A 57,671-nucleotide genomic window follows, 5' to 3' on the forward strand; every position below is an offset into this window, starting at 1 on the left:
TCATATAGATAATGCTATTTAACAAATATTTTAACTCTTTGTATCAATAATCACTGTACATATTTTCTGTTTACCTTAGGATCTACATCGACTGTTGTTTTTTAATCGTCCAAAGAGTGATTTTTCATGGAACATGAATACGAAACAAAACGCCCTCTGTACATTCCCTATGCAGGCCCTATCCTGCTTGAATTTCCTTTGCTAAATAAAGGTAGTGCTTTTAGCGAAGAAGAACGTGCTAGCTTTAACCTATATGGTCTCCTACCTGAACAGGTAGAAACTATTGAAGAACAAGTTGAGCGTGCTTATCGCCAGTTAATCGATTTCAAAACCGATATCGACAAACATATCTACCTAAGAAATATCCAAGATACCAACGAAACCCTGTTTTACCGCCTGATTGATGCTCATTTGACTGAAGTGATGCCCATCATTTATACGCCAACAGTCGGTGAAGCATGTGAGCATTTCTCTGATATTTACCGCCGTGCTCGTGGCTTATTCATCTCTTATCCAAACCGTGAATATATTGATGATATGCTACAAAATGCGACCAAACAAAATGTTAAAGTGATCGTTGTCACTGATGGCGAACGTATTTTAGGTTTGGGTGACCAAGGTATCGGCGGTATGGGGATCCCAATCGGTAAGCTTTCACTGTACACCGCTTGTGGTGGTATAAGCCCAGCCTATACCCTGCCGATTGTTATTGATGTCGGCACTAATAACCCACAACGTTTAAATGACCCATTGTATATGGGATGGCGTCATCCACGTATTACAGGCGAAGAATATGACCAATTTATCGATGAGTTTATTCAAGCGGTAAAACGTCGTTGGCCTAATGTACTGCTGCAATTTGAAGATTTTGCGCAAAAAAATGCGATGCCATTACTCAACCGTTACCGTGATGAGTTGTGCTGCTTTAACGATGATATTCAAGGCACTGCTGCTGTCACTTTAGGTAGTTTGATTGCCGCTAGCCATGCTGCGGGGAGTAAACTCAGTGATCAACGTGTCGCCTTCTTAGGCGCTGGCTCTGCTGGTTGCGGAATTGCAGAGCAAATCATCGCACAAATGAAATCAGAAGGGTTAAGCGATGAACAAGCGCGTTCACGCATTTACATGGTCGACCGTTTTGGTTTATTAACCGATAAACTGCCTAACCTCCTCGATTTCCAAAGTAAGCTAACGCAAAGCAGCAACAACCTAAGTGATTGGGATGTAAACAGTGATTCAATCTCTTTACTGGATGTTGTACGTAATGCAAAACCTACTATTCTAATTGGGGTTTCAGGTCAAGCAGGCCTATTCACAGAAGAGATCATCAAAGAGATGCATAAACACTGTGAACGCCCAATTGTCATGCCATTATCTAACCCAACATCACGGGTTGAGGCTCGCCCAGAAGATATTATTAACTGGACCGATGGTAAAGCACTAGTGGCAACTGGTAGCCCGTTCTCACCTGTAAATTACAAGGATAAAGTCTATCCTATCGCTCAATGCAATAACTCCTATATCTTCCCTGGTATTGGTTTAGGTGTAATTGCTTCAGGTGCAAAACGTGTCACTGAAACAATGTTAATGGCAGCAAGTCGTGCATTAGCCGAATGTTCACCACTTGCTAAAGAAGGGGAAGGCCCACTATTACCACTTCTATCTGATATCCAACAAGTTTCACGTATTATTGCAAAACAAGTCGCCAAAGAGGCACAGGTGCAAGGTGTTGCAACCGTAACGTCTGATAATGCATTGGATGAAGCCATTGAACGTAACTTCTGGAAACCAGAGTATCGTACTTATAAACGTACTTCTTTTTAGTTGTAATTAAGGACGTTACCCTTATATTACAGGCAAAGCCCTAACTTTTGGTTAGGGCTTTAATCAATTAGAGTCTAAAAAACTTTTTTCATCTATATCAATTGAAAACCAGCCTCTCAATGAATCCTCTTATCAAGGCCATTTCATACCGAAAATGAAGACTGCTATCGATTTTGAGATTACTCAACTGCCACAGCATATCTTTTATGCCAATAGCTAATGAAAACTGCCTAATTGTGGTCACTTAAACTGACTTATTCAAAAACAAAACCCCATGAGGATAATAACATGGGGTTTTAATTTGATAGCACCTTAACGGCCTTTTTCAGCTTTCTCTTTTTCAATCATGATTAGACTGAAAATAAGCGAACATATTATATATATAATCTTGATGTATTATCAGCGTTTGCTGACATATTCGCTATTAATAGTGCCCTTGCATTGCTGCTGCTCCAAATATTGCGATTATTGAAGATAAGAAGAAGAACATAATAAATGTGACAACAATGCTTATAATGAAACAAAATAACCCAGCTCTGTTCCATGTCTCTTGTACCTTCATAAAGGTTTCAACAGAGTCATAATCGCCATTTTTCCAAGCCCATTCATTGCCTTTAATACCACAAACAAATATCCAGACTATATTCAATAAAGGAATTAATGTGAGTAATGGCAAATAAGATTTATTACCAATACCCCAATAGATATTAAAAATAAATGCCCCCCAATTCCAGCGTTTGATTTCATTTGGAACACTTTTGTTTTCGTAAGACATCGATATCTCCCTATCTTAAAAAGATAATTATTTATTTTTTGATAAACATTAAAAAGCAACCACGCATGGTAATAAAAAATTTGGATTAAGTGAAATACTATTATGTTGAAATTGCCGAAATGATCACTTTTATTTCAACATTAGGAATATACTTAAAAGGTAATACTCTTAATATGGAATAATTTTATTTCCTAACACTGGTCATAACTAAAAGCACTGAGAACAGCACATTATGCTTTGGATAACGTCAATCCTCATTCAATTATATTAAAATTAACGAAAATATATTACTATATTATAATATTTCAACTATAGTGGTCGTCTTGTAGAGTAATAATATGGCAGAGCAGCAAAATCCTTTCTCAATAAAATCAAAAGCTCGCTTCTCTTTGGGCGCGATAGCGCTGACTCTGACTCTAGTCTTACTGAATATTGCTGTCTATTTCTATCAAATCGTCTTTGCATCCCCCCTTGATTCTCGTGAAAGTAATCTTATTTTGTTTGGAGCGAATATTTATCAGCTTTCATTAACGGGTGATTGGTGGCGCTATCCAATCAGTATGATGCTACATTCTAATGGCACGCACCTTGCCTTCAATTGCTTAGCATTGTTTGTGATAGGTATCGGCTGTGAACGTGCCTACGGCAAATTCAAATTATTAGCTATTTATATTATCTCAGGCATCGGCGCGGCCTTATTTAGTGCATATTGGCAATATTACGAAATATCAAATAGCGACCTTTGGACTGATAGTACTGTATACATTACTATCGGTGTTGGGGCTTCTGGCGCGATTATGGGAATTGCAGCAGCCTCAGTGATATATTTAATCAAAGTGGTTATCAATAAACCCAATCCTCATCCCGTAATACAGCGTAGACAAAAATACCAACTCTATAATCTGATTGCCATGATTGCATTAACGTTAATTAATGGATTGCAGTCCGGCGTTGATAATGCAGCACATATTGGTGGTGCTATCATCGGCGCCTTAATCAGCATCGCTTATATACTTGTTCCCCATAAGTTACGTGTTGCTAATCTCTGTATTACGGTCATTGCAGCAAGTTTGCTTACGATGATGATCTACCTCTATTCATTTTCTACAAATAAGCATTTACTAGAGGAGCGTGAGTTTATTTATCAGGAAGTCTATACAGAGCTTGCTGATGCCAACCAATAATCTTGAGAAGGGTCAGTGTATCACCACCTTAAGTGTCATCATAATGGCACTGCATAAGATCAGCAGCAATGTCAAATATTGAAAGGTACGCTCTGATAGTTTGAGCAGCAAATATTTTGCGAGTGGCATAATCAGTAATGCACCAACACATAAGGTTAACGCCAATGTTAAATCGGTGTGCCCATCTTGCGCATAAGCGCATGCAGAAGAGCCGGATAAGACAGTAGTCACCACAATAGAAGTTCCAATCGCTTGCTTAATGTTTAATTGCATATAACGTAATAGCATGGGTAAAACCACCACCCCACCTCCAACCCCCGTCGCACCAAGCACGACCCCAGCTATCACAGCAGGAAAAAACATTGCCCCAATTTGATGTTGTTTCAGGGTCGTTTTTTGTATCGGTGTGGCAAAAAACATACGGTGAATAAATAAGTACAGCGAAAAAATAATAGCGGCAGCAACAAGTAGATTGATCCCCCGCTCAACTTGTTGGGTATATTCAGGCAGACTCCCCAACCAAGTAACAAGGAGGCTTGATAGAAATGTGCTAGGTAGCATGATAGCAAGCACAATTAATGCCCCTTTAAGGGGAATATTCCCTAAACGAAAATGCATATATGACGATGACACTTTCATCAACATCGAAAGAAAATTAGCCGTCGCCACAGCAGCCAGCGCATTAAGACCAAAAAAATAGCTCAATATTGGCAAAACAATAACTCCGCCCCCGACCCCCGTTGTACTAATAACCAAACCAATCAATGCACCGATAACTAACTCAGTAAAAATCATTCTGCCTCATCCTAATTGTATTATGGCTTCTCGTTCCTTCTGTAATGCAAGCACGACATCTTCATTGGTGAGTGTTAAATATTTAAAAAACAGCGTATCAAAAACGACCATTTGCAAAACTTGTGGTGTGATCACGCCAGTCTGAAAGAGCTGTTCATCATAGAAATAGGGAAGGACTAAATCCGCCAAACGCACGGCTTCATCTTGTCCAAAGCGGGTTAATACGATGGTGCTACACCCTTTTTTATTTGCTAACTTTAACATATGGTTAATGTCTGGCGTATTCCCTTTTGCCGTGATCGCGATAACCAGATCATCGGCATCTACATTAGACGAATAACTTAGCTGTACATGTAAGTCAGGGCTAAATAGTGCATACTTGTTTACACGGATTAATTTATAGAAGATGTCATAAGCCACAATCGCAGAAGTACCAACCCCAAATAAAACAATACGTTTCGCTTCAACTATTTTTTGCGCAATCTCATCCATGGTGTTGGGATCAAGTAATTCCAGCGATTTTTCAATGGCTGTAATAAACATTTGCCCCGATTTAGCGATAATTTGCTCTGTATCATCATAAGGGTTCAAGCTACCGCTGAGGCTTTCAGCTTTATATTGTTTTTCATCCGATAAGTAGTCCACTTTAAAATCAGAATATCCGCGATACCCCATTTGGCGAGTAAAACGAATGACAGATGCGCTGCTCACTCCCGCAGCTTGAGCCAACTCCGCCACATTCATTGCAACAAAATTATCACGACTATCTAGCAAAAAACGGGCAAGACGCTGTTCAGTTCCTTTACCTCTATTCAATAAGCTTTCCAATTTTGATGTCAATGTTGACATACCCATTCCTTCTTATTCTTTGTAGGGTAGTTGGGAGCTATTATCATACTGACAATAAAATCGACAATCATGTACCTACTGCCGCAAGTGATAGATAGAAAATTGATCTACATCAACTAGGTTAGATTTTTCTTATTAGCCGCCAATTCGCATTTTTGCACTATCGACAGAACCCTCCCTTAAATCGATTGACAGGACTTTACGTTGCCCGACTTGCTTCCCCTATTTAACTCAAGTAGCCTTATCACCATGACTATTAATATTAAAGGCAAGGACAATGAGGAAACGTCTGCTTTATGGTCTGATAGCGATTTTAGGGATAGCGTTAGTCACTATTATTTTACTTGACCGTTGGATAGCGTGGGATACGGCTCCTGATATTTATGAAGATGTCGCTGATCTGCCAATACGTGATGTTGGTATGGTATTGGGTACATCTAAATATTATTCAAGTGGCGTCCAAAATTTATACTATAGCTACCGAATTCAGGGGGCAGCAGATGCTTATCACAGTGGAAAGGTGAAGTATCTACTGCTTAGCGGTGATAATGGTGCACACAGTTATAATGAACCCATCGCCATGCGTAAGGATTTAATCAAAGCAGGCGTGCCCGCTTCAAAAATTGTTCTCGACTTCGCAGGGTTTAGAACATTGGATTCTGTCGTGCGCACACGGAAAGTATTTGATACCGACAATTTTACGATTATTACCCAGCGCTTCCATTGCGAACGCGCGTTGTTTATCGCTAAGCACAAAGGGATAGATGCGCAATGTTTAGCGGTGCCAACACCAAAAGCGATGTTTAAAGTAAGAATACGTGAAGTGTTTGCTCGGTTGGGGGCTTTAGCGGATCTCTATGTTTTAAACCGCGAACCTAAGTTTTTAGGGGAGCAAGAGTCTATCCCTGCGCCCATTAAAATGCCAGAAGGGATCAAGGGCTATCCGGCTGTTTCTCCCGATGAAATCAACAAAATTTAAAAATTTCTAGCAATCAGGCAGGGTAACTGCCTGAATTGTTTTATCTCGCCTTTTCTATATTCTATCTAACTTTTCGGTTAACCTTCGCCACCCCCACTCCATCGGGCCTTGATGAAAAAAGGAGAGCCAGAAATAAGAAAATAATAGGTTTACCGCCCAAATTGGCACAATAAAGAGCAACAACTCAGACCGTGAAAAATGGTTGAAATAGCCTAAATAATAAAAAATCGTCACACAAATTAAGGTTTGCAATAAGTAATTACTTAATGCCATTCGCCCCGTGCACTGTAGCATTTTGGCCAACACACTATGCTGTAGCGTTCCCCAAAAACCGTAAATAAGGGCGATATAACCAAAAGATTGTAATGGGGACATCAATTCGTTGACAACATAGCCCACAATGGCTGTCGCAAAATAACTCCATCCTGATAGGCTTTGCATATAAAGAGATACGGCTTGAACAAGCAAAGCGGGAATAATTAATAGCATTGCCATACGTCGATAATGCTGGGAACTGAATTGCCCGCTTAACCATCCACTGCGCATCGCGACATACCCCGCGATCATTAGCCCCAGCAGCTGCCACCCATACTGAATAAACAGCATTTCCACCATGGTTAACATCGATTGAGTGCGATAGATTAAGCTAACACTCCCCCCCGTAGTGTTTCCCAGTGATTCGTACAACGCTTGCTCTTCAGAAACGACCCAAAAATCACTCGACCCCACCGTGCTACCTAACAACAATAAACTCACTAATCCAATAAAATAGACAAAGCCTGCTATTTTTAATAGGTTGCCAGTGTCATATTGTTTAAATATCAGTAATGCAATACATCCCGTTACTGCATAAGCAAATAAAATATCTCCTGACCAAAAACCGATACCATGAATCAGCCCTAGTACCGCCAAAATGACTAAACGACTCATATTCCATCGGTCGCCTTTGCGACGTAATAACGCTAACGTCGCACCAAATAAAATCGAAAAAATCGTTAAAAACTTACCCTGAATAAATAGGTTAAAAACCACCCAAATAGCCATATCAGTTTGGCTAATAGATTGAGAATAAACAGGATTAATATAAGCCATTTGCGGCAAAGCAAACCCAAAAATATTCATTAATAGAATACCTAAGATTGCGATGCCACGTGTTGCATCAAGCCTATCAATTCGCCCTTCTTGGGAGCGATGCGATAATATGGCAGTCATAATAGATTACAGGTGACGCACTGCGCGCAAAAACTCTTGACGTGTGTTTTGACTAGATTTAAACAGTCCACCCAACGAGGTGGTGGTGGTGGCACTGGTCGCATCACGGATACCTCGAGCTTTAACACAGTAATGCACAGCATCAATTGATACCGCAACATTATTAGTATCTAGCAATGTCTGCAAGGCCACCAAAATCTGCTGAGTTAAGCGTTCTTGTACTTGAGGACGTTGTGAGAAAAATTGAACAATACGGTTGATTTTTGACAGGCCAATCACTTTATCTTTCGGAATATAAGCAACTGTAGCCTTACCATCAATAGTGACAAAATGGTGTTCACATGTACTTGTTAAGGTAATATCACGCACAGTGACCATCTCATCAACTTTCATTTTATTTTCAATGACGGTGATTTTTGGGAAGTTCGCGTAATCTAGACCTGAAAAAATTTCATCGACATACATTTTAGCGATGCGCTTTGGTGTATCCGCCAAGCTATCGTCAGTTAAGTCCAAATTCAGTAACTTCATGATCTCTGTCATATGCCCTTCAATCAGTTGCTTACGCTCTTCGCCTGATTTTGGTTGGATACGCAACGGGGTTTCAAGCCCTCTTGCTTCCAAAGCAGCATGCACCAATTCGGCTTCTTTACTCAGAGATGACATTAGATTCTCCACAAACGATATAACGATTTTTTATGAAAATGCAGGTGTGCGCTGTACTCTAAAACAGCAAGTTTAGATAATCCAGCATTACATCCATAGATCAGATGAAATATTTGCATCAACAAATATTCATTTTATCAGGATAGCCTTTGATGCTCCCCTCGGATATATCATCATTTAACTATAATTAATAACATATTTTCAGAGCTATTCTTTATTGAGAACGGCGATAAACTAACCCACCCGCGACACACAATGCGATAAACGCACTGTATAAAGCAGGTTCTAGTTTTCCGGTGAATGTCGTGGAAATAAAAGACAACATAGGGCCAATAAGCTGCCCGATTGCATAACATGTCGTGAGTAAACCCGCCATAAAACGGTTATGTTCCGGGGCCAATTCACGTCCTAGTTGCATTGACAACTGTACCGCACACATAAGCCCCCCACCAATTAGGATTGCGGCAATCACCAACCCTGAAATACCCGAAATAACTTCTGAGATTAATATTCCGATCCCTTGTAACCATAAAGTGATCGCTAATCGGTTTTGGGTTGTCGAGAAATTACGTAGTAGCATGGCGATTAGAATGCCCACCACCGCGGATATACCAAAGACCGGCCAAACAAATTGGGCAAATAAACTATCAGGGAAACGCTGCGCGGCCATTTGTGATAAAAATGTCGCTGGCAAAATATAACCAAAGCCAGCCAATCCATAGCTCCATACCAGTCGCTTGATTTCTGGCGTAAGCTGAAGTTTTTTTATTTCCCCGACAGGCCGATGCCACTGCCCCGTACGTGGAATATGGCAGCTAATGTATAGACTAAAAATTAGTGCTAACCCACCGTAGATTAACCAACCTTGGCTGGCAGATAATTGCCAATCTTGGATGGCTACCGCAAACAGACCGCTAAGAAATATTCCAGCTCCGGTTCCAGCAAATACCGCCACACTTAATGCAGGTCGATTTAATTTTGCTAAATTCTCATTAGCCCAAGCAACCACGAGTACCAGTGCCATGCCACTCGCCCAGCCAATAAAAAAACGGGCAATACTATGTAAAAGAGGGCCATCAAGAAGTGCGGAAATCAAGGTTATCGCAACGGCTCCCCATATTCCCAACCACATGCGTCTTTCAACGTGTTGACGCGCACGCATTGCATCAAAGGAGCCCAACAAATACCCTAAATAATTAAAAGCAGCGACCACACTGGCTGTAGAGAGTGTAAGTTGATGCTCTTCAATCATTAAAGGGACTTGGGGAGTTAGCGTAAAGCGCCCTATCCCCATAACAACAACGAGCGAAAGAAATCCACTAAAAGCAATATGGAAGGCGGCTGCACTACGGCTAGGGTGCGCCTGTTCATTGGCGGAAACCATAAATTCCTTAGTTTCATTTAGAATGCAATAATTAATCAGATTACTGTTTAACATAACATTAACAAAAATACAATTTATGTCCGTAAGGCTATCTAAGGCATTTATTCGCGCGAGACTTCTCGTAAAATCCAACGAAAAGCTATTCTTAATCAATTTCTATTCATTCACCCCTCGCGATATCTCTGCCATAATAAGCAGCACGACAAAATCTTAAGCCTCAATGGCAAAGCAGAATAATAGGGGTACTAATGGACATGTGTCATACCGCTGGGTTGATCTCACTTGAGCAAGCACTCGATAAAATACTCACTCAAACACAAACAGTGACTCACTCAGAGCGCATTCCGCTCACAGAATCGGCCCAACGCATCACCGCAGCCGACATCACCTCGCCAATGAATGTTCCCCCATTTGATAACTCTGCAATGGATGGATATGGTTTTCGTTTCGCTGAGTGGGATGGGAAAACCCCTATGCCTGTAGCAGGAAAATCATTCGCAGGTCAACCAATGCAAGGGGAGCTTCCGCACGGTAGCTGTGTGCGCATTATGACTGGCGCCCCTATTCCACAAGGTGTCGATACTGTCGTCATGCAAGAGGAAACGGAAGAGACAGCTCAAGGGGTCGTGTTTACAGGTACAGTTAAAAAAGGCAGCAATATCCGCCGTGCTGGGGAAGATATCGCAAAAGGTAGTAGTGTGATCCCCGCGGGTACTCTGCTATCCACGGCTCAATTGCCTCTTATTGCTTCTTTGGGTATTTCAACGATTGATGTACACCGCCGTCTAAAAGTTGCGGTATTTTCTACGGGAGATGAGTTGCAAGCGGTGGGTCAACCACTCAAAGAGGGGCAGATCTACGACACTAACCGTTTTACTGTTCGCCTAATGCTCGAAAAACTTAACTGTGAGGTTATCGACCTTGGTGTTATTCCTGATTCCCCTGAAAAACTCAAGCAGACCTTTATTGATGCAGATAACCAAGCTGATTTAGTGATTAGTAGTGGTGGCGTCTCCGTGGGTGAAGCGGATTACACCAAACAAATTTTAGAGGAGCTAGGAGAAATCGGCTTCTGGAAGCTAGCAATCAAACCCGGTAAACCATTTGCTTTTGGTAAACTCCATTCAGCGTGGTTTTGTGGATTACCGGGTAACCCAGTTTCCGCAGCACTCACCTTTTATCAACTCGTGCAGCCGTTGATTGCTCGCCTTTCTGGGAATAGCCAATGGAAAGCGCCAATGAAATTTAAAGTTCCTGTTACCACACCGTTGAAAAAAAGCCCCGGTCGTCTGGATTTTCAACGCGGGATCCTAAGCGTCAATGAACATGGGCAACTGCAAGTTGCAACAACTGGCCACCAAGGCTCTCATGTATTTAGCTCCTTTAGCTTAGCCAACTGCTTTATCGTCTTAGAAAGGGAGCGTGGGCATGTCGCGGTAGGCGAAACCGTTGATGTCGAAATGTTTAATGACTTACTCAAAAGCGAATAATGACCGTGCAAGAGCTTACCGATCAAGAGATGTTGCGTTATAACCGCCAAATCATTTTACGTGGATTTGATTTTGACGGGCAAGAAAAACTCAAGGCCAGCAAAGTGCTGGTCATTGGCCTTGGTGGTTTAGGTTGCGCAGCCACACAATACTTAGCTGCCGCTGGTGTAGGTCAACTCACTTTAGTCGATTTCGATACTGTTTCACTGTCTAATCTACAGCGACAAACCTTGCACCGTGATGCGACGATTGGTCAACCTAAAGTTGATTCAGCTAAAGCACAGTTAGCCGCAATCAATCCACATATTTGTATTGAAACGGTCAATGCACAGTTGGACGATGCGCAACTGAATGAACGGATAATGACCCATGATGTTATCCTTGATTGCACTGATAATGTGGCTATTAGAGAGCAGTTAAATCGCTTATGTTTCCAGCATAAGAAACCACTTGTTTCCGGTGCCGCTATCCGTATGGAAGGGCAGCTATCTGTTTTCACCTATCAAGAAGGAGAGCCTTGTTACCACTGCTTGAGCCGCTTGTTTGGTGAAAATAGTCTAACCTGTGTAGAAGCCGGCGTAATGGCGCCTTTGGTTGGTACGATAGGTACACTCGAAGCAATGGAAACCCTCAAATTGCTCACCCAATATGGCAAGGTCAATACTGGTAACGTGTTGTTTTTTGATGCGATGACGATGGAATTCCGCCAATTCAAACTGACCAAAGACCCCCATTGTGAAGTGTGCGCACACCAATAATTTCTTCCATTAGGGCGGTGACAAACGCACCGCTCGATTAAGAATATTCCTAAAAAATAAATTATTTTTGCTTTAACCTTATACTATCCCCTTTCGTGTTGGCTGACATCAATAAGCAGTCATCACTTTACATTTTTAAATAAGTTACTGAGAGTATTTAATATGCAATTCCCTCCTTGCCCGAAATGTCAGTCTGAATACACCTATACTGATAACGATATGTATATCTGCCCTGAGTGTGCGCATGAATGGAATGATGCCGAGCCTGTAGAAGAAAGCGATGAGTTGATCGTTAAAGATGCTAACGGGAACCTATTAGCGGATGGCGATACCGTCACTGTCATTAAAGATTTAAAAGTGAAAGGTAGCTCATCAATGTTGAAAATTGGTACTCGAGTAAAAGGCATTCGCTTAGTCGAAGGCGACCACAATATTGATTGTAAAATTGATGGTTTCGGCCAAATGAAGCTGAAATCTGAGTTTGTGAAAAAGAATTAATTAACTTGTTCAGTTAAATACTAAGACCTAGCTCAGCTAGGTCTCAAAGTGCGAATAAAGTCCTCATTTTTTATTGAGGAGTTTGATCTAAAAAGGTTCCAGTATCCCCACCTCGTCAGCTGACAAAATTCCCCAGGAAACTATGATTAACTTTGATCTCAATCGGATGTTTGTATAGGCTGTACCGTAAGATATTATTAGTCTGGTAAATTAAGTGATCGATAAGAGCCAATTTAAAAATCTGAAGTTTTTTGAAAATGAGCCATTGGTTCACCATTTGAATTACCCTCTGTCGGAAACAGCCGAAAGAAACATACTGAATGGCTGGCTTCCTTCATGCATGGAAGATAAATGGCTATCATACAGTGAGGATGGCTGTGTTTTCGTTCACAGAAGCTGGACTGGGCATTTGATGTATAAATTCACGATCCGTGATGGAAAGATACAACGCGTAGAGATTGCGATGGATGATTTTGTGAATATGACTGTCGAGCGAAAAATCGAGGTCTTTTTATCACTTTTACCGCATTTATCAAAAGAGCATTCGAACGGTTGGGAGTAGCGTAGCCTCTCTGTATGATCAGGGCGCTACGTTCATCTCTATATGCTTGTTGTCGAATTAATTTCTTAGAAAGAATGATGTCTAGATTAGTCATCACCTTTGAGAACTCATTTAACGATAACAGTCTGTTGGCCTAGCTCAGCTAGGTTTCAGAGCGTTCACAAACTTAATGAGGCTTAGATTCGGTCTCGAAACATAATAAATGATGATTAGAAAAATCATTTTTTGACCGACAATACACATTGGGAAACCACACTGTTCCCGATGTTATCAATACATAATCTGCTAAATAATTTTTAGAAACGTGCTTAAAAGGATTGGTCAGTCAATAAAGCAAAACGGCTCACAATAACGAAAGCGAGCCGTTTAAAGTCTATATAATACTCTTTAAAACATACTCGTTACTAATACCACAGTTCCCTGATATTCCCCAGCAGCAATACTTCCTGAACTATGTAATGTCGATTCCACATTAAAAGGCGTTTTTACATTCATAGCCGTATCAATCGTGTATTGTTCATTACCTGAAGAGCAAGTGTTGCGTGCACAGACCTTTGCTTCTGAATATAAGCCTGGTGCAAGAATGGTATTGCTGGTAGTGCCGTTACCGAGTAACTGTGTGGTCACTTTGGTATTCCCTGTACAGGTTACATACCCTGTGGCCGTTGCCTTATGCCCATTGAGCTGATTAGAATCCACCGTTCCATGATCCAGTAATGTCGACATCTCAAATGTACAAGCAATCGGTACTTCGGGTGTAGAACGTGTACAGTCCGTTTCATCGATGCCACTACCTGCAACTAAAGAAGATGATGTGTTATTCGCACCATATACATTCACCCGCCAACATATTCGTCTAAAATCGTTCGGATTCGCCACACTAGATATAATTATTGGAGCCGCTTGGCCTACCCCTCTAGTACCTGACATTTGAAACAGCGATAGATCATTTAAGACACTTTCACAACTCCGATTTGCGGTATACCTATAATATGAATGGTTTAATCCTCCAGATGAATTGATGTAGCGTGTTCCTGTCGGTGGTGGAGTTAAGAGAAAAGCGCCATACCTATCATAAGCAACGCTTCTTAGTAACAAAGTTATTTCAATTTCCACAGTACACTGGTTGACTGTTCTCATCCATGGAAACTGATTCACTGGCGCATAGTGGAAAAGACGGTATGAAGAAATATTGACATTAGAACAACTCCCATTCGTTAAATTTTGGGGGTTATAACAGCGCCCTGAACTCGAAGGGATCCTCACTTCATAACTGTTAACACCGATCCACTGCGAATTTATCCAAGGTGTTGATGCAAAACTTTTAGTGCCTAACAATAACAATACACTAAATAACAGATAATTTTTAAATAAACGTTGACCCCATATGTTTTTCATATGATCCTCGATTTAAACTGAATTATTGGCCCGTTGAAGACATATTTCAGCCACTTATTGGTAGCTTAGGGTGTATGTCATGGTGGCAGAAAAATTACCGGGTTTGATGCTGTTATTGGCAATCGCTCCCGCTTTTCCTTGAAGATAAGCACGTAATCGGATCGTCATGGCACCATTTTTTATCGGCTGTGATGGATAAGATACTCCACTCGTCGAATTCAATGGGAGTTTCACACCACTTAACGTTTCAATACCGATTGCGGCTCCCGATGCCTCACTATTGGCATCAAACTCTAAAAGCCCATCCGGCGTGGCGTTGCCATTAAAAATAGTCGTTACTGAATTTGCAATTGAAGCGTCACAATCTTTCAATTGAAGCTCAAATTCCTTACTTAAGATCCTGCTGTTTGAGTACAACTCTTTCGTTGAGATACTATTGAACTCAACAGAAAAATTCTCAAATTCAGGCACAATTTCGCAGGGTTCTGCTACCAATGTGCCGCCATATGTCACTTGGCTACTATTTGTGGCAGCATATAAATTTGCAGAAAACGCCCCCACCAACGAACTTACCCCTAAAAAAATACCCATATGCTTCATTTTTCCTCCTTAGGGGTACTGTAATGCAATGGTTGCAATCGCTTCAAAAGGGCCTTCCTGTAAGTTCACTTGTGGATCCTTTACAGGTACGGCATAGAAATTCAGCGCCGTAAAGCCATTACTAGGCAAATTAAAAGTGAAGTGGCTATTTGGTGCCACAACACTTCCATTTTCATTTCGATATAAACGTACACCGAGACCTGTTACATCGGCTTGTAACGCATTGGCATCAAAACCATTCGCAGCATCACCGCTATAAGACAGTGCTAAAGATGAAGGTCGTGACGTATAACTTCGACAATCTATATTTACGGTAAAAGGCCGTTGATGGTCGATACCGTTAATTTTATTGATACCTATGTCTTGAAAATCAATCTGTATTGATTGATTAATTCCTTTATCGCTATAAACATCACAAGGGGGATTTTCAAGTAATGTTCCTTTAAATTTCACATCCACGGTATTGGCTAATGCAGGCGACATATAAGCGCCTATCATAAAGGCAAACATGGGCTTTATTAGACGCCTGTTTTGTTTGCTCATCATAGGTACTCCACACTTAATGTGCCTGATGCATTGAATACCCCAGCATTCACCGAACCCCCATTTTTTAATACAGGGACTGCGGTTAATTTAGGTAATGTGTTAAAGTAGAAATCAACCCAACGTCCTGGCTCAGTTGCCGTGCCATCAACGCGAATTTCTAACCCCAAATCACTCTCTGATGTTTCAAGATACTGGGTGTTAAAACTGGCTGGCGTTCCACTAAATTTGAGTTTCAATGCTGGATTATTCGCAGAGCCATCACAAGCTAATGTGTAAGGGATCGACGTTTCATAACGCTGTCCATCAATATCCTTAATAACCATGTCAGGGAAATCAACAGTGATAATTTGGTTTTGATTAACGGTACAGGTTTGCTGTAATACTTTGACTTTAATCCTTAAAGTATAAATATCCGCACTAGTATTGGTACTCACTAATAAAATGCTACTGAGCACTAGGCTACGCAAACACCTCACCCGATGAATAAACGATTTTTTCATTATCACTGCTCCTATTCATAGAGCATCTGGAATGAGATCACCGCATGGTATGCTCCAGCGATTAAGAGTGATCCCGTCCTAACCGGTGTAATCGTGTAGGTCAGTTGACGTTGGCCAGAGGGTAATAACACAGGGTGACTCTCTTCCCCTAAAGACAGAACCGTACCTGACGCGTTACTTAGCTGTAACCCAAACCCTTTTGCTCCCTCGACTAAAGCCAAGTTAGGCATTTCATTTGTTGATGGTGCTACAAAGCGTATTTTTACCGCTGGCTGAGAGTGACTCCACGCTGTTTGTCCTGTTTTTTCATCAAGTAATGATGTTGGATGAGAAATACAATCTAATAGCTCTATTTGAAAAGGAACCGCCCGCCCTTTTGCCCCAATACGATTAAGTTGCGCAGTTTCAAAATTACCCATATCAATAGATTGGTATTCAGATGTCATCGCTAAGCGGCATGGACTTTCCGATAAAGAACCACGAACATACAACACGCCTTGTTGACCATCGACATCCCAATTATTCGCTGAATTATATAGCTGAGTATTTTCATTCATTGCCCATCCCAATGGCGCCCCTATTAGCAGCGTCCAAAAGATAGCCAATCGCTTATGTAAAGTCATTTATCTACCCTCTTTCATAGGCACCATTAGCCTTATTTCTCTGCTGCATCTGGATCAACATGGCACGTACTTCCTTGACAACTGAAAGTGAGATTAGGGCGACCACCATAGTCATTAACATAAGTCAGCACTGGCGTATTACCGAGTTGATGACTATTCACGCCAAGATTTTGCTCACTAAAAGGGGCTAGCATAATCGGCTTAAAATCTTTAATTGGTGCAGACTGATTACTTTCACCAGCTTCAATAACGGTGACATAATAAGGCGTTGGATTATTTATCGTTACGCTATTCCCCTCTTTTAATAAGGTTAATTTTTGTTGCCAAGGAACGGTATTTGGTCCGCTAATAATGGCTTTTGGCCTATAAAAAAGTTTGACCCGTGTTTGTAGTGCAATTTGTAATGTATTGGGTTTATCACTTTTAGGCGGAATTTCCCGTAAGTTGAAATAAAACAACGACTCTCTATCTTGTGGTAATGAATTGATAGCGGGTAATGCTTCAATTTTTACTTGGCTTGATTTCGCAGGCTCAATACGTTGAATAGGCGGTAACACAATTAATGGAGAGGTGATTTTTTCTCCTTTTTCATTTTCTATCCAACCTTGAGCTAAATACGGAAGTTGTTTGTTATTATTAGCGACATTTAACGATACCGATTTCTGCATTCCCTCAAAAATGATACGCGTTCGGTCCATTGAAATAGCCGCTAATACATTGGTGCTGGATAACACGCAACTGGCTAACCCAACCCCTGCAATAAATTTGGTGTTTAGTTTCATTTAATCGTTACCTTCCTATGTAGTACCTAATGTGGTTTATCAATGATTGTTCTGGGCATTTAAGCTATATGCATGACAGCTATACACGGCACGGCAATAACAATGCGTGTTCACTATTTTGAAGTGGCTCAGGGAAGGTGATTTGACATTGAGCATCACCCCCCCACTGCACACTCATCACTTCATTTGCGTTGATCCCACTAACGTAAGCGCTTCCTGAATCACCGACGATGCCGACTTCTTGCCCTTTTTGATTAAAGATTTGAGCCCCAAATGGCGGGAAAGAATGATCTGCCAAACGGATCTCCACCATTCTCTTTTGCCCTGATATGACAGAGAATTTGCGGTAACCAACAGCACCTTCTGTCAAAGTGGCTTGAACAACAGATTGTTGAGCGTCAACATCATTAGGCAACGCATTGAGATCGATACTGGCTTTATTGCGATAATAGCTACTGAGCTCAGTCACTACCGCTTTACCAAATCGGTTTGACGTTATCGGGCTGCCATAACCTTTGATAGGAACATCAGAAATACCATCAGTATCAACTAATAGACGCGTTCCTCCCATCGAACTCATACGATGGAAAGCACCGCCATTTGGTGTTAGTGTTAAACCACCATTAAAAGAAGCTCCCACTGCGCTATATTGCCCACGCATATAGCTAGCATTAGCTGTAATGCGCGAAAGATCGCCTTGATGAGTCACGAACGCACTACTTGATAGCCCCTTACGCGTATTCCCTACACTCAATTGATAGCTATTACGTTCATCAGTGCTGTTGTAATACGTCATACGATTGGTTGTATCGTGACGGTTAGTATCGAGCGAGTAGCCGATTTGTACGCCACTGCCCCATGGAATATTCACCGATAAATAACCGCTATCGTCATGGCTCTCTTGGTAAATACTACGATTTGCCGAAACCGTTAGACTGACGTTTTTAATCGTTCCAATATCAAAATATTTGGAAAACATAACGCTGTAATAATCATTATCAGGACGATCCCAGAAGGTTTGATGATTATAATTGAGGTAAACAGATGCGCCTGCGTCACTAAAATTCTTGCTCATCGATACGGTGTATTGCTCCTTACTACTGCCGTAACGTTCACCATATTGCCTAGCACTTAGATAGTCAGACATAGTCATATAGTTGCGATCAGAAAAACGGTAGCCCGCAAATTGAATTTGACTGTCGATCGCTTCGAAACGTTTGGAGTAATTCACACGATATGAGCCACCATGTATGCGCTCTTCACTCGGTAATTTAGAAATCGAGTGCGTAATATCTCCTGAAATAGCCCCCCAACTGAGCAAATCACGTCCTAGGCCTAATGAGAGTGCATTATAATTTTGGCTATTTAGCGTTCCACTGAACAAAGACCAGCCATTAGTCACCCCCCATGAAAACTCCCCTGTGGCAAAGCTATCACCTTGGCTATGTCGATCGATATCCGTTGGCTGCCCTAAAGCTAACTTATATTGCACTTGTCCCGGACGCGTTAAGAAAGGTAGACTTGCCGTATCTACTTGGAACTGTTGCGTCGAACCATCTTGCTCTTTTACAGTGACATCAAGCTTGCCGGAAACCGCATCACTCAAATCTTGAATACGAAATGGGCCAGGTGCGACCTGTGTCTCGTAAATAGTGCGTCCTTGTTGGCTAATCATCACTGTCGCGTTGGTTTGTGCGATCCCTGTTACCTCTGGCGCATAACCACGTAAGATCGGTGGCATCATATTGATACCCGAGCGCAAGCTACCACCAATAAAGCGGAAACTATCAAAAATATTTGACTGTAAGTAATCCTCACCCAGTGTTAGTTTTGACTGTAATGATGGAATTGCACGATAGGTATAAAAGCGGTTCCAACTAAAATCGTTATTCGTTTTTACGTATGACTGAGTATTATAATCTAAACGGCTTTGCCACTCTGCACGCCAGCGCCAAGCACCTGTATTGATGCCGACAAGCCCGTTACCATTTAGTGCATAAATATCGTTACCATCATTGTAAGAATGATTGGCTGTCGCGTTTAAATTGTAATCCAACATTATTGCTGGAATACCTTCATCCCAATGAGAAGGTGGATCCCAATTAGGTGCACTATATTCTAAATAAGCCTGAGGAACGCTTACATTTAAAGAAGATGTTGAAAAATCCCCAGTAATTGACATCCCTGATAAGCTATTAGGATCCACACATTGATTATCATTCCACCATGCCAGTGAATTATAAGCGTCTTTCGTTAGCCCCAACTTTTGTGTTTCTACAGGTGAAAGACAGGGTTCACTTCCTTTTGGATCATTTTTAGGCGTAATAAATTTAACGGGTATTTCTGATAATTCATCGCCATTCACTCTGAGAGTCAAAGAATAGCTACCCGGTATAATATAGTTGGCGCGGGAAAAATGATTTAAATTAATATTTTTTTTATCTTCGACATCTAACACATCCGTGTTAAATTCAATATCATTATGAGCAATAGAGTTTATTGGGTATATATTTAACGCAACTGAAATATATAAATAAACCATATTTGGCCGATAGGAAACCAATTTATATGAATACATATAAGCATCCCTAATTAAATAATTTCATCAATGATTTTTAATAATATTCAAGTTTGAATCGAATCGCAGAGTAATAAGACCCTGATTGTAATGGTTTGGTATTGGAGACTAATCTCACATGATAATCCAATCTCATTGATGGTGGAGTAATATCTATTTTTGATACTGGCCTACCGGGAATAATATTTATATCGCTCGAATTTCTTAAAGATAACCCCACACCCTGAGCATCGCCAAAAATTGAAAAAATATTATCTTCAGATGGACCATCAAAAGTTAATTCAACTGCATTCCATAATTGATTCTGGCTGTTATGCCTTATTAAATTGCAATTAATAAGATGAATTGAAAAACTTTTTTCCGGACCTTTGCCATCTTGTTTAATTAAACTTATAGGAATCGTTCCTAAATCAATAGATTGTTCTTTCGAGCCTGTCGCGATTGCACATGCTGCATCTGTAATTTCTCCTTGAATAGTTAACAACCCTGTTTCTTCATCAGCATGTGCAAATGAAAGGACTCCAGAAATCAAGAAGGCCATAGTGGTATAATACATATTTTCTTTCATACTGAAGTCCTATGTTCAAAATTAAATATCAATACTTTTCAAGTATTATTTGTACTCTAATAAGAAATTAGATACTGCGGTAAAATCACCAGGAACAATCGCTTGGCCACTTAATCCTTGTAAATAAGCAGAAAAGTTCAGTGTATTTCGACCTGTTAGTAGGTTTTGGTTAGTGACCGATGAGCCATCGAATTTCACTTTTTCACCATTCATGCCTATAACCACAACACCTGCACCTGATGCTGAACCTTGTATCGCTAACATATCGCTATCAGTACCAATTGCACCGCCAGTAAAAGAAACATCAACTGTTTTCAGTGTGCTAACATCACAATCAACTAATTGAATATTAAAATTTTGTGCAGTAGATTTACCACCATCCGCTAATGAAGCATTGGAGATTTTACCCATTGGTACAATTTGGCTAGCAGTGTCAGCACTGATACCGCATGGAGCATCAATGATTTCACCTTGAAAAGATACCGTGCCACTTCCTGCGGCAAAAACGGATGAACTCATTACCCCGGAAATTAATGCTGCTAAAATAATTTTTTTACTCATAACTGCCTCTATAAAATAAGATAATAGATACCCATTATAATAAGGGGTATTGTTTCGTTTTATTTCCCATTGAGAAAATAAACATAATATCCAATATGGATATTATGTTTATTCTTACATATGATTTTAAATAAAAAGAATTTATATAACTAAAAAGTCATTCCTACTGGCATTGTTAATATCTAATATATAAATATCACTTAACTTCATTTCTTCTAATATATATTGAATTAAGATTTCATAACTAATATCTAGCGCTAATATAAAATTAAATAGCGTATCGACACTAATATGATTAATTCCCCTTTCATATCTCGAGATTTGTTGTTGAGAGATATTTAATTTAACTGCAATTTCATATCCAGATAATCCCTTTTCTCTTCTTGCTCTTTTCATGGAGGCACCAACTATCTTTGTAATAGACTTACCATCATTGGTGCTAGAATAATTAAATTTTTCTATATGCATATAGCGTCTCCACTCCTGATATTTAAGACTAATACTTACTACTTCCTTTTGTCGCGATAATTATACGAATTTAATTTATTATTTAAATACCTGTGAAAATCTCACTTTATCTAAATATAAAAAAAACCATCAATACAAAAAAAATAATTTCATTTGATTACAATGAGTTATGATGATCTAATTTTGATGGTCTTTATTGGAAGACGATAATCACCACAATTACTCACTTCTGGTGATTTTATGACGATATATATTATAAAAATAAGGCATATTTTTGGTCATTTAAGTTATAACTGCTCAACAATTAACCATCAAATTATGAGTAAAAAGTCAATTGTAAATCATGTACATCTATTTACTCATTTTTTAACTACTTCTTATTAAAATACAATAACATGTTAATATCGACTTAATTTATAGGGATATAAAACATTGAAAAGATATTTTATACAAATAAATTAAATTAATAAATTAATGACAATGGCTCTGAGGCTATTTCCTAATACAGCACATGTTTTATATTGAGATCACCATATATCGCTTAATATTGAGTTATATAAACTTAATGATATCTCTCAGAGGAACCACTACCTCTAGCACTCGCTACCAAAGTAGAAAGTTACATTATGTGGTCACAGGCCATTAAAACTGCTCGCGGGAAATGTTTAGTGAAAACGATATTGTCAGTTGGGTTAAGCTGAATGCGTATTACTTGAGGAAATGCGTTTTTGAGTATTTCGTAATGGAGAGCCGAAAATAACCCTAGCGGCACTGAATGTCATTTTCGGTTGACGAAACCACATGAAGACGCCAAAACGGGTCGAGGGCTTGCTGCAAATTTCACTAATTTTTTAATATTACCTACTTTATTGGGTAATTTAACCTATCTAAAACAGGTAACGATGCCATTTAAATTGCAGGTTCAGTCATCTCAGACCTAGCTTAAAGCTAGGTCTTCCATTGACTATCTGACGCCAGTAAACTTATTCAATCACACCTTGGCTCTTCAAATATTCATCATAAGTTCCTTTGAAATCAATGACTTTATCTTCTTTGATTTCTAAGATACGACTTGCTAATGAACTGACAAATTCACGGTCGTGAGAGACAAAAATCAATGTGCCTTTATAAAGCTCTAAGGCTAGATTTAAGGACTCAATAGATTCCATATCCAAGTGGTTGGTAGGCTCATCCATAATTAAGATATTTGGTTGTTGCATCATTAGCTTACCAAATAACATGCGACCCTGCTCACCCCCCGACAGTACTGATACTTTTTTCTTGATGTCATCTTGAGTGAAGAGTAAGCGTCCTAAAACACTGCGAACCGCTTGTTCATCATCGCCTTCACTTTTCCACTGACTCATCCAGTCAAAAACGGTCAGATCTGTTTCGAAGTCTTCTGCATGATCTTGTGCATAATAACCAATAGCACTATTTTCAGACCACTTAACCGTACCACTCTTAGGAGGAAGTTCGCCAACGAGTGTTTTCAAAAATGTGGTTTTACCGATACCGTTCGCACCGATAACCGCCATTTTTTCCCCTACTTCAAGTAATAAATTTAAGTTTTTAAACAGCGGAGCTTGATCATAACCATTCGTCACCCCTTCCAACTCAAGGGCATTACGGAATAATTTTTTCTCTTGTTCAAAACGAATGAATGGGTTTTGACGGCTAGAAGCTTTAACTTCCTCAAGCTGAATTTTATCAATTTGACGTGCTCGAGAAGTGGCCTGTTTTGATTTTGAAGCATTCGCACTAAAGCGACTCACAAAGGATTGCAATTCGGCAATTTGCGCTTTTTTCTTCGCATTATCTGCAAGTAGGCGCTCTCTGGCTTGTGTTGCAGCAATCATATACTCATCATAGTTACCCGTGAACAAACGCAATTCACCGTAATCTAAGTCAGCCATATGCGTGCAAACCGTATTCAGGAAGTGCCTATCATGGGAAATAATGACCATAGTGCAATTACGATCGTTCAACACTTGCTCTAACCAACGAATAGTATCAATATCCAAGTTGTTGGTTGGTTCATCGAGTAACAAAATATCGGGATCTGAGAACAGTGCTTGAGCCAACAGTACCCGTAATTTCCACCCTGGGGCGACTTCACTCATCGGACCGTAATGCTGCTCGACAGGAATGCCCACACCGAGTAACAGTTCACCCGCACGAGCTTCCGCACTGTAGCCATCCATTTCACCGTAAGCGACTTCAAGATCAGCAACGCGGTAGCCATCTTCCTCACTCATTTCAGGAAGTGCGTAAATACGGTCGCGCTCTTGTTTTACATTCCATAGCTCAACATGCCCCATAATGACAGTATCGAGCACTGTGTATTCTTCGAAGGCAAATTGATCCTGACGAAGTTTACCAATGCGCTCATTAGGGTCAGTGGTACTCACATTCCCCGCAGTTGGTATAAGATCGCCCCCTAATATCTTCATAAATGTCGATTTACCGGCGCCATTTGCCCCGATTAAACCATAACGGTTCCCTGTTCCGAATTTAACGGAAATATTTTCAAACAGCGGCTTACTGCCAAACTGCATAGTGATATTGCTTGTCTGTAACACTTCTATGCCTTTAATTTACGATGTCGAGGATACCCAACCAAATAGCGGCGCATTATGCCACAATCATTCGCTTAGATCTTGTACTGATTGCATCACCCTAGATGAATAGTAATCCATCCAGCCCTGTATATAATCAAACGAGGTAAGCATTTATCGGTTATGCCACAATATACCAATACTTATTATTGCTATTATGGCGATATAATAAATGGAATTAAAAAGTCGTATGATGAACTTTAAGTTCTAAATAAAAATATTGTTCGCTAAGGCAACTTAATATCGCGATAATAAAAGATAGAATTTATTTATAATGTCGTGATGGCCTAATATTTATTATTAGACCATCAATGGTATTTTATAACTTAATTCCCATGGTACGCGTGATTTCTGTTAACCCCTCTCTCTCATAAAACTTAATTGCCTTATGGTTTTGTGCTAACACCGTAAGCTCTAAATGGCTTAATTGATTGTCTTTTGCCCATGTTTTCATTTGCTCAATTAATTGATGCCCCACTTTTTGGCTTCTCAACTCGGGAGATACGACAAGGTCAAAAATATAGGCAAATTGCCGAGGAACCATACAATTATAAGGCGGTGCCGTTTGCTTTTGAGCAATGCAAAAGCCTTTAACTTGCCCATCATATTCCGCCACGAGCAAATGAAAGTTTTCATCACTAATGGTATTTTCAACAAAATCTCTCATCTGTTTAGCAGGCTGCATTCTTTCACTATCAAGCGCTGCCATTTCAGTAAATAACAGCTCATAGAGAGACAGCACAGCTTCAATATCGTGTTTTACTGCACAGCGGATCATAAATACCTCACCGAAGTTTAATCATAAGTTTTAACCGATGGCGCAAGATAGGTTTCAAAACGATCGAGTAGTGCTGCTGGATCATTTTCAACTATCGCCATATGGCGATATTTTTCCTGTAAAAAAGCCTCATCAGCCATTTTGTTCGTCATATCAATTAGTGGATGCCAATAGTTATTAATATTAAATAGCCCACAAGGCTTAGTGTGTAGCCCTATTTGACTCCAAGTGAACACCTCACTAAATTCCTCAAGAGTGCCGTAACCTCCAGGTAGAGCAACAAAGCCATCGGCAAGCTCAATCATCTTACTTTTACGTTGATGCATCGTGTCAACTTTATACAATTTAGTCAGATTTTTATGAGAAATTTCACGCTCTTCAAGTAGTGAAGGAATAACTCCAATTGCTTGACCACCTTGAGATAAAATAGTGTCGGCCACCGTGCCCATAATACCAACGCTTGCCCCACCATAAACTAAAGTAATATTGCGCTTGACCATTTCTTCTGCAAATTTAATCGCCTGTTGCTTATAAACTTCATTAGCTCCCATGCTGGAACCACAATAAACGGCAATACTGTTAATTTTTCTCATTTTTTCCTCGTTTTTATCGTGTTTTTATGGAAAATAATTATACGTTACATAAGGATAAGCTCAACACACATTCTCATCCCGCCCTCATCAACATATAAAACTCTGTCTAAAATTAATTAAAGCGCCTACACATGGGGTATATAGTCAACAAAATAAATATTAAATGCTATGTTTTATCGTGCTCTCTATTTTATAAATACATATTATCCATGTTAAATTTATGTCATAATCACCGCTTATGTTATGTACCTGAGTTGTTAATAGTCAGCACGTACATTTTCTTTGTCAAAATTTTCTTTTATTGAAGAATAATCAGCCATTTTTTTGCTGATTTTATTACGTATTTCTGAGGTTCAACGATCCATGTCTGCCGATACTAAAAAGAGTGCCTTTCCTCTATTACCCGTGGGATTGCTATTACTGGCAATGACCTCAATTCAGAGCGGAGCATCTCTAGCTAAAACACTGTTTCCTGTTATCGGTGCACCAGGAGTGACTGGGCTACGCTTATTGCTTGCGACCATTATTTTATTTGTCATTTTTAAACCTTGGCGATTAAAGTTTAGGCGAAACTCTCTTATTCCCCTGTTAACTTATGGTCTTTCTTTGGGGACCATGAACTATTTGTTTTATTTATCCTTAGAACGAATTCCACTTGGGATCGCGGTAGCACTTGAGTTTACAGGGCCACTGGCTGTTGCAATGTTTTCATCCCGCCGCCCCATTGACTTTTTATGGATAGCGTTGGTCATCGTTGGGCTGCTCTTTTTATTGCCTATCGGTGATGATATTAATGGCCTAGATCTTGTCGGTGCCTTATATGCCCTTGGTGCGGGCGTTTGTTGGGGGATCTATATTATTTTTGGCCAACGGGCTGGCGCAGGTTATGGTGCCGCAACCGTAGCAATAGGCTCCTTTATTTCAACCCTGATCTTTTTCCCTATTGGGTTAATGCAGACAGGTGTTGAAGTTATGTTTGACCCTGCTATTTTGCCGTTGGCGTTGGCTGTTGCTGTTCTCTCTACAGCCTTTCCTTATACCTTAGAGATGATAGCGCTTACCCGACTTCCAGCAAAAACCTTCGGGACTTTGATGAGCCTTGAGCCTTGTATGGGGGCATTCCTTGGAATTGTCTTCCTCCAAGAGCATTTAACCGTTACTCAATGGTTAGCACTATTATGTATTGTTTGTGCCTCAATAGGCTCAACATCCACAGCACGCCCTAAAACAAAAATAGAAGAGGTTTCTTAAATAAATAGAGGAAGAAATTTCTTTATTATTTAATTTGTATAAAGGTTAATAAAGTTAACAACATTTTCTTTATTAACCTTATTTATTGTAAACTTTCTTTAATATCATTGAAATATTAGCTTATTAATCCTATAGTAATATTTATTAAGCGTTTATTTAATTATAAGCCGTTATCAATTTTACCTATCAAAGTAATAGAATATTACATTATGACAAGTTGGTTCTGTTGTTTTATATTAATTAACAGAAACAGATTATTGAATAATTAATTACTTATAAGGGGAAGATTATGAGTACAGCTAAATTAGTAAAAGCACCTCAAGCAAATCTTTTATATACCCGCAATGATGTTGAGGATAGCGTTAAATTAGAGTCTATCAATATTTTGAATGTTATGGTCATCCATTTTACTGATCTTTCTTTAATGACCAAACAAGCACATTGGAATATGCGCGGTCGTAACTTTATTGCCGTACATGAAATGCTAGATGGCTTCCGTACCACTTTAGTTGAGCACCTTGATGAATTTGCTGAGCGTGCTGTACAACTTGGTGGAGTTGCAATTGGTACGACTCAGCAAGTCAATAAATTTACATCGTTAGAAGCTTATCCAATTGATATCCACGATGTTCAAGATCACCTAAAAGCATTAGCTGACCGTTATGCGGTTGTGGCTAACGATATTCGTAAAGCTATCGATGAAGTCGAAGATGAAGATACCGCGGATATGTTTACTGCGGCATCACGCGACCTCGATAAGTTCTTATGGTTCTTAGAAGCTAATATTGAGTAATGTCGATAAAAATAGTCAACGTTGATTGACCCCTTGGCCACACTAATGTGTGGCCTTATTGTTATTATACTATTAAGAAAGACGTTAACGTTACGTACCGCTTGGCATAGCCGGCCGTTCAATCGGGAACACGGGTAATGCGTTCAGCAACCGCTTACCATAATTTTTGGTGATCAATCGATTATCATAGATAACAATCTCACCATAGCATTCATGGCTACGGATCAACCTTCCTGCTTGTTGAATCAAATTAAATGATGCACTTGGTAAACTTTGTACTTCAAAAGGATAACGTTTAAGCGATTTTAACCATTCACCTTCAGTAATAATCACGGGGTTAGTCACCGGTGGAAAAGCGATTTTATGGATATGTACCTGTGTTAAATACTCACCTTTTAAATCAAGCCCCTCCGCAAATGACTGCAACCCTATCAGTACACTGGTTAACCCTTTATTGATCCTGTCACAATGGGTTTCAACTAACCGATAACGCGGCTGATCCCCTTGCACTAACAATTGTAGACGTAAATCTTTTACATGTTCCAGAAACCCTTCCATCGCTCGCTGGCTACTAAACAACACCAGCATACCTCGATGAGTACCTTTTTCTAATTGATGCCGGAAATACGTTGCCATCTCCGCTAAATGCAGCTCTTCATTCGAAATAGTTGGTTCGTACTTCATTTGAGGAATAATCAGTTTACCCTGTTCAATATGATTAAAGGGTGAAGACAGCGTCACAAAACGGTCATCACTTTTTTCTGATAACCCACTCAATTCTTGAAAACGAGAGTAGCTATTAAGTGAGCGTAACGTCGCTGATGTGATCACGATGTGTGGCACATTGCGCCATAATAGCTGCTGTAATTGCTCACTAACCCGTATCCCAGCACAGTGCAGAAATAAACGAGACTGGTTTTTCTCATAACGACGGCTAAGCCATTTCGAAATTGGCGCTCCTGATGTTTGGTCAATTGACGCTAACCGCCATAATTTCGCCATATTTTCAAAATAGCCCATTGCTCGGCTAGTTAATAGAATAGAGCGATGTAAGCGAACAATATCCTGTTTAGCCGTTTGCTCGGTTAAATCATTGAGAATTGATTCCGCTAACCCTCTTAGCCCGTCGGTCAGTTTGAAAAGTTCTTGGCAACATAGCTGCATTGCCTCAGGCAACAGCCCCATCGGAAATAAGTACTCATTATCCTTTGAGGTTTCTGGTAATAATGCGTTGGTTAGTAGCGAAAAATCACGAAATGCTTCTCTTAACTTTTCCGCGTGCTGCTGTAACCGCTCTGGGTTCGCTAATTTTGGCGGCTTGGCAGGCCTAAACTGAGCGAGATATTGCCCCACATGATGAAGAAAATTATCCACCTGTGCTGTTAATTGAACGAGTGTGATCTCGCCTTCCACTTCCAACGCATCCCTTGCTACGTCAGGCACATGATGCCCCTCATCCAGTACTAAAAGGAGTTTTTTAGGATCAGGTAATACCGATTCGCTTTCCATTGCCGCCATCACCAGCGCATGGTTTGCAACCACCACATCCGCATCTTCAATTTCCCGCCGAGCAATAAAAAAGGGACAACGCTGATAAAATTGGCAATTACGGCCTAAGCAGTTCATTTTGTCAGTGCTGACCTTACGCCATAAGCTATCGCTAAAAGCACGCTTATGGTGATCCCGTAAGCCATCCCATGCAAAACTATGAAAATCATTACGTAGCTGCTGGCAAATCGCTCTCTCTTCACTGTTTGCGATTTCGGTTTTATCTTCCACCAGCAACATTAAGTCAATTTGTTCGCCTTCTGCGGCACAGATTGCTTCCAGATTGCGTGGACACACATAGCGTGCTCGCCCAAAAGCCCCTGTATATTTAAGATCAGGAATAATTTTACTGAGTAAGGGCAGATCCTTACTGAATATTTGATCTTGTAATGCAACATTCGCAGTACTGACAACCAATGTTTTGCCTTCTTCTCGGCCAACAGCAATACCCGGTATCAAATAAGATAATGTTTTACCAACCCCTGTAGGAGCCTCAATAACCAAATGCCGCCCTTCTTCGTCCGCCAAATTTTTAGCAACTTCAGCAATCATTTGGCGCTGAGGCGCGCGGGATACGAACCCGTCAATGTGCTGTGATAACCCTTTGTACCATTGGGTTATATGTTCTTTCATTTTATTTGACAGGGACATAGGCTCACTGCTGTTCACATTAGAAGATATAGGATAACCAAGTAGGTCAATAACATCGAATTAAACAATATATGCTTACGAAGGCGCTCGCAAAAACTACTGTTTAAAAAACCATTATGCCATAAAATTGGGAACAGGTTGGCAAATTCCGGATCCATCCGCACAAAAAAGAGTATTTAACTTGTCTGCAACAAACATCGGGTTATACTTTGGGTTTATTTCTTCAATTCAGGCTATAAAAATGAAAAAGGTTGTTATCGCGCTTTGCGCACTCTGCGCATTCGGCTCCATCGGTGGAATTGTCTTAGCTGGCATGAATATTTATACACGCTCAACGACACCTATTGAGCAGAGTCAGGCACAGCAACCCTCAATTATACCTTCAGCGGGTCAGGTTCAATAATATTTACATTCAGGATGAAGATAATTTATGTATGACGCTTATTTTGTAACACCCGAATGGTTACATGACCATTTGTCTGACTCTAACCTTATCGTACTAGATGCTTCATCTCCGCCCCCAACAGCACCCTATGATTGCCGACAACGTTGGTTAGAAGAGCATATTCCAAGCGCACAGTTTTTTGATCAAGATAAGGTTGCTGATACTCGAACACCCCTACCTCATATGCTGCCTGACGCTGAAACTTTTAGCCGTGCGGTCGGTGAAATGGGAATTAACAATAACACTCAGGTTATTATTTACGCCCAGAATAATTTATTCTCAGCACCACGTGCGTGGTGGACATTCACCACAATGGGCCATAAAAATGTCAAAATTCTCGCGGGTGGCATTGAAGCATGGAAAGCACTCGGTTTCCAAACTGAATCCGGTGAGGTCACGCCGCCAGCCCCACAGCACTATACCGCTCAGCGCCACGGTGACAACGCATTAAATCAAACACAAATGCTTAACCTCGTAGAACAGGGAAAAGTACAAATTATTGATGCTCGTGCCGCGGCACGTTTCTTAGCGCAAGCACCTGAGCCTCGCCCAGGGCTACGTATGGGCCATATCCCCGGTAGTAAAAACATGCCTTGGGATCAATTAGTTGAAAATGGTGAATTTAAATCACCAGCCCAACTTAAAGCCCTATTTGCAGAGCAAGGTATTGATATTCATGCCCCTTCCGTCACAACGTGTGGCTCTGGTATGACGGCGGCTGTGGTGCTCATGGCTCTGACTCTATTAGGCAACACAAATGTTAAGCTATATGATGGCTCTTGGGCAGAATGGGGCCAAGACAATGGGTTACCTATAGAGTCTTAATTATTCATCTAATCAAAAGATTAATTGAACTAAAAATCGGATTAATACTTAATCAACATTAAATAGTATTCAAAAAAATAACCCTCTATTCACGGAGAGGGTTATTTCTTTCAAATCGAGATAAGTTTAGTCAATCGCTATTTGGCAAATATCCCAGCTAAAAATAGCACGACGATCGCACCGATAACCGCAACAACAAAACTACCGAAATTGAAGCCGTCTACTTTACCTTTACCGAAGAAGGTACTGATGTAGCCACCCACAACAGACCCAACAATTCCGAGTACAATAGTCATGATAAAACCAATATGGTAAGTTCCTGGCATAATCCATTTAGCCAATACCCCTGCAATCAGACCAAAAATGACCCAAGAAATGACTCCCATCATCGACCTCCAAACGAATTAATACGGTAAAAATAGATTTTAACCATGTTAGTTTGCCATCTTATGACATACGATTTAAGTCAATTTAGCATGATTAAAAAAGCCATTAGCCCTTTAAGTTAAGAACTAATACTCTATTTTAGCAAATCATAAACAACCGAATGATTAAAATTCCATCATTTTTGCTGGCTTTTTTACTTCAGATTCGATCACTTCGGCGATCTGGCGAGCACTCTTTAGCGCTCGGATCAGAGAAAATAGTCTGTCTGCTTGCTGATATTCTTTACGTAAATAGCCTAACCATTGCTTGATACGTGCGGCATGGTAATTTCCCGTATCTCCTTGTTTTTCAAGCTCTGTATATTTTAATAGCAAGCTGCCGACGTGCTCCCAAGCCATTTTAGGCTGATTGCTTTTTATGACATGACTTAAATTAGGCGTATGCAGAGCGCCCCGCCCAATCATAATCGCATCACATCCCGTTATTGCTAGGCAGTGCTGAGCACTTTCATAATCCCACACCTCACCATTGGCAATTACAGGGATGGATAAGCGGCGGCGAATATCGCCAATAGCTTGCCAATTAATCTTTTCAGCTCGATAGCCATCTTCTTTGGTACGGCCATGCACCGTCAATTCCGTCGCTCCAGCCTGCTCCACGGCATCTGCGATTTCATGACAAAATTGGCTATTATCCCACCCTAACCTGACTTTAACAGAAACAGGTAATTCCTCTGGAACAGCCTCTCGCATCGCCTTTGCGGCACGATAAATAAGCTCTGGTTGCTTTAGTAAAGTTGCACCACCCCCATGGCCATTCACGGTTTTAGAGGGGCATCCACAATTCAGATCTACCCCCCATGAACCCAGCGAAACTGCCCTATAGGCGTTTTCAGCTAACCACTGAGGGTGCTGTCCCAATAACTGAACGCGTACTAACGTACCTGATGGTGTCCGACTGCCATGACGCAATTCCGGACATAACCGATAAAACGTTTTTGCCGGTAAAAGGGTATCGACAACTCGTACAAACTCAGTAATACAGAGATCGTAATCATTGACCTCACTGAGTAAGGAGCGCACAAGCGAGTCAAGTACCCCCTCCATCGGGGCAAGTAACACACGCATTAGCCTTCACCGCGTCCCTGACGCACTTTTTTTTGTGCGCTTTTCCATGGTGAGGCTGATGCCGATTTATCTTTTGAGCTATCAGCACCAGTACGTTCGCGGCGCGGCTTCACAGACGTATTATGGCGTTTATTTGCACTACGCCTTTCATTATTACGCTGCGGCGCTTTTTGGATAGGTTCAGGTTTAATGGAAGGATCAGGCTCATAACCTTCTATCGCCATAACAGGAACCGGTTTTTTTAGTAGCTTTTCAATATCTTTTAGCAGCTTTAACTCATCAACACATACCAGTGAAACAGCCATTCCTGTTGCGTCTGCTCGCCCTGTACGACCAATACGGTGAACATAATCTTCCGCTACATTAGGCAGTTCAAAGTTAACAACATACGGCAATTGTTCGATATCTAAACCACGTGCCGCAATATCTGTCGCCACCAGTACTCGAACATCACCTGATTTAAAATCTGCTAATGCACGTGTACGCGCGCCTTGGCTCTTATTACCATGAATTGCCGCCGCTTTTACGCCATCTTTATTTAGATGTTCAGCAAGGCGGTTCGCACCATGTTTTGTGCGTGTAAAAACAAGAACTTGCTGCCAATTTTCACGGCCTATCATGTAAGATAACAGCTCTGCTTTACGTTTCTTATCGACATGATGGACAAACTGGGTGACTTGCTCAGAAGCCGAGTTACGAGGAGCGACTTCGATCGTCACAGGTTTGTCCAGTAATTTATTCGCTAATTGTTTAATTTCATTAGAGAATGTAGCTGAAAACAGCAGGTTTTGACGTTTTTTAGGTAACTTACTGATCACACGGCGAATATCATGAATAAACCCCATATCAAGCATACGATCGGCTTCGTCCAAAACAAGGATCTCAACTTGAGATAAATTGACCGCATTTTGATGCTCTAGGTCGAGTAATCGCCCCGGCGTCGCAATCAAAATATCAACACCACCACGTAACTTCATCATTTGTGGGTTGATGCTAACACCACCAAACACGACAAATGAGCGGATCCTTAAATGACGGCTATATTCCTTAACATTCTCAGCGACTTGCGCAGCCAATTCACGTGTCGGCGTTAAGATCAATGCCCTAATCGGTTTGCGATCTTTTCCAATTCTAGGAGTCGAAATTAATTTTTGTAAAATGGGTAAGGTAAAACCCGCCGTTTTCCCTGTTCCTGTTTGAGCACTCGCTAAGAGGTCGTGACCATCAAGGACTGCTGGGATAGCTTGCTGTTGGATAGGCGTAGGGGCTTCGTAGCCTAACTCATTAATGGCGAGCAGAATTTCCTCGTTTAATGCGAGGTCTGAAAAACTAGTCAAATTAAATTACTCCGGACTTCACCACTCTGAATGATCAGAGGCAGTTCGAGGGGAAGGATTGTAGATGAAGAAAAGATGCAAACTGCCGTGCAATTGCGGGAAGTCTAACATTATTTGGCTCTAATAAGTATATTAATTTAGTTTAGAAAATAAATTAATACAAAATTACTCAAATATAGTATATATAACTATTACAAACTAGAATATGTCGTTTTCCGTCACTGAATTATGCAAAAAGCCGTGTAGAGCTTGTTAGGTTGATATTTAGTTTTGAATGTTTAAGGAAATTTCATGATTACAAACACACCGTCAACACATCGAGGAGAAAACGCCAGAGTGCAGTTGCTATGCTCAGCTGCAGATGTCTATGGTGAATTAGGTCTCGACGGAGCAACAACCCGCAAAATTGCTCAAGTTTCGGGGCAAAATATTGCCGCCATTTCCTATTATTTTGGTTCAAAAGAGGGGCTGTATCTCGCTGTAGCCCAATTGATTGCGAACACAATAAAAGAAAACTTTAGCGAGACAACCGCGGAAATTGATACATATCTTCGTCAAACCAATCCCCCTCCTGATGAGGCCATCAAACTCTTGCAAAAAGCATTAGTCGGTTATAATTACTTTCAGCTAGAAAAAAAGAACCTGAGTTTTTCTCGAATACTCGCTAGAGAGCAACTCAACCCAACCGAAGCCTATACCATTATTCATGAGCAGGCTCTCGGACCTATTTACACCAAATTAAACCGTCTTATTGCCATTTATATAGGCTCCGATCCCAACAGCCTAACCACCTTAATCCAAACCCATGCCATCTTAGGGGAAACGCTCTCGTTTCGTATCGCAAGAGAGACGTTACTTCGGCAAACTGGCTGGAAACATATCAATGAAGAGGAATATAAAATCATTAACCAAGTACTGATAGAGCACACCAATATCTTGTTGGAAGGATTGCGTCATCGCAAAGAGGCACAAAAGTGATATCATTAATCCATAAAAAACGGTTATAGATTATCGAACTATCTATTTTTAGACATGTAATCTACACGAAGAATAAGGTTAATTATGAACAATAAACGTCGTTCAATCTTTTTAATTCTTATTGTCATAGTAATCGGTCTCGCTGCGGGTGGTTATTATTGGTATCAATCACAGCAAGATAAAACATTAACCTTATATGGTAATGTTGATGTACGAACCGTCAACCTTGGTTTTCGTGTTGGTGGGAAGCTCGCGTCTTTGAATGTTGATGAAGGCGCGCGCGTTACCCCCGGTCAAGCTTTAGGCCAGCTTGACCAAGCGCCTTATATCAACGCATTAAACAAAGCAAAGGGCGTTAGAGACAGTGCAAAAGCCCAGCTAGCTATGAAAGAAAAAGGCTATCGCACTCAAGAAATTGCACAAGTTGAAGCAGAGGTTGCCCAAAAACAAGCGGCATGGAAATACGCTGAAAGTTTTTACCAGCGCCAAAAAGGACTCGCAGCCTCCCATGTGATTTCTGCCAATGAGCTAGACAATGCAAAGACAAATCGAAATCAAGCACTTGCCGCATTAAAAGCCGCACAAGATAAACTAAACCAGTATCAAAGCGGTTTCCGTCAAGAAGAGATAGCGGCTGCACGAGGCGAATGGTTACAAGCTGAAGCGGCTGTTGCACAGGCAGAATTAGACTTAAAAGATACCGTATTAACAGCCCCCTCAGATGGAACCATCCTAACGCGAGCCATTGAGCCTGGCAGCATTGTCGGTGCTGGTAATACTGTATTTAGTGTCACTCTCACGACGCCTGTTTGGGTAAGGGCTTATGTCGATGAGCCTAATTTAGGGATGGCCGTTCCTGGTCGAGAAGTTTTGCTCTACACCGATAGCCGTCCAGATAACCCTTATCACGGTACCATTGGTTTTGTATCACCAACCGCTGAATTCACGCCAAAAAGCGTACAAACTCCGCAATTACGTACTGATCTTGTATATCGGCTACGCATCGTTGTCAGCGATCCTGATGAGGCACTACGCCAAGGCATGCCAGTTACCATCCGCTTTGCTGAAATTCAGTGATAAGAGTGCATGATGAGTAAGCACGATGACTGCATTCGTCTTCAAGGGGTTGAAAAAACATTTCAGGGTTTAGACTCCCCCGCAGTAGAGAGCTTAACGGCCGAGATCTATGGTGGCTCGGTAACGGGTTTAGTCGGCCCAGACGGTGCAGGCAAAACGACGTTAATGAGAATGCTTGCCGGTTTATTAAAACCTGATTCAGGCACAATCAGTCTAATGGGATTAGATCCGATTAAAGACAGCGTACAAGTGCATGCTAATTTAGGATATATGCCACAAAAATTTGGCTTATATGAAGATCTGACCGTCCAAGAAAATCTTGATTTATATGCTGATTTACGTGGCGTCCTCGGTGAAGAGAGAGAGAAAATTTATCGTCAGTTGCTCACCTTTACTGATTTAACAAATTTTACAGGTCGACTTGCCGGTAAATTATCCGGCGGTATGAAACAAAAGCTAGGGTTAGCTTGCACACTGATTGGCAGACCAAAGGTGCTACTTTTAGACGAGCCTGGGGTTGGGGTTGATCCCATCGCACGACGCGAATTATGGCGAATGGTACACACTTTAGCCGATGAGGGGATGCTGATCCTTTGGAGTACCTCCTATCTTGATGAGGCCCAACAGTGCAAACATGTTTTGCTCCTTAACCAAGGCCAATTGCTTTTTTCAGGGAAACCTCAAGATCTGACCCAAACTATGGTTGGTCGCTCCTATTTATTAGATGTTCCGGCCGCCAATAAACGTACAATATTGCAAAATGCCCTCGTTCTTCCGGAAACCAGCGATGGCGTGATCCAAGGGCGTTATATCCGTTTAATATTAAAGCCTAATGCGTCTAAAACGTCGCTACTTCACCGTTTGCATATGCCTGATGGGAAGCTGATTGAGGCAGAGCCACGTTTTGAAGATGCTTTTATTGATCTCTTAGGTGGGGGGCCTTCCCATCGCTCAGAATTGGCGGCTATCATGCCGCAAATCCCTGCTAATCCAAGTGAAACCGTTATTGAAGCGCGTGATCTAACGAAAAAATTTGGTGATTTTGCCGCGACGGATAGCGTCAATTTTCAAGTAAAACGCGGTGAAATTTTTGGCTTACTCGGCCCCAATGGTGCGGGGAAGTCAACCACCTTTAAAATGATGTGTGGATTGATGAGACCAACCGAAGGTCACGCCTTAGTGTTAGGAATGGATTTAAAGACCAGCTCAGATAAAGCACGGCAACACCTCGGCTATATGGCGCAAAAATTCTCGCTCTATAGCAATTTAAAGGTTGGGCAAAATCTCAAATTCTTTTCTGGTGTTTATGGTCTGCATGGTAAGCATCAAACACATAAAATAGCTGAAATGGTTGAGGCCTTTAATTTTAAGCCAATTATTAATCAAATAACTGATTCACTCCCTCTTGGCTTTAAACAACGCCTTGCCCTTGCCTGCTCCCTTATGCATGAGCCAGATATTTTATTTCTTGATGAACCGACATCGGGGGTCGACCCTCTCACTCGACGTGAGTTTTGGCTACATATCAACGGCATGGTCGATAGAGGCGTAACCGTCATGGTGACAACTCACTTTATGGATGAAGCAGAGTATTGTGATCGCATAGGATTAGTGTATCACGGCAAGATCATTGCCGCAGGTACGCCAGATGAGCTAAAACAGCAAGTCGCTAGTGAAAGTCATCCAAATCCATCAATGGAAGATGCTTTTATTGGGTTGATACTTGATTATGATAAACAGCGGGAGGAACAATGACCGCCAACGCGTCTCATTTTTCTTGGCGTAGACTCCGTGCATTATGCATTAAAGAAAGCAAACAAATCGTACGCGATCCCAGTAGTGCATTGATTGCCGTTGTGATCCCCCTAATGCTGTTATTTATTTTTGGTTATGGGATCAATTTGGATTCCAGTCAATTACGTGTTGGCATCTTGATGGATCAACAAAGCCATGAAGCACGCCAACTCGTCGATACATTTACAGGCTCCCCTTTTATTGACGCTACGGTTAGCGATAATCGGCAACAATTAATTGCAAAAATGCAAGCGGGCAAAATTCGCGGCATTATCGTTATCCCCGTGAACTTCTCAGCCCAATTGCTACGTCCTGAAGGGCATGCCGCCATACAAGTGATTACCGACGGCAGTGAGCCTAATACTGCGAACTTTGTACAAGCCTACACCAAAGGGATCTGGTATACGTGGTTGATACAACAAGGTGAAAATCGAGGCTATCCCACAGATCCCCTCATTGAGTTAAATATGCGTTATTGGTTCAATGAAGCTGCAATTAGTCAGCATTTCATTATACCCGGTGCCATTAGTATCATAATGACGGTAGTTGGAGCTATTTTGACATCACTGGTTGTTGCTCGTGAATGGGAGCGCGGCACAATGGAAGCCCTTCTCTCGACACAGATTACACGCACCGAATTGCTTTTATCCAAATTATTACCCTATCAAGTCTTAGGCTCCTTTGTGATGATCTTGTGTATGATTGTCACGACATCACTATTAAATATACCTTATCGAGGCTCACTCTTAGTGCTGTTTTTGATCACTAGCCTCTATTTAGCGACCGCTCTCGGAATGGGGCTATTGATTTCCACCATCACTCGCAATCAATTTAATGCCGCAATGGTCGCATTAAATGCGGCATTTTTGCCAGCAATTATGCTATCAGGCTTTATTTTTGAAATCTCAAGCATGCCAATATTTGTCCAAATCGTGACTTATTTCATTCCGGCGCGCTATTTTGTCAGCAGCTTACAAACGCTATTTCTGGCAGGCGATATCTATATTGTTTTGTTCACCAATCTGCTGTTACTTATCGCCTCCGCTATTTTATTTATTGGCTTAACGGCATGGAAAACACGCCGTCGTCTTGATTGATAAGGATGAAATATGTTTTACCGCCTATATACCTTGATCATGAAAGAACTACAGACGTTATTGCAGGAGAAGCAAACGCGGATCATTTTGCTCATGCCTGTTATTTTCCAAATGATCTTGTTTCCTTTGGCTGCAACCCTTGAGGTTACCAACACCACGATCGCCATTTTCGATCAAGATGGCGGGAAGCACTCTATCGAATTAACTCAACGATTAGCAAAAGCGGAAGCCTTTTCTCAAGTACGATTACTCAAAAATGAGCACGAGATCCGAGAAACACTGGATAACCGAGAAAGCTTATTAGTCGTACGCTTCGGGCAAAATTTTAGCGCTGACATCGATAGCCAGCACACTGCGAAGATGATGTTATTACTTGATGGACGTAACTCTAACAGCGCGCAAATTGCCGCTAACTATATTGAACAAATCGTATTACAATATCAAAGCGAGCTAACGGCAGGCCGCCCTTTAGCCAATAATAGCGAGTTAGTGGTTCGTAACTGGTATAACCCTAATCTGGAATATAAATGGTTTATCGTGCCATCACTGGTGGCATTAATCACGACCATTGGCGTACTGATTGTCACTTCCCTGTCGATTGCCCGAGAGGCCGAACAGGGAACCCTTGACCAATTACTTGTATCGCCGCTCACGACTTGGCAAATTTTTATCGGTAAAGCCGTACCCGCATTGATTATTGCCACCGCGCAAGCGACTTTAGTCTTAGTCATTGGTATCTTCTGTTACCAAATCCCCTTTGCAGGCTCCCTCACGCTATTTTATGCAACTATGGTGGTTTATGGCCTTTCACTAGTGGGTTTTGGATTATTAATATCGGCTTTGTGTTCAACCCAACAACAAGCATTTATCGGTGTATTTGTTTTTGTGATGCCCGCTATTTTGCTCTCAGGCTATATTTCTCCCGTTGAGAATATGCCCATTTGGTTGCAAGAAATTACCTTGATCAATCCAATCCGCCATTTCACTGAAATCACCAAACAGATTTACTTAAAAGATGCTGATTTTAGTGTTATTTGGCCGAGCCTATGGCCACTGCTCGTGATATCAGTCATTACCAGTACCTTTGCTTACTACCTCTTTCGGCAGAAAACAGCGTAGCAATTACCTATTAGTCACGATTATATTTTTTACTAAACAATAAAAAACCCTTGTCTGTTTGACCATGACAAGGGTTGATATTCTTTAAAAGCTATTGTGTATCTTAAATACACAATTTATACATGATTAACGGCGGTCGCCGAAAATACGTAGCAGCATTAAGAACAGGTTGATAAAGTCCAGATACAGGTTTAATGCACCTAGGATAGCGAGTTTACGCATGCTTTCTTTATCTTCCACGTCAATTTGTGCACCCATCTCTTTCAGTTTCTGAGTATCATATGCGGTCAGGCCTGCAAAAATCAGAACACCTGCATAGGTAATCACCCAGTATAATGCTGAGCTTTTCATGAAAATATTGACAATAGAAGCGATAATTAGGCCAATAAGCGCCATAAACAGGAAGTTACCGATACCACTTAGGCTACGCTTTGTGGTGTAACCATAAACACTTAGTGCACCAAACATTGCCGCCGTGATAAAAAATGTTCCTGCTACCGATTCCATTGTATAAGCAGCTAAAACCACAGAAATTGTTAGCCCAGTAAGTACTGAGTAGAGCATAAACATGCCCGTTGCCATCATACCACTCATTCTTGGCAGTAAAAATGACAAACCAAGTACAAGTCCAAACTCAACAATGATTAAACCAAAAAACAGAACATTATTAGTCGCTATGGTATAAAATAAGCCACTATTCAGTGTGGACCAAGCAACAAAAGCAGTCAGTAACAGACCAACAGTCATCCAGCCATAAACCTGTGACATAAATGTCTGAATGCCGGCACTGCTGCGCTGGACAAGAGAATCATTACGTTGATCGAATCGATCCATGATGGTTACCCTTCATACATTAGTAAGAAACGACCACAGCAACGTGCCGTAGCCAGACAAATTCCTACAAAGTTTATCATAAATTATTGACAATACCATTCAACAAACTTAAAACCATTGATTAGAATTTATGCCATGCCGCTGCTGACGGGCGTCTAAATACGCTAAAAATTATTTTAAATATAAATGAAATTTACTGATCACCAACGGTTTGCAGAAGCTTCATCGCTCTCTTTTGCCTCGACCCAACGTTCATTATCAGGCAATGTCTCTTTCTTCCAAAATGGTGCTTTGGTTTTTAAATAGTCCATAATAAATTCAGCCGCTTGAAAAGCAGCGCCACGATGAGCACTGGTCACACCCACAAAAACAATCTCTTCGCCCGGCTGTAAAGTACCTACTCGGTGGATCACACTAACTCGCTGTAGTGCCCAGCGTTGACGCGCTTCGACCACAATAGCGGCCAGCGCTTTCTCCGTCATTCCGGGATAATGTTCTAACGTTAATGCTGCAACGCTATCGCCTAAATTATGATTTCGGACTTTGCCTGTAAACGTTACGACCGCGCCATCGCTATCACATTCAGCAAGCCATTGATACTGCTCGCCTACACTAAAATTTTCTGTTTGTACCGCAATATGCGTATTTTCCATCTTAGCCCCCGGTCACCGGTGGGAAAAAGGCCACTTCGTCGCCATCTTCCAATGGATGATCTGTTGCTACAAAAGATTGGTTAACTGCCGCTAACAACTTGCCATCTTCTAAAGCTAAAGCCCACCGGTCACCACGTTGTGCCAATGCTTGACGCAATGCTTCAACATTTGAGTAATGTTCTGATAATTCGAGACGAGCTGTTCCCACCAATTCACGTACTTGAGCAAAAAAAAGTACCGTAATCATGCGTCCACCTTAAAATGACCAGATTTGCCACCTGTTTTTTCTAATAAGCGAACAGGCCCAATTACCATATCTTTTTGCACCGCTTTACACATATCATAAATGGTTAAAGCAGCTACTGAAGCGGCAGTTAATGCTTCCATTTCAACCCCTGTTTTTCCTGTCAATCGACAGCAGGACTCAATACGGACTTGATTTTGCTCCGGCAATGCTTGCAACGTCACTTCAACTTTTGTTAGCAGCAACGGATGACATAACGGGATCAGCTCCCATGTTTTTTTCGCTGCTTGAATACCAGCAATACGTGCGGTCGCAAATACATCGCCTTTATGATGGCTCCCCTCAACAATCATCGCTAAGGTCTCTTTATTCATCGTGACAAATGCTTCGGCTCTCGCTTCACGGACTGTTTCAGCTTTTGCAGAAACATCCACCATATGCGCTTCACCCGACGCATTAATATGAGTCAGTTGGGACATATTTTCTCCTGAAAAATCAAAAATTCATTAACCGCCAATAACGGATAAATTCGGGGTGATGCCACTGTCGCCCATATGTAAAAAGTGCGTCTCTCGCTTAAATTGTAGACCACTTTGAATACGTGCTTTTAATGCTTCGTTTTGATTATCGTCACTTAACAAGTCACGTAGTGGGATACCATTTTCACCGAATAGGCACAGATGAAGATTCCCCAAAGAAGAAACGCGTAGTCGGTTACAACTTTGGCAGAAATCTTTTTCATAAGGCATGATAAGACCAATTTCCCCTTGGTAATCAGGGTGGCTAAAGACTTGGGCGGGGCCATCGCTACGAGAGCGTGGCACACTGTACCACCCCTCTTCAATAAGACGGTCGCGGATCGTTTCTCCCGAAATATGGAAACGATTAAAAAGGTCACTCCCTTCCCCCGTTTCCATTAATTCGATAAAGCGGAGTTGGATTGGACGATGTTTGATCCAATTTAAAAAGGATTTTAAAGCAATATCATTGACGTTTTTCATCAATACTGCGTTGACTTTGACCTTGTCGAATCCCGCTTCAAAGGCAGCATCAATGCCTTGCATCACTTGATAAAACTTGTCTTGCCCAGTAATTGCCGCAAATTGACGCGGGTCTAGGCTATCAACACTGACATTAATCGCTCCGAGTCCCGCCTCTTTCCATTTTTGTACATCACGAGCCATACGATAACCATTTGTCGTCACCGCAATTTTTTTGATCGCTTGATTTTCATGGATAGCGGCAATGATATCGGTAAAATCTTTACGCATGGTCGGCTCGCCGCCTGTGATGCGTACCTTTTCTGTGCCCAATTCTGCGAAAGCACGGCTAATGCGCTGAATTTCACTCAGTGAAAGGAATTCGTGACGACCACTTGGTTTATAACCATCGGGAAGGCAGTATGTGCAACGAAAGTTGCAAACATCTGTAATAGATAAACGGAGATAATAAAATTTCCGAGCAAATTGATCGACAAGCTGCTGCATAATGACACCTTTCCAAATACGGGAGATGCAGACATTTCTATCTTGCACCCTGGTGGCTCAGAGGCCACGGCCAAAGCATCATATTCGTTATCGCGAACTTAGACACAAAGGCTAGGAGTGATATTTATCAACAAGCCCACAAAGCCAGCATAGGTTAACAATCAAATTGCTCACTTTGTTCACTTAGTTTATGTGGGGATTTTAGCGTAAAAGAAAGGAAAAAGCGAATTTGAATTTCGATATATAATATATTATACAACGACTTAGGGTTTAGTTATGCGTTTGTTAATTCAGTGTAAATTTAATGTTCTAATTTGTATTATGTCACCTATTAAACCCAATATTAAGCGCATGTACAAAAAACATCCAGCCCCTATTTTTAATCGTTAATTAAGAGCAATCTTAGATTAGGTTTGCCCCAAATTTTGATCTTTTTTGGATAGTAAAAAACAGCCCTATGAGATAATTGCTGTTTAAACTGCCATCATTTTCAATTTTTATCTGTCAATGATGACGGTAAATGACCCCCAAACGGTGTTTTATGATAAATTAGCGCCGTTTTGTGATAGACGTGATAATCGCGTTTTAAATTGCATTTAACTGGCAATAACACTGTATAATAGCCTTGGCGCTGAAAAAATAACTGATATAGGAACACTATGCCGAATAGTAGTTTGACTGATTTTAGGCATGTTGTCGCCCTTGGCGGCGGACATGGGCTTGGTCGCGTAATGTCTTCGCTTTCCTCTTTAGGCTCTCGATTAACTGGAATTGTCACCACGACGGATAATGGTGGTTCTACTGGTCGTATTCGTCGAGCGGAAGGTGGGATTGCTTGGGGAGATATGCGCAACTGCCTCAATCAATTAATTACTGAGCCATCAATCGCATCGGCGATGTTTGAATACCGTTTTAGTGGCAACGGCGAACTTTCAGGCCATAATTTAGGTAATCTGATGCTAAAGTCATTAGATCACCTCAGTGTACGCCCTCTTGATGCCATTAATTTGATCCGCAATATGCTCAAAGTGGATGCCAAACTCATTCCTATGTCAGAATCTCCCGTCGACTTAATGGCGATTGATGAGATGGGTAATGAAGTGTATGGCGAGGTCAATGTTGATGCTCTGATTGAATTACCGAAAGAGTTACGACTCTACCCAACCGTAAAAGCCACAGCAGAAGCGATTGAAGCAATTCATCAAGCGGATTTAATTTTAATTGGTCCGGGTAGTTTCTTCACCAGCCTGATGCCACTGCTACTGTTGGAAGATATCACGGATGCTTTGCGCGAATGTAAAGCCCCGATGATCTATATCGGTAACCTAGGTAAAGAGCTAAGTACATCCGCAGCTAGCCTCACGTTACAAGAAAAGTTAACCATGATGGAGCAGCATATCGGCTGCAAAAAAATTGATGCCGTGATTGTTGGCCCTAGAACGAATATCGCGCCTATTCGCCATGAGCGGTTAGTCACTCAACGGGTGTTAGAGGCCGATGATATTCCTTATCGTCATGACCGTAAGCTACTCTTGCAAGCTATCGAAGAAACCGTGCGTTTGTTTTAAACCACCACGGGATATCACCACCAATCACGCCAAAGGTTAACAGCAAAAACTCACAGAGCCGTTAACCTTTGTAGCATCATGAATTAGCAATAAAACGCTCCCTTAGCTCTTGCAATTGATCCCTTACATTTGCCGCCGCTTCAAACTCTAAATCCTGAGCGTGTTTATACATCTGCGCTTCAAGTTGCGAAATACGTTGCTCCAACTCTTTTGTTGATAATAATTGGATATCTTCACGTTTATCGATTTTGGCACTCTCTTTATTGCGACCTTTCGATTTGCCACCCACTTTGTGACCAATTTGCAAGATATCGCCAATTTTTTTGTTCAGGCCTTGCGGCACAATACCGTGTTGCTCATTAAAGGCTATCTGCTTAGCACGGCGGCGTTCCGTTTCTTTGATGGCCTTTTCCATTGAATTGGTGATTCTATCGCCATATAAAATTGCTTTACCATTAAGGTTACGCGCCGCACGACCAATTGTCTGAATGAGTGAACGTTCAGAGCGTAAAAAGCCTTCTTTATCGGCATCGAGAATAGCCACCAATGACACTTCTGGCATATCGAGACCCTCTCTCAGCAAGTTGATCCCCACCAGCACATCAAACTCACCTAAACGTAGGTCACGAATGATTTCAACCCGTTCTACCGTATCAATATCAGAGTGTAAATAACGAACCCGTTCACCATGCTCTTCAAGGTATTCCGTTAAATCTTCTGCCATTCGTTTTGTTAACGTTGTCACCAACACACGCTCGTTTTTCTGCGAACGAATACGAATTTCAGAAAGCAAATCATCAACCTGAGTGGCAACAGGCCGCACTTCAATCACAGGATCTAGCAAGCCTGTTGGTCGCACAACCTGCTCTATCACCTCTGAACCTGATTTTTCTATTTCATAATTACCCGGCGTCGCGGAAACATAGATAGTTTGTGGCGCAAGCGCCTCAAACTCTTCAAAACGTAATGGTCGATTATCAAGCGCAGACGGTAAACGGAATCCATACTCTACCAGTGTTTCTTTACGAGAGCGGTCACCTTTATACATCGCTCCGATCTGCGGGATAGTAACGTGCGACTCATCCACCACCAATAAACCATCAGCAGGTAGGTAATCAAACAGCGTCGGTGGCGGCTCTCCTGGCGCGCGACCAGACAAATAACGTGAATAGTTCTCAATACCTGAGCAATAACCCAGCTCATTCATCATTTCGAGATCAAATTGAGTACGTTGGGTGATACGTTGTTCTTCTAGCAATTTATTATTTTCGAGGAGCACCTTACGCCTATCCGCCAGTTCAACCTTAATTTGTTCCATCGCTTCTAAGATCCGCTCTCTCGGCGTCACATAGTGGGTTTTCGGATAAACTGTAAAGCGAGGAACACGATGCTGAATTTGCCCCGTTAATGGGTCGAACAAAGACAACCGTTCCACTTCTTCATCAAATAATTCGACACGTAACGCATATTCATCTGATTCTGCGGGGAAAATATCAATCACCTCGCCCCGTACGCGGAACGTACCTCGGGTAAAAGCTTGGTCGTTACGTGTATATTGCAGATCGGCTAAGCGCCGCAAAATAGCCCGCTGATCGATAATCATCCCATCGGTCAAATGCAGCATCATTTTTAAATAGCTATCAGGATCACCAAGACCATAAATAGCCGAAACAGAAGCCACAACTATCACATCACGCCGTTCAAGTAGTGCTTTTGTCGCTGACAGACGCATTTGCTCAATATGCTCGTTAACAGACGCATCTTTTTCGATAAAGGTATCTGAACTAGGCACATAGGCTTCTGGCTGATAATAATCATAATAAGAGACAAAGTATTCAACGGCATTGTCAGGGAAGAAGGCTTTCATCTCACTGTACAATTGTGCTGCCAACGTCTTATTGTGTGCCATTAACATGGTTGGGCGATTTTCTTTGGCGATGACATTGGCAATCGTAAAGGTTTTACCTGAGCCTGTTACCCCGAGTAAGGTTTGATGAGCAAGTCCATCTTCTAACCCTTCAGAAAGCTGACGAATTGCCTCGGGTTGATCCCCACCAGGCTGAAAATCAGAATACAATTTAAATACTTTACTCATTACCCACGCCTCTTAACCGATCTCCCCCCTATGATACTGGATAAAAAACCAGCTTCAAGTGCTGAGTTTAAAAATTCTCCAGCAATTTTTTATTGTGGTTAAAACAAGGTTATCCCCAAAAATTTTTCTTGACCTAAAGTGATTTATATATTTTATGCTGATGCGACTTCTAGTCTTATCTCAAATAACAACCCATGTCTTGATTTTATTTAACTTATTGTATTTTAAAATTATTATTTATAAGTCTGAAATCACATCAAATAAAGGCAAAGCCGCTTGTCACCTTGGATTCGGTTGTTTTTTTAGATCTAATTCACAAGGTTATCCACAGAAATAGTGGATAACTCTGCAATCCCTTTCAGATAGTGCGTTTCCGTTCCACTCTAAAAACCACATAGCGCATATACATGACAAAAAAATGGCAATTCAGTGAAAATATTTTTACTCAGAATTTATCATAAAAACAGTATTTACTCTTTTTTAACGGATCCGAGTTGACAAAAATGACGGATTAACGATCCAAAATAGCCTTTTACACAGAATAAACAGGAACATAAAAAATTATCTAGTAAGATCCACTAGATAGGCACACTTTTCCGATCATAAATAACCAAACATTACACCCAATGTACCATGACTACGCCATCGTCCTTATCATTCGGTGTTAAAGGATATTTTTGCTGTTTAACAACGCTCAAGTTATAGCATCTACTTCAGGATATAAGATTATTGAATGCGCTCAGCCAGACGAGTCTGATAGTTATCGATACTCCCTACCTATCTCCGTTTCTTACCTACCTGAATATTGAATTATTTAGAATATAAAAATTTAATATAGGGGCTTTACACACAAGCCCCTAATTAAGCCAAGTCGCCATGAAAAATGGGAAGGATGGCGTGAACTTGATGAATCAAGACATGTCATTTTATCGCTTGATAATTCAACGGAAGAGATAGGCGCAGGGTTACGTTTAGACTGAGCCGTTGCACAACAAAAGAGTTTTCGTTCAATACACCAGAGAGCGTGTTTATATTGAAAAACAAGCTCTCTGATAAAATAGACAATTAACCACTAAAAAATTAAATCGCTGTCACATCAACATACTGCCCTACATCGGCAAATTGTTCGGCATCTTGATGAGGAATGATACCAAGGCAAGGCGCATTGATCGAACGGTGCAATGTCTCTATATATTCGGCCTGATAGGTTCCTGCCGGTTCGACTTCATTCGCCACCCACCCCACCAATTTTAGCCCTGCTTGGTTAATCGCTTGTGCGGTTAATAAGGCATGATTAATACAACCCAGTTTGATGCCAACCACCATAATCACTGGCAATTGTTGCTCAACCACCCAATCTGCATAACTTTGTTGTGCTGATAATGGCGTATACCAGCCGCCAGCACCTTCAACCAACATCCACTGCGCTTTTGACTGCAAATGTTTTAATCCGTTTGTCATCACTGAAAAATCAATTGGCAGCCCAACTTTTTCGCTAATAATATGTGGAGATGTTGGCGCTTCGAATACAATTGGATTCACTTCTTGGTAAGTTAACGGCAATGTGCTGTTTGTTTGTAAAAAAAGTGCATCACTGTTACGTAGCCCTTGTGCTGTTTGTTCGCTGCCTGAAGCAACCGGTTTATACCCCGCGGTTTGATAACCCAATTGTTTAGCCGCTTGCAGTAATGCGCAACTGACTACTGTTTTACCGACCTCAGTATCAGTGCCGGTCACAAAATAAGTTTTAGTCACGATAAATTATTCCAAATACAGTTTGATAAGTGAGCTCAAGACCGTTTGCTGACGTGGGATAAGCGCTCTCAAGTAGATGTAATCGCTGCCTTGTCATCAATCCACCACGTCGCCCTGCGGTGAGATGGGTCGCGCCAATGCCTTTCAATGAATTCAATAATCGAGCTAAATCCGAAAAATGTAGTGTATCGGTCTGAAGCAGCAATTGATGCTGCCATGGTTGGCAACTCGCGCTTATCTGTTCAAAACTTAAAAATTCATTCACATGCGAATAGCCATCTAACCTAGCCCAAGCTTGCGATAGCTCCGATAGAGAGCCTTTAGCAAGCGTGGTAAATACAATCACCCCACCATTTTTAGTCACTCGATGTAGTTCAGTTAGGGCCAGTGATAAGTCAGAGCACCATTGGATAGCCAAATTAGAAAAAACCACATTAAAAGTTTGATCGGCAAAAGGCAGTGCTTCCATATCCGCACAGATATACTGTTCAGCCGCATTTTTTTGACGTGCAACCTCCAACATGCCGGACGATAAATCTAATGCGGTCACTTCAGCCCCTTGTGCTTTAATTATTTGGCTGAAAAAACCAGTGCCACAGCCAACATCAATCACTTTTTTAGCCGGTAAATTGACCCGTGCTGAAGCTAATAAATCCAGCAGTTGATGACCACTATTTTGTTGATAATAAGCTATCGAATCATAGCGTTTTGCTGCTTTACCAAAAGCCGAAGCGATTTTTTGTTTTTCATCACTTAATGGTAAAACCATTTAACGCCTCCAACAGTTGATCGATATCTTGTTGGTGATGAGCTGCACTCAAGGTAATGCGTAGCCGTGCACTGCCTGGTGGGACAGTCGGTGGACGTATCGCTTGTACCCATAGCCCTTTTTGTCGTAAATAATCAGAAAGCTGTAAGCTCACCTCATTATCACCCACAATGACGGGTTGAATTGCCATCTGTGAATCAGCTAATTGCAGATCACTAAATTGACTATTTTTTCTGAAATATTCAATATGTTGATTAAGCCGTTCCCTTGCATCATCGGCTGTACGGATCTGCTGTAACGCTGCTAATAGCGCAACTGCCTGAGCTGGTGGCATTGAGGTACTATAAATAAGGTGGCGAGCCGCTTGAATAAAGTAATCTGCGGTTGCTTCATCACACAGAACGGCAGCGCCACTCAAACCAAATGCTTTACCGAAGGTGACAATCAGTAATTCAGGTTTAATACCATGCACATCACAACTACCACGCCCTTCTCGCCCTCTTACGCCAATACCATGGGCATCATCGACCATTAACCAAGCGTGATGTTGTTCCGCGAGCTGTTTTAATTCCGCTAAAGGCGCACTGTCACCATCCATGCTAAACACCCCTTCACTAATCACGAGTGTCTTTACATCTAAAGTGCTGGTGAGCAATTTTTGTAATGATGCAGGGCTATTGTGAGCAAATCGCCGTAAATTAGCTTTTGAAAGCATTGATGCCTCTAAAATCGAAGCATGACTAAGTTTATCGGCTAAAATGCGATCCCCTTGCCCCATTAAAGCGGTGATCACCGCTTGATTCGCCGCAAAACCAGAAATAAATAATAGTGCCCTTGGATATCCCAACCATGCAGATAGCGCGTTTTCCAAATCATAATGGGCGCGAGTAAAACCAGTAATGTGCCCTGAACCGCCACTGCCGGTGCCATATAATGTGGCGCCTTGCTGCCAAGCCTCGACGACCTTGGGGTGATGACTTAACCCTAAGTAATCATTTCCTGAAAAATTCAGGTAATTTTCCCCGTTAATTCGCAACTCACGACCTGTGCTGTAATCAATACAGGTTCTTTTACGCCAAGCCGCATTTTGTTTACGCTGCTCGAGTTGCGCTTGAATAAATGTTTGCCAACTCATTAGACAGCCGCGTTATAGAACTGTGAATTATCGGCTGTCAAAATAGACTCCGCTAATTGTGCCGCTTGTTGATTATCCCCTTCGCTCACTTCAATACGCTCTGGGTTAATATTCAATTTTTTAAACAAGGAGATATCTTTATTTTCATTCGGATTAGGAGCGGTTAACAGCTTACAACCATAAAATACGGAATTAGCGCCTGCCATAAAACAGAGTGCTTGGGTTTGCTCGTTCATATATTCGCGACCCGCCGATAAACGGACGTAAGAGGTCGGCATCATAATACGTGCTACTGCAATAGTTCGAATGAAATCAAAAGGATCGACATCTTCATTATCCGCCATCGGGGTGCCTTCCATTTTCATCAGCATATTGATCGGTACACTTTCTGGCGGTTTAGGTAAATTCGCAAGTTGAACCAACAGTGCTGCTCGATCGCTGATTTTTTCCCCTAAACCAAGAATCCCTCCAGAGCACACTTTGATACCCGCATTACGTACATTATCCAATGTGTCTAAGCGGTCTTGATAAGTTCTGGTGGTAATGATGTTGCCATAGTATTCAGGGGAGGTATCAAGATTATGGTTGTAGTAATCAAGCCCCGCTTCGGCAAGGCGCTGAGCTTGGCTATCGTCAATCATTCCCAGTGTCATGCAGGTTTCCATGCCTAGCGATTTCACCTCTCGCACCATCATTTCGAGATAAGGCATATCGCGTTCACGAGGATTACGCCAAGCGGCTCCCATACAAAAACGCGTTGAGCCTGCTTGCTTCGCTTTTTTTGCAGATTCAAGAACTTGCTGAACTTCCATTAAACGTTCAGTTTCTAATCCGGTTTTATAACGAGCACTTTGTGCACAATATTTGCAATCTTCTGGACATGCCCCTGTTTTGATTGAAAGCAAAGTGCTGACCTGTACTTGCTGTGGGTCAAAATGCTGTCGATGAACTTGCTGAGCTTGGAACAAAAGCTCAAAGAAAGGCATAGAGAACAATTCATTAGCCTGTTTAGTTGTCCACTTTTTTAATTCGCTCACGGCAGATCTCCATCATAAAAAGTCGTTGCCAGTTTAAATATTGTGGTTATCATGTCAACCAAATTCATTTAAATAAGTTGACAACAAAGTAAAATGGACAGTTCTGATATTGCATTCGATGCCAAGCATATCTGGCATCCCTACACCTCGATGAGCCACCCGATCCCCGCCTATCCCATCGTTGAGGCTAAAGGCGCAGAGTTGATTATGGCTGATGGAAAAACACTTGTTGATGGAATGTCTTCTTGGTGGGCGGCGATCCACGGCTACAATCATCCCGTTCTCAATCGAGCTGCTACTGAGCAGCTACAAAAAATGTCTCATGTCATGTTTGGTGGCATCACTCACCCTTCCGCAGTGAATTTGTGCCGTCAACTCGTTGAGATCACTCCAACGCCTTTAGAGTGTATTTTTCTTGCCGATTCAGGATCGGTGGCTGTGGAAGTGTCACTAAAGATGGCACTCCAGTATTGGCAGGCAAGAGGGGAAAAGCGCCAACGTATTTTAACTTTACGCCATGGTTATCATGGGGATACTTTTGGTGCGATGGCAGTATGTGATCCTGATAATTCAATGCATGGCCTATACAAAGGTTATCTACCTCCTCATATTTTTGTTGAGGCTCCACAATGTGGTTTTCATGATGAATGGAACAGTGATGATTTATTACCAATTAAGCAGGAACTTGCAGCAAAACATCGCGAAATTGCAGCAATTATACTCGAACCTATCGTACAAGGTGCGGGTGGAATGCGTATTTATCACCCCGAGTACCTAAAAGGCGTTCGTGAGCTTTGTGATCACTATGGCATATTACTGATAGCCGATGAAATCGCGACAGGATTTGGGCGCACAGGCCAATTATTTGCTTGTGACCATGCGGCTATTTCACCGGATATCATGTGCTTAGGCAAAGCCCTCACGGGGGGATATATGACACTATCAGCCACCTTAACAACGCGTCATGTTGCCGAAACGATTAGTAATGGCGAAGCGGGCTGTTTCATGCATGGGCCAACCTTTATGGGGAACCCATTAGCGTGCGCCGTCGCCAACGCAAGCCTAAAATTATTGCTTGAAAGCCCATGGCAGCATACTGTCGCCAAGATTGAGCAGCAGCTCTTAGCTGAATTAGCACCTTTGTCCTCCCACGCAAGCGTCAAGCAGGTGCGCGTTTTAGGGGCGATTGGCGTGATTGAGATGCAGCAGCCAGTCAATACCGCTGAATTACAAAAAAAGTTTGTTGAACAAGGGGTTTGGGTAAGGCCATTTGGTCGGCTGATTTATGTTATGCCACCTTACATTATTTCACCGGAACAACTGAGTAAAGTGACAAGTGCAATGAGAAACGTGATTGAGGGGTAAAGATCCCCTCAGTGCTTTGAGGAGATCTTAGTTTAGCAATTAACGCGCTAATACCGTCACCCACATTGGGCCTTTGCCCACTGGGTAGCGACCAATCTGGGTGAGTTTACCTGTAATCGGGTCAATTTCTGAAACAGAAATACTGTCAGATTTTTGCCCGCTAGAAATCAAGAAGCGCCCTGTTGCATCAAGGTTAAAGCCCCTAGGCTGAGCTTCTGTTGGATAAATCCCTTCTAGGGTCAACTCGCGGCCATCATCAGATACTCGGAAATGGCTAATATAGCTATCTGAACGCTCACTCGCATACAGATGACGTCCATCAGGCGTGATATGAATATCTGCCGCCCAACGTTGGCTTTCACGACCTTCTGGGTATACGTTAATATGCTGAACTTGGCGATAGCGAGTAAATTTATGGTAAACGTTAATGGTTGAATCCAACTCATTAACACAATAAATAACTTTGTGCTGTGGATGGAATGCAAGGTGGCGAGGGCCTGCGCCTTTTGCTGAACTGATTTGATCAGCAGAAGCTTCGGTTAAATGACCATCGTCATGCAGATCAAATAAGCGAATATGATCTTCCCCCAAACACGGCACCCATAATTGTTGATTGTCAGCATCAACATGTGAAGAGTGTGGGTTTCGTAGCCCTTCGATCACTTGGATCGCGGTTTGTGGTACACCTTCTTGGTTGATAGGTAAGACAGCCAAATTATGTTGATGGTATGACGGCACAAACAAATACTTACCAGTGTTATCTAATGATAAATGTACCGGTGTACTTGGAATTGCCGTCTCAGCTTTTAGTCTGAGAGTGCCCTTATCTTCAATTTGATAAGTGATTACTCGAAAATTGGGTCGGACACCAATATAAAGGTGCTTTTTATCATGGCTTAATACCATTGGCTGTACTTGGCCTGGTGTTGTCACCGTCTGTAATAACGTCAGTTCACCGGCTTCGTTCATAGACCAAACGTGGATCTGATGGCTTTCGGGGCTAGCAATATAGACAACCTGATTCATCCTGTCTCCTTATGATTCATGATAAAAATATCTTCTTCCATTATGACGGTTAATCTCAGGATAGACTAGCGAATAACAAGCAATCCCCCTCTTTTCAATACATCGCGCCACTAAATTATCTCAAAATGATTAAAACAACAGATTACCAATAACCTGACTCGATTCATTCTGCGCCACTTTAGTTAATCTGCAATATCCGCTAAGATGATAAAATTATTTTAGCACTGGATTATTATCAGGCTAACAGATCCCTTTCTGTTTAGCTGACAACGACAAAAACCATCATATGGCCACTCATTAAGGCATATGTAACCTCAAATCACGTGGAGCCGTTTATGTCATACCGCGTTATTGCGCTCGATCTTGATGGAACACTGCTTGATCCTCAAAAGAAAATTTTGCCCGAATCACTTGCTGCATTAAATGAAGCTCGTCGCCAAGGCGTTAAAGTGTTGATTGTGACAGGGCGCCATCATGTTGCCATTCATCCTTTCTACCAAGAGCTTAACCTTGATACCCCTGCAATTTGCTGCAATGGTACTTATCTTTATGATTATTTAGGTAAAAAAGTTCTTTCTTCAGACCCAATGACACTCGAATCAGCAACACAAATGATTGAAAGGCTGCGTGGCACTGATATTCAACATTTAATGTATGTTGATGATGCCATGCTATACAACGCACCGACAGAAGGGATCAAAAGGACGCTAAGTTGGGCAGAAACCCTGCCAGTGGCTCAACGTCCTAATATTCAGTTTGTCGAAAACTATGCTGATGTCTTACATGATTATCAATCTATTTGGAAATTTGCCGTCAGTTCAGAAAATATCGATCAGCTCAAAGAGGTTGTTCGCGGTATTGAAGATGATTTTGGCTTGGAATGTGAATGGTCATGGGCTGATCAAGTCGACGTCGGCCGCAAAGGAAACAGCAAAGGCCAACGACTAAAACAGTGGGTTGAATCACAGGGTATGACCATGAATGATGTGGTTGCTTTTGGTGATAACTTTAACGATTTAAGCATGTTAACAACGGCTGGACTAGGTGTTGCTATGGGCCAAGCGGTCGATGAAATCAAACAACAAGCAAAACTGGTTACACGTGATAACACCCAACCGGGTATCGCTGAAGTGATCCATAAATACGTATTGTAATTTTATCTATTAGGGGGCCAATAATAAGCCCCCTAATTAACTCATTTTGCCACTTTATGCTGTTCACTCAAGCGGCATGACTTTAGATATCAGCTAACGTACTGTTATGATGTGTAATGGCGGCTTAATGAAACACTTTTAACCTGTGCATAAACTCGACGACCTTTGCGAATAGACAATTCGTCACGCGCCCAACGTGTGATACGCGCCCATAAATAATGCTGTTCGCCTAAATCAAGCTTCACATCCACCTGCTCGCCATCTTCAATCCATTCAACCACTTCCGCTGATAAAATATTACGGATACTGCTGACCTGTGGCTTTTCTAATACTAAAGACACATCAGAGGCATCAATGCGTAAACGCAACTGCCCGCCTCTTTCTGTATCAATACGCGGGATCCATAATTTTTGACTGCCCACAATCACCGCAGTCATCTCATAGTCAGGGTGGTGACCATGACATATCACATTTAACACGCTACTTAATGTCTCTTGTTGGAGCCAAGGACGCAATGCACTGCTTGCCCACACCTCCTCTAATGCTCCAAAAGCTTTAACTTTACCTTGTGCCATCACAATCACTTTATCGGCAAGGCGTAAAATCTCATCTAAGCTATGGCTGACATATAAAATAGGGATTTTGACATCTTGAGACAGTTTTTCTAAATACGGTAGTAGCTCACGTTTACGCGGTAAATCAAGAGAAGCTAATGGCTCATCCATCAATAAAATTTCAGGTGCGGTTAACAGTGCGCGGCCAATAGCGACACGCTGTTTTTCCCCACCTGATAATGTAATAGGAAAACGATTTAGAAGTTTTTCAATGCCTAACAACGTCACAATTTCATCGAAGCGCCCTTTCATTTCGGGAGCCATACCATAACGTAAATTATTCTTGACTCGATAATGGGGAAATAGCCGTGCATCTTGGAAGACATAGCCAATATGGCGCTTTTCGGGCGGCAAGCAGATGCCTTTTTCGATATCGACCAGCGTCCGTCCATTGAGCACAATACGCCCTCGATTAGGCTTGGTTAGCCCCCCTATCACATTAATTAATGAGGTCTTCCCTGCTCCAGATAACCCAAATATGGCAGTAATGCTCTCTGTCGGTAGCGAGGTATTCACTTCAAGCGCTAACTCACCAAGCTGCTGTGAAAAATCCAGCTCTAACATATCAGGCTACCCCCAATCGCTTTTTGCCCCAACGGGTCAGCCATTCTGAAACTAATAGTGAAATTAATGCCAAGATAATAGCAATCACACACAAGCGGGCTGCATCCACTTCCGCCCCCGGTGTTTCAATTAAGGTATACATCGCAAGTGGGATGGTTTGTGTTTCTCCGGGAATATTCGATACAAAGGTGATAGTCGCCCCAAACTCCCCTAATGAGCGTGCAAATGCTAATACCGTTCCCACAATAATACCGGGCAGTGATAATGGGATAGTTATCGTAAAAAAGACACGTAATGGCGTCGCGCCTAATGTTCGAGCCGCTTGCTCAAGTTTACGATCAACGGCTTCGAGCGCTAAACGGATCGCCCGCACCATCAATGGAAAAGCCACCACGGCGGAGGCCAATGCGGCACCGCGCCAGCTAAACGTAAAGCTAAACCCAAACCAGCTATACAGCCATTCCCCAATAAAACCGCGGCGTCCCATACTGATCAATAATAAATACCCCACTACCACTGGCGGTAACACCAATGGTAGATGGATAATACTATCCAGCAGTGTTTTGCCGGGGAAATGACAACGCACCAATACCCATGCAACCAAAATACCTAGTGGCAAACTAAACATGACTGCCACACTTGAAACTTTTAAGCTCAGGTAGATGGCTTCCCATTCATAAGCACTTAACATCTGCAATACTAAAATCCCTTAACGTGGGGTGAAACCGTAACGTTTGAATACTTCTGAAGCGGCTGACGTTTTCAAATATTCATAAAAGTCACGAGTTGCTTGATTATCTTGGTCTTTCACAATAGCCATTGGATATTCAACGGGTTTGTGCGAGTCTGCTGGAAAAATACCAACGACTTTGACTTTTTGGCTAGCAACGGCATCGGAGCCATACACTATCCCTAAAGGCGCTTCATCGCGTTCAACCAAGGCCATACCACTACGCACATTATTGGTACGTGCTAATAACGGATTGACCGTATCCCATGCCCCTAAATAGCTCAATGCTTCTTTCGCATAAATCCCAACAGGAACATGCTCCGGATCGCCTACCGCCAGACGGCCGCCATCAAGCAGCTTTTTCCAATCCGTTTGTTTATTGATCTCCACCTTTTCAATTTTGGAATCTTTGGGTGCGATCAATACCAACTCATTACCTAATAAAGTGTAGCGCGTGTTTTCAACCATCAAATGCTTATCAATAGCATAATTCATCCATTGCTGATCGGCAGAAATAAATAGATTTGCAGGCGCTCCTTGCTCAATTTGACGAGCAAGTGTCGATGATGATGCATATGATGAGACAACTTCTACTTTGTTTTCTTTCTGATATTGTTCAGAAA

General features: G+C 41.6%; 57 protein-coding genes and 1 riboswitch (1 of these 58 running past the window's edge). Of the genes, 20 read left to right on the plus strand and 37 right to left on the minus strand.

From position 1 onward, the window contains the following. Nucleotides 1-126: 126 nt before the first annotated feature. Nucleotides 127-1,824, plus strand: a complete 1,698-nt coding sequence (locus PR675_RS01240; protein WP_004917935.1) for an NAD-dependent malic enzyme — start codon at nt 127-129, stop codon at nt 1,822-1,824. A 424-nt stretch (nt 1,825-2,248) separates the two neighbouring features. On the opposite strand, the gene PR675_RS01245 is transcribed toward PR675_RS01240, so the two are convergent. Beyond that, nucleotides 2,249-2,599: a hypothetical protein gene (locus tag PR675_RS01245; RefSeq protein WP_053110315.1), complete on the minus strand. Its 351-nt coding sequence runs from the start codon at nt 2,597-2,599 to the stop codon at nt 2,249-2,251. A 338-nt stretch (nt 2,600-2,937) separates the two neighbouring features. Here PR675_RS01245 and PR675_RS01250 point away from each other — a divergent pair, with 338 nt between their 5' ends. Next, a complete protein-coding gene (locus tag PR675_RS01250; protein ID WP_004917931.1) occupies nt 2,938-3,783 on the plus strand; it encodes a rhomboid family intramembrane serine protease in 846 nt (281 codons plus the stop codon). 12 nt (nt 3,784-3,795) lie between these two features. Here PR675_RS01250 and PR675_RS01255 read toward each other — a convergent pair whose 3' ends face one another. Both PR675_RS01255 and PR675_RS01260 read right to left on the minus strand, forming a co-directional pair. After that, nucleotides 3,796-4,578 (minus strand): sulfite exporter TauE/SafE family protein, encoded by a 783-nt coding sequence (locus tag PR675_RS01255; protein WP_060560680.1) that lies wholly within the window; start codon nt 4,576-4,578, stop codon nt 3,796-3,798. A gap of 6 nt (nt 4,579-4,584) precedes the next feature. Then, a complete protein-coding gene (locus tag PR675_RS01260) occupies nt 4,585-5,427 on the minus strand; it encodes a MurR/RpiR family transcriptional regulator (RefSeq protein ID WP_014657798.1) in 843 nt (280 codons plus the stop codon). 277 nt (nt 5,428-5,704) lie between these two features. Here PR675_RS01260 and sanA point away from each other — a divergent pair, with 277 nt between their 5' ends. Further along, nucleotides 5,705-6,406, plus strand: coding sequence for an outer membrane permeability protein SanA (gene sanA, locus PR675_RS01265; RefSeq protein WP_004917922.1), 702 nt, complete (start codon nt 5,705-5,707; stop codon nt 6,404-6,406). Nucleotides 6,407-6,460: 54 nt separating this feature from the next. Here the strand turns inward: sanA and yeiB are convergent, their stop codons facing one another. From yeiB to PR675_RS01280, 3 genes are all read right to left on the minus strand, one after another. After that, nucleotides 6,461-7,618 (minus strand): DUF418 domain-containing protein YeiB, encoded by a 1,158-nt coding sequence (gene yeiB, locus PR675_RS01270; protein ID WP_060560679.1) that lies wholly within the window; start codon nt 7,616-7,618, stop codon nt 6,461-6,463. 6 nt (nt 7,619-7,624) lie between these two features. Then, nucleotides 7,625-8,284 carry a GTP cyclohydrolase I FolE gene (gene folE / locus PR675_RS01275; protein WP_004917919.1) on the minus strand — a complete coding sequence of 220 codons (660 nt, stop codon included), beginning with the start codon at nt 8,282-8,284 and terminating at the stop codon, nt 7,625-7,627. Nucleotides 8,285-8,498: 214 nt separating this feature from the next. Continuing rightward, nucleotides 8,499-9,668, minus strand: coding sequence for a YbfB/YjiJ family MFS transporter (locus tag PR675_RS01280; protein ID WP_060560678.1), 1,170 nt, complete (start codon nt 9,666-9,668; stop codon nt 8,499-8,501). A 248-nt stretch (nt 9,669-9,916) separates the two neighbouring features. Here PR675_RS01280 and moeA point away from each other — a divergent pair, with 248 nt between their 5' ends. From moeA to PR675_RS01300, 4 genes are all read left to right on the plus strand, one after another. After that, entirely contained in the window at nt 9,917-11,158 is a 1,242-nt protein-coding gene (moeA, locus tag PR675_RS01285; protein ID WP_060560677.1) for a molybdopterin molybdotransferase MoeA, read from the plus strand. Continuing rightward, on the plus strand, nt 11,158-11,916 hold the full coding sequence (gene moeB, locus PR675_RS01290) for a molybdopterin-synthase adenylyltransferase MoeB (protein WP_004917908.1): 759 nt from the start codon (nt 11,158-11,160) through the stop codon (nt 11,914-11,916). The genes moeA and moeB overlap by 1 nt, the downstream gene beginning before the upstream one ends. A gap of 162 nt (nt 11,917-12,078) precedes the next feature. Further along, entirely contained in the window at nt 12,079-12,414 is a 336-nt protein-coding gene (locus PR675_RS01295; protein ID WP_004917906.1) for a zinc ribbon domain-containing protein YjdM, read from the plus strand. Nucleotides 12,415-12,628: 214 nt separating this feature from the next. Beyond that, nucleotides 12,629-12,976 (plus strand): hypothetical protein, encoded by a 348-nt coding sequence (locus PR675_RS01300; protein ID WP_169342108.1) that lies wholly within the window; start codon nt 12,629-12,631, stop codon nt 12,974-12,976. Between the two features lie 387 nt (nt 12,977-13,363). Here PR675_RS01300 and PR675_RS01305 read toward each other — a convergent pair whose 3' ends face one another. The 13 genes from PR675_RS01305 to PR675_RS01365 form a co-directional block, all read right to left on the minus strand. Continuing rightward, complete coding sequence (locus PR675_RS01305; protein WP_060560676.1) at nt 13,364-14,374, minus strand: MrpH family fimbial adhesin; 1,011 nt, start codon at nt 14,372-14,374, stop codon at nt 13,364-13,366. Nucleotides 14,375-14,428: 54 nt separating this feature from the next. Next, nucleotides 14,429-14,974 (minus strand): fimbrial protein, encoded by a 546-nt coding sequence (locus tag PR675_RS01310; RefSeq protein WP_060560675.1) that lies wholly within the window; start codon nt 14,972-14,974, stop codon nt 14,429-14,431. 9 nt (nt 14,975-14,983) lie between these two features. Further along, the gene (locus PR675_RS01315; protein ID WP_014657789.1) at nt 14,984-15,517 is read right to left on the minus strand and encodes a fimbrial protein; all 534 of its coding nucleotides are present in this window, start codon (nt 15,515-15,517) and stop codon (nt 14,984-14,986) included. Further along, on the minus strand, nt 15,517-16,020 hold the full coding sequence (locus tag PR675_RS01320) for a fimbrial protein (RefSeq protein ID WP_014657788.1): 504 nt from the start codon (nt 16,018-16,020) through the stop codon (nt 15,517-15,519). The genes PR675_RS01315 and PR675_RS01320 overlap by 1 nt, the downstream gene beginning before the upstream one ends. An 11-nt stretch (nt 16,021-16,031) precedes the next feature. Beyond that, entirely contained in the window at nt 16,032-16,643 is a 612-nt protein-coding gene (locus tag PR675_RS01325) for a fimbrial protein (RefSeq protein ID WP_004917893.1), read from the minus strand. A 32-nt stretch (nt 16,644-16,675) separates the two neighbouring features. Then, a complete protein-coding gene (locus PR675_RS01330) occupies nt 16,676-17,425 on the minus strand; it encodes a fimbria/pilus periplasmic chaperone (RefSeq protein ID WP_014657786.1) in 750 nt (249 codons plus the stop codon). Between the two features lie 79 nt (nt 17,426-17,504). Next, nucleotides 17,505-20,003, minus strand: coding sequence for an outer membrane usher protein (locus PR675_RS01335; protein WP_272582653.1), 2,499 nt, complete (start codon nt 20,001-20,003; stop codon nt 17,505-17,507). A gap of 37 nt (nt 20,004-20,040) precedes the next feature. Continuing rightward, complete coding sequence (locus tag PR675_RS01340; protein WP_004917888.1) at nt 20,041-20,571, minus strand: fimbrial protein; 531 nt, start codon at nt 20,569-20,571, stop codon at nt 20,041-20,043. A gap of 45 nt (nt 20,572-20,616) precedes the next feature. Continuing rightward, on the minus strand, nt 20,617-21,132 hold the full coding sequence (locus PR675_RS01345; RefSeq protein WP_014657784.1) for a fimbrial protein: 516 nt from the start codon (nt 21,130-21,132) through the stop codon (nt 20,617-20,619). 141 nt (nt 21,133-21,273) lie between these two features. After that, nucleotides 21,274-21,600 carry a helix-turn-helix domain-containing protein gene (locus PR675_RS01350; RefSeq protein WP_004917882.1) on the minus strand — a complete coding sequence of 109 codons (327 nt, stop codon included), beginning with the start codon at nt 21,598-21,600 and terminating at the stop codon, nt 21,274-21,276. 983 nt (nt 21,601-22,583) lie between these two features. Further along, on the minus strand, nt 22,584-24,182 hold the full coding sequence (locus PR675_RS01355; RefSeq protein WP_014657783.1) for an ABC-F family ATPase: 1,599 nt from the start codon (nt 24,180-24,182) through the stop codon (nt 22,584-22,586). Between the two features lie 355 nt (nt 24,183-24,537). Continuing rightward, entirely contained in the window at nt 24,538-24,996 is a 459-nt protein-coding gene (locus tag PR675_RS01360; RefSeq protein WP_060560673.1) for a GNAT family N-acetyltransferase, read from the minus strand. A gap of 17 nt (nt 24,997-25,013) precedes the next feature. Then, the gene (locus PR675_RS01365; RefSeq protein WP_060560672.1) at nt 25,014-25,589 is read right to left on the minus strand and encodes a TIGR00730 family Rossman fold protein; all 576 of its coding nucleotides are present in this window, start codon (nt 25,587-25,589) and stop codon (nt 25,014-25,016) included. A gap of 363 nt (nt 25,590-25,952) precedes the next feature. On the opposite strand from PR675_RS01365, the gene rhtA reads away from it, so the two are divergent. Then, nucleotides 25,953-26,840, plus strand: coding sequence for a threonine/homoserine exporter RhtA (rhtA, locus tag PR675_RS01370; protein ID WP_036943544.1), 888 nt, complete (start codon nt 25,953-25,955; stop codon nt 26,838-26,840). A 289-nt stretch (nt 26,841-27,129) separates the two neighbouring features. Continuing rightward, on the plus strand, nt 27,130-27,633 hold the full coding sequence (gene dps, locus PR675_RS01375; protein ID WP_004917871.1) for a DNA starvation/stationary phase protection protein Dps: 504 nt from the start codon (nt 27,130-27,132) through the stop codon (nt 27,631-27,633). Between the two features lie 90 nt (nt 27,634-27,723). Here the strand turns inward: dps and dinG are convergent, their stop codons facing one another. Continuing rightward, nucleotides 27,724-29,832 carry an ATP-dependent DNA helicase DinG gene (dinG, locus tag PR675_RS01380; RefSeq protein ID WP_014657781.1) on the minus strand — a complete coding sequence of 703 codons (2,109 nt, stop codon included), beginning with the start codon at nt 29,830-29,832 and terminating at the stop codon, nt 27,724-27,726. 241 nt (nt 29,833-30,073) lie between these two features. Between dinG and PR675_RS01385 the strand changes: the two genes are divergently transcribed. Together PR675_RS01385 and sseA are read left to right on the plus strand one after the other, a co-directional pair. Then, entirely contained in the window at nt 30,074-30,235 is a 162-nt protein-coding gene (locus PR675_RS01385) for a hypothetical protein (RefSeq protein ID WP_014657780.1), read from the plus strand. Nucleotides 30,236-30,262: 27 nt separating this feature from the next. Beyond that, nucleotides 30,263-31,102 (plus strand): 3-mercaptopyruvate sulfurtransferase, encoded by an 840-nt coding sequence (gene sseA / locus PR675_RS01390; RefSeq protein WP_004917864.1) that lies wholly within the window; start codon nt 30,263-30,265, stop codon nt 31,100-31,102. A gap of 137 nt (nt 31,103-31,239) precedes the next feature. On the opposite strand, the gene PR675_RS01395 is transcribed toward sseA, so the two are convergent. The 3 genes from PR675_RS01395 to rhlE form a co-directional block, all read right to left on the minus strand. After that, nucleotides 31,240-31,488 carry a GlsB/YeaQ/YmgE family stress response membrane protein gene (locus PR675_RS01395; RefSeq protein ID WP_014657779.1) on the minus strand — a complete coding sequence of 83 codons (249 nt, stop codon included), beginning with the start codon at nt 31,486-31,488 and terminating at the stop codon, nt 31,240-31,242. Between the two features lie 165 nt (nt 31,489-31,653). Beyond that, nucleotides 31,654-32,616 carry a tRNA dihydrouridine(16) synthase DusC gene (gene dusC, locus PR675_RS01400; protein WP_004917859.1) on the minus strand — a complete coding sequence of 321 codons (963 nt, stop codon included), beginning with the start codon at nt 32,614-32,616 and terminating at the stop codon, nt 31,654-31,656. Beyond that, the gene (rhlE, locus tag PR675_RS01405) at nt 32,616-33,953 is read right to left on the minus strand and encodes an ATP-dependent RNA helicase RhlE (RefSeq protein WP_014657777.1); all 1,338 of its coding nucleotides are present in this window, start codon (nt 33,951-33,953) and stop codon (nt 32,616-32,618) included. The genes dusC and rhlE overlap by 1 nt, the downstream gene beginning before the upstream one ends. Before the next feature lie 291 nt (nt 33,954-34,244). Here rhlE and cecR point away from each other — a divergent pair, with 291 nt between their 5' ends. The 5 genes from cecR (at nt 34,245) to PR675_RS01430 (ending at nt 40,018) form a co-directional block, all read left to right on the plus strand. Then, nucleotides 34,245-34,931, plus strand: a complete 687-nt coding sequence (cecR, locus tag PR675_RS01410) for a transcriptional regulator CecR (RefSeq protein WP_004917856.1) — start codon at nt 34,245-34,247, stop codon at nt 34,929-34,931. Between the two features lie 84 nt (nt 34,932-35,015). After that, the gene (hlyD, locus tag PR675_RS01415; RefSeq protein ID WP_004917855.1) at nt 35,016-36,008 is read left to right on the plus strand and encodes a secretion protein HlyD; all 993 of its coding nucleotides are present in this window, start codon (nt 35,016-35,018) and stop codon (nt 36,006-36,008) included. Nucleotides 36,009-36,020: 12 nt separating this feature from the next. Then, nucleotides 36,021-37,763, plus strand: a complete 1,743-nt coding sequence (locus tag PR675_RS01420) for an ATP-binding cassette domain-containing protein (protein ID WP_060560670.1) — start codon at nt 36,021-36,023, stop codon at nt 37,761-37,763. Next, nucleotides 37,760-38,899 carry an ABC transporter permease gene (locus PR675_RS01425; protein WP_004917851.1) on the plus strand — a complete coding sequence of 380 codons (1,140 nt, stop codon included), beginning with the start codon at nt 37,760-37,762 and terminating at the stop codon, nt 38,897-38,899. The genes PR675_RS01420 and PR675_RS01425 overlap by 4 nt, the downstream gene beginning before the upstream one ends. A gap of 12 nt (nt 38,900-38,911) precedes the next feature. Next, nucleotides 38,912-40,018: an ABC transporter permease gene (locus PR675_RS01430; RefSeq protein WP_014657773.1), complete on the plus strand. Its 1,107-nt coding sequence runs from the start codon at nt 38,912-38,914 to the stop codon at nt 40,016-40,018. A 126-nt stretch (nt 40,019-40,144) separates the two neighbouring features. Here the strand turns inward: PR675_RS01430 and PR675_RS01435 are convergent, their stop codons facing one another. From PR675_RS01435 to moaA, 5 genes are all read right to left on the minus strand, one after another. Beyond that, entirely contained in the window at nt 40,145-40,852 is a 708-nt protein-coding gene (locus PR675_RS01435) for a Bax inhibitor-1/YccA family protein (protein WP_004917846.1), read from the minus strand. Between the two features lie 200 nt (nt 40,853-41,052). Then, complete coding sequence (gene moaE, locus PR675_RS01440; protein WP_004917845.1) at nt 41,053-41,505, minus strand: molybdopterin synthase catalytic subunit MoaE; 453 nt, start codon at nt 41,503-41,505, stop codon at nt 41,053-41,055. 1 nt (nt 41,506) lies between these two features. After that, nucleotides 41,507-41,752, minus strand: coding sequence for a molybdopterin synthase sulfur carrier subunit (moaD, locus tag PR675_RS01445; RefSeq protein WP_004917843.1), 246 nt, complete (start codon nt 41,750-41,752; stop codon nt 41,507-41,509). Beyond that, the gene (moaC, locus tag PR675_RS01450; protein ID WP_004917841.1) at nt 41,749-42,228 is read right to left on the minus strand and encodes a cyclic pyranopterin monophosphate synthase MoaC; all 480 of its coding nucleotides are present in this window, start codon (nt 42,226-42,228) and stop codon (nt 41,749-41,751) included. The genes moaD and moaC overlap by 4 nt, the downstream gene beginning before the upstream one ends. A gap of 27 nt (nt 42,229-42,255) precedes the next feature. Then, entirely contained in the window at nt 42,256-43,236 is a 981-nt protein-coding gene (gene moaA / locus PR675_RS01455) for a GTP 3',8-cyclase MoaA (protein ID WP_014657771.1), read from the minus strand. Beyond that, nucleotides 43,226-43,366, minus strand: a riboswitch (molybdenum cofactor riboswitch). Its footprint overlaps the gene before it by 11 nt. 529 nt (nt 43,367-43,895) lie before the next feature. Between moaA and yvcK the strand changes: the two genes are divergently transcribed. After that, the gene (gene yvcK, locus PR675_RS01460; RefSeq protein WP_004917836.1) at nt 43,896-44,804 is read left to right on the plus strand and encodes a uridine diphosphate-N-acetylglucosamine-binding protein YvcK; all 909 of its coding nucleotides are present in this window, start codon (nt 43,896-43,898) and stop codon (nt 44,802-44,804) included. A 76-nt stretch (nt 44,805-44,880) separates the two neighbouring features. On the opposite strand, the gene uvrB is transcribed toward yvcK, so the two are convergent. Beyond that, a complete protein-coding gene (gene uvrB, locus PR675_RS01465) occupies nt 44,881-46,899 on the minus strand; it encodes an excinuclease ABC subunit UvrB (RefSeq protein ID WP_004917833.1) in 2,019 nt (672 codons plus the stop codon). Nucleotides 46,900-47,759: 860 nt separating this feature from the next. On the opposite strand from uvrB, the gene PR675_RS01470 reads away from it, so the two are divergent. Further along, complete coding sequence (locus PR675_RS01470) at nt 47,760-47,879, plus strand: contact-dependent growth inhibition system immunity protein (protein ID WP_080728275.1); 120 nt, start codon at nt 47,760-47,762, stop codon at nt 47,877-47,879. 100 nt (nt 47,880-47,979) lie between these two features. Here PR675_RS01470 and bioD read toward each other — a convergent pair whose 3' ends face one another. Genes bioD through bioB form a run of 4 tightly spaced genes read right to left on the minus strand, consistent with a single transcriptional unit; the run spans nt 47,980 to nt 51,595 of the window. Then, nucleotides 47,980-48,654, minus strand: coding sequence for a dethiobiotin synthase (bioD, locus tag PR675_RS01475; protein WP_060560669.1), 675 nt, complete (start codon nt 48,652-48,654; stop codon nt 47,980-47,982). Beyond that, nucleotides 48,647-49,423: a malonyl-ACP O-methyltransferase BioC gene (gene bioC / locus PR675_RS01480; RefSeq protein WP_072021678.1), complete on the minus strand. Its 777-nt coding sequence runs from the start codon at nt 49,421-49,423 to the stop codon at nt 48,647-48,649. The genes bioD and bioC overlap by 8 nt, the downstream gene beginning before the upstream one ends. Next, nucleotides 49,404-50,558, minus strand: coding sequence for an 8-amino-7-oxononanoate synthase (bioF, locus tag PR675_RS01485; RefSeq protein ID WP_053110325.1), 1,155 nt, complete (start codon nt 50,556-50,558; stop codon nt 49,404-49,406). Before bioF ends, bioC begins: the two co-directional genes overlap by 20 nt. Then, nucleotides 50,558-51,595 carry a biotin synthase BioB gene (gene bioB / locus PR675_RS01490; protein ID WP_004917825.1) on the minus strand — a complete coding sequence of 346 codons (1,038 nt, stop codon included), beginning with the start codon at nt 51,593-51,595 and terminating at the stop codon, nt 50,558-50,560. The genes bioF and bioB overlap by 1 nt, the downstream gene beginning before the upstream one ends. A 93-nt stretch (nt 51,596-51,688) precedes the next feature. On the opposite strand from bioB, the gene bioA reads away from it, so the two are divergent. Next, nucleotides 51,689-52,960 (plus strand): adenosylmethionine--8-amino-7-oxononanoate transaminase, encoded by a 1,272-nt coding sequence (gene bioA / locus PR675_RS01495; protein WP_060560668.1) that lies wholly within the window; start codon nt 51,689-51,691, stop codon nt 52,958-52,960. 39 nt (nt 52,961-52,999) lie between these two features. Here the strand turns inward: bioA and pgl are convergent, their stop codons facing one another. Beyond that, complete coding sequence (pgl, locus tag PR675_RS01500; protein WP_004917821.1) at nt 53,000-53,986, minus strand: 6-phosphogluconolactonase; 987 nt, start codon at nt 53,984-53,986, stop codon at nt 53,000-53,002. A 335-nt stretch (nt 53,987-54,321) separates the two neighbouring features. On the opposite strand from pgl, the gene PR675_RS01505 reads away from it, so the two are divergent. Continuing rightward, nucleotides 54,322-55,140, plus strand: coding sequence for a pyridoxal phosphatase (locus PR675_RS01505; RefSeq protein WP_004917819.1), 819 nt, complete (start codon nt 54,322-54,324; stop codon nt 55,138-55,140). Between the two features lie 104 nt (nt 55,141-55,244). Here the strand turns inward: PR675_RS01505 and modC are convergent, their stop codons facing one another. The 3 genes in view from modC to modA are tightly spaced (at most 18 nt apart) and all read right to left on the minus strand, a layout consistent with a single transcriptional unit that may run on beyond the window. Beyond that, nucleotides 55,245-56,318, minus strand: coding sequence for a molybdenum ABC transporter ATP-binding protein ModC (modC, locus tag PR675_RS01510; RefSeq protein WP_004917817.1), 1,074 nt, complete (start codon nt 56,316-56,318; stop codon nt 55,245-55,247). A gap of 1 nt (nt 56,319) precedes the next feature. After that, complete coding sequence (modB, locus tag PR675_RS01515; protein WP_004917815.1) at nt 56,320-57,009, minus strand: molybdate ABC transporter permease subunit; 690 nt, start codon at nt 57,007-57,009, stop codon at nt 56,320-56,322. Nucleotides 57,010-57,027: 18 nt separating this feature from the next. Then, a protein-coding gene (gene modA, locus PR675_RS01520) for a molybdate ABC transporter substrate-binding protein (protein ID WP_060560667.1) crosses the window boundary here: on the minus strand, nt 57,028-57,671 show its 3' portion. Its footprint extends 127 nt past the window's final position; 644 of the gene's 771 nt are visible here — the last part of the coding sequence; its start codon lies off the right edge, out of view; its stop codon occupies nt 57,028-57,030.

It is taken from the genome of Providencia sp. PROV261, assembly GCF_028477945.1.
Classification (GTDB): domain Bacteria; phylum Pseudomonadota; class Gammaproteobacteria; order Enterobacterales; family Enterobacteriaceae; genus Providencia; species Providencia stuartii.

What these genes read in the sequence shown, in the direction of transcription:
- PR675_RS01385 (WP_014657780.1), top strand. Translation starts at nt 30,074, where the DNA reads ATGAAAAAGGTTGTTATCGCGCTTTGCGCACTCTGCGCATTCGGCTCC.
- modC (WP_004917817.1), bottom strand. Translation starts at nt 56,318, where the DNA reads ATGTTAGAGCTGGATTTTTCACAGCAGCTTGGTGAGTTAGCGCTTGAA.
- modB (WP_004917815.1), bottom strand. Translation starts at nt 57,009, where the DNA reads ATGTTAAGTGCTTATGAATGGGAAGCCATCTACCTGAGCTTAAAAGTT.
- bioC (WP_072021678.1), bottom strand. Translation starts at nt 49,423, where the DNA reads ATGGTTTTACCATTAAGTGATGAAAAACAAAAAATCGCTTCGGCTTTT.
- PR675_RS01280 (WP_060560678.1), bottom strand. Translation starts at nt 9,668, where the DNA reads ATGGTTTCCGCCAATGAACAGGCGCACCCTAGCCGTAGTGCAGCCGCC.
- PR675_RS01365 (WP_060560672.1), bottom strand. Translation starts at nt 25,589, where the DNA reads ATGAGAAAAATTAACAGTATTGCCGTTTATTGTGGTTCCAGCATGGGA.
- pgl (WP_004917821.1), bottom strand. Translation starts at nt 53,986, where the DNA reads ATGAATCAGGTTGTCTATATTGCTAGCCCCGAAAGCCATCAGATCCAC.
- PR675_RS01395 (WP_014657779.1), bottom strand. Translation starts at nt 31,488, where the DNA reads ATGGGAGTCATTTCTTGGGTCATTTTTGGTCTGATTGCAGGGGTATTG.
- PR675_RS01335 (WP_272582653.1), bottom strand. Translation starts at nt 20,003, where the DNA reads ATGTATTCATATAAATTGGTTTCCTATCGGCCAAATATGGTTTATTTA.
- PR675_RS01430 (WP_014657773.1), top strand. Translation starts at nt 38,912, where the DNA reads ATGTTTTACCGCCTATATACCTTGATCATGAAAGAACTACAGACGTTA.
- bioA (WP_060560668.1), top strand. Translation starts at nt 51,689, where the DNA reads ATGGACAGTTCTGATATTGCATTCGATGCCAAGCATATCTGGCATCCC.
- dinG (WP_014657781.1), bottom strand. Translation starts at nt 29,832, where the DNA reads ATGTCCCTGTCAAATAAAATGAAAGAACATATAACCCAATGGTACAAA.
- PR675_RS01420 (WP_060560670.1), top strand. Translation starts at nt 36,021, where the DNA reads ATGAGTAAGCACGATGACTGCATTCGTCTTCAAGGGGTTGAAAAAACA.
- PR675_RS01255 (WP_060560680.1), bottom strand. Translation starts at nt 4,578, where the DNA reads ATGATTTTTACTGAGTTAGTTATCGGTGCATTGATTGGTTTGGTTATT.
- sseA (WP_004917864.1), top strand. Translation starts at nt 30,263, where the DNA reads ATGTATGACGCTTATTTTGTAACACCCGAATGGTTACATGACCATTTG.
- PR675_RS01310 (WP_060560675.1), bottom strand. Translation starts at nt 14,974, where the DNA reads ATGAAGCATATGGGTATTTTTTTAGGGGTAAGTTCGTTGGTGGGGGCG.
- hlyD (WP_004917855.1), top strand. Translation starts at nt 35,016, where the DNA reads ATGAACAATAAACGTCGTTCAATCTTTTTAATTCTTATTGTCATAGTA.
- PR675_RS01435 (WP_004917846.1), bottom strand. Translation starts at nt 40,852, where the DNA reads ATGGATCGATTCGATCAACGTAATGATTCTCTTGTCCAGCGCAGCAGT.
- yeiB (WP_060560679.1), bottom strand. Translation starts at nt 7,618, where the DNA reads ATGACTGCCATATTATCGCATCGCTCCCAAGAAGGGCGAATTGATAGG.
- bioF (WP_053110325.1), bottom strand. Translation starts at nt 50,558, where the DNA reads ATGAGTTGGCAAACATTTATTCAAGCGCAACTCGAGCAGCGTAAACAA.
- moaA (WP_014657771.1), bottom strand. Translation starts at nt 43,236, where the DNA reads ATGCAGCAGCTTGTCGATCAATTTGCTCGGAAATTTTATTATCTCCGT.
- rhtA (WP_036943544.1), top strand. Translation starts at nt 25,953, where the DNA reads ATGTCTGCCGATACTAAAAAGAGTGCCTTTCCTCTATTACCCGTGGGA.
- moaE (WP_004917845.1), bottom strand. Translation starts at nt 41,505, where the DNA reads ATGGAAAATACGCATATTGCGGTACAAACAGAAAATTTTAGTGTAGGC.
- PR675_RS01260 (WP_014657798.1), bottom strand. Translation starts at nt 5,427, where the DNA reads ATGTCAACATTGACATCAAAATTGGAAAGCTTATTGAATAGAGGTAAA.
- PR675_RS01505 (WP_004917819.1), top strand. Translation starts at nt 54,322, where the DNA reads ATGTCATACCGCGTTATTGCGCTCGATCTTGATGGAACACTGCTTGAT.
- moeB (WP_004917908.1), top strand. Translation starts at nt 11,158, where the DNA reads ATGACCGTGCAAGAGCTTACCGATCAAGAGATGTTGCGTTATAACCGC.
- moaC (WP_004917841.1), bottom strand. Translation starts at nt 42,228, where the DNA reads ATGTCCCAACTGACTCATATTAATGCGTCGGGTGAAGCGCATATGGTG.
- PR675_RS01305 (WP_060560676.1), bottom strand. Translation starts at nt 14,374, where the DNA reads ATGAAAAACATATGGGGTCAACGTTTATTTAAAAATTATCTGTTATTT.
- PR675_RS01340 (WP_004917888.1), bottom strand. Translation starts at nt 20,571, where the DNA reads ATGAAAGAAAATATGTATTATACCACTATGGCCTTCTTGATTTCTGGA.
- PR675_RS01425 (WP_004917851.1), top strand. Translation starts at nt 37,760, where the DNA reads ATGACCGCCAACGCGTCTCATTTTTCTTGGCGTAGACTCCGTGCATTA.
- PR675_RS01315 (WP_014657789.1), bottom strand. Translation starts at nt 15,517, where the DNA reads ATGAGCAAACAAAACAGGCGTCTAATAAAGCCCATGTTTGCCTTTATG.
- PR675_RS01325 (WP_004917893.1), bottom strand. Translation starts at nt 16,643, where the DNA reads ATGACTTTACATAAGCGATTGGCTATCTTTTGGACGCTGCTAATAGGG.
- PR675_RS01320 (WP_014657788.1), bottom strand. Translation starts at nt 16,020, where the DNA reads ATGAAAAAATCGTTTATTCATCGGGTGAGGTGTTTGCGTAGCCTAGTG.
- PR675_RS01345 (WP_014657784.1), bottom strand. Translation starts at nt 21,132, where the DNA reads ATGAGTAAAAAAATTATTTTAGCAGCATTAATTTCCGGGGTAATGAGT.
- yvcK (WP_004917836.1), top strand. Translation starts at nt 43,896, where the DNA reads ATGCCGAATAGTAGTTTGACTGATTTTAGGCATGTTGTCGCCCTTGGC.
- dusC (WP_004917859.1), bottom strand. Translation starts at nt 32,616, where the DNA reads ATGCGTGTGTTACTTGCCCCGATGGAGGGGGTACTTGACTCGCTTGTG.
- PR675_RS01330 (WP_014657786.1), bottom strand. Translation starts at nt 17,425, where the DNA reads ATGAAACTAAACACCAAATTTATTGCAGGGGTTGGGTTAGCCAGTTGC.
- PR675_RS01295 (WP_004917906.1), top strand. Translation starts at nt 12,079, where the DNA reads ATGCAATTCCCTCCTTGCCCGAAATGTCAGTCTGAATACACCTATACT.
- PR675_RS01245 (WP_053110315.1), bottom strand. Translation starts at nt 2,599, where the DNA reads ATGTCTTACGAAAACAAAAGTGTTCCAAATGAAATCAAACGCTGGAAT.
- moeA (WP_060560677.1), top strand. Translation starts at nt 9,917, where the DNA reads ATGGACATGTGTCATACCGCTGGGTTGATCTCACTTGAGCAAGCACTC.
- PR675_RS01250 (WP_004917931.1), top strand. Translation starts at nt 2,938, where the DNA reads ATGGCAGAGCAGCAAAATCCTTTCTCAATAAAATCAAAAGCTCGCTTC.
- PR675_RS01360 (WP_060560673.1), bottom strand. Translation starts at nt 24,996, where the DNA reads ATGATCCGCTGTGCAGTAAAACACGATATTGAAGCTGTGCTGTCTCTC.
- moaD (WP_004917843.1), bottom strand. Translation starts at nt 41,752, where the DNA reads ATGATTACGGTACTTTTTTTTGCTCAAGTACGTGAATTGGTGGGAACA.
- folE (WP_004917919.1), bottom strand. Translation starts at nt 8,284, where the DNA reads ATGTCATCTCTGAGTAAAGAAGCCGAATTGGTGCATGCTGCTTTGGAA.
- PR675_RS01350 (WP_004917882.1), bottom strand. Translation starts at nt 21,600, where the DNA reads ATGCATATAGAAAAATTTAATTATTCTAGCACCAATGATGGTAAGTCT.
- sanA (WP_004917922.1), top strand. Translation starts at nt 5,705, where the DNA reads ATGAGGAAACGTCTGCTTTATGGTCTGATAGCGATTTTAGGGATAGCG.
- cecR (WP_004917856.1), top strand. Translation starts at nt 34,245, where the DNA reads ATGATTACAAACACACCGTCAACACATCGAGGAGAAAACGCCAGAGTG.
- PR675_RS01240 (WP_004917935.1), top strand. Translation starts at nt 127, where the DNA reads ATGGAACATGAATACGAAACAAAACGCCCTCTGTACATTCCCTATGCA.
- dps (WP_004917871.1), top strand. Translation starts at nt 27,130, where the DNA reads ATGAGTACAGCTAAATTAGTAAAAGCACCTCAAGCAAATCTTTTATAT.
- uvrB (WP_004917833.1), bottom strand. Translation starts at nt 46,899, where the DNA reads ATGAGTAAAGTATTTAAATTGTATTCTGATTTTCAGCCTGGTGGGGAT.